Origin of the sequence: Streptomyces sp. NPDC018029 (genome assembly GCF_044327655.1) — a bacterium.
GTDB lineage: Bacteria > Actinomycetota > Actinomycetes > Streptomycetales > Streptomycetaceae > Streptomyces.
Window position 1 is genome coordinate 1 of sequence record NZ_JBIRFV010000008.1, and the last position, 56624, is coordinate 56624.

Annotated in this window: 52 protein-coding genes and 4 pseudogenes (1 of these 56 running past the window's edge); 31 read left to right on the forward strand and 25 right to left on the reverse strand. The window is 68.0% G+C overall.

The window, feature by feature from the left end; translation table 11 throughout:
- Window positions 1-1065: 1065 nt before the first annotated feature.
- Entirely contained in the window at window positions 1066-1707 is a 642-nt protein-coding gene (locus ACH4D5_RS23845; RefSeq protein ID WP_398306083.1) for a ScbR family autoregulator-binding transcription factor, read from the forward strand.
- Between the two features lie 413 nt (window positions 1708-2120).
- Complete coding sequence (locus ACH4D5_RS23850) at window positions 2121-2894, forward strand: glucose 1-dehydrogenase (RefSeq protein ID WP_398306086.1); 774 nt, start codon at window positions 2121-2123, stop codon at window positions 2892-2894.
- A 238-nt stretch (window positions 2895-3132) separates the two neighbouring features.
- Here ACH4D5_RS23850 and ACH4D5_RS23855 read toward each other — a convergent pair whose 3' ends face one another.
- Window positions 3133-3828 carry a ScbR family autoregulator-binding transcription factor gene (locus ACH4D5_RS23855; protein ID WP_398306089.1) on the reverse strand — a complete coding sequence of 232 codons (696 nt, stop codon included), beginning with the start codon at window positions 3826-3828 and terminating at the stop codon, window positions 3133-3135.
- Between the two features lie 682 nt (window positions 3829-4510).
- The gene (locus ACH4D5_RS23860) at window positions 4511-5320 is read right to left on the reverse strand and encodes an HAD family hydrolase (RefSeq protein ID WP_398306092.1); all 810 of its coding nucleotides are present in this window, start codon (window positions 5318-5320) and stop codon (window positions 4511-4513) included.
- Between the two features lie 629 nt (window positions 5321-5949).
- Here ACH4D5_RS23860 and ACH4D5_RS23865 point away from each other — a divergent pair.
- The 3 genes from ACH4D5_RS23865 to ACH4D5_RS23875 all read left to right on the forward strand — a co-directional run bounded on the left by ACH4D5_RS23865 (window position 5950) and on the right by ACH4D5_RS23875 (window position 9739).
- On the forward strand, window positions 5950-6969 hold the full coding sequence (locus ACH4D5_RS23865) for a ScbA/BarX family gamma-butyrolactone biosynthesis protein (RefSeq protein WP_398306095.1): 1020 nt from the start codon (window positions 5950-5952) through the stop codon (window positions 6967-6969).
- An 847-nt stretch (window positions 6970-7816) separates the two neighbouring features.
- A complete protein-coding gene (locus ACH4D5_RS23870; protein ID WP_398306098.1) occupies window positions 7817-8188 on the forward strand; it encodes an HPP family protein in 372 nt (123 codons plus the stop codon).
- Window positions 8189-8554: 366 nt separating this feature from the next.
- On the forward strand, window positions 8555-9739 hold the full coding sequence (locus ACH4D5_RS23875) for an alanine--tRNA ligase-related protein (protein WP_398306101.1): 1185 nt from the start codon (window positions 8555-8557) through the stop codon (window positions 9737-9739).
- 162 nt (window positions 9740-9901) lie between these two features.
- Here ACH4D5_RS23875 and ACH4D5_RS23880 read toward each other — a convergent pair whose 3' ends face one another.
- The 3 genes from ACH4D5_RS23880 to ACH4D5_RS23890 all read right to left on the reverse strand — a co-directional run bounded on the left by ACH4D5_RS23880 (window position 9902) and on the right by ACH4D5_RS23890 (window position 12653).
- Entirely contained in the window at window positions 9902-10432 is a 531-nt protein-coding gene (locus ACH4D5_RS23880) for a GNAT family N-acetyltransferase (RefSeq protein WP_398306104.1), read from the reverse strand.
- Between the two features lie 40 nt (window positions 10433-10472).
- On the reverse strand, window positions 10473-11024 hold the full coding sequence (locus tag ACH4D5_RS23885) for a TetR/AcrR family transcriptional regulator (RefSeq protein ID WP_398307051.1): 552 nt from the start codon (window positions 11022-11024) through the stop codon (window positions 10473-10475).
- 228 nt (window positions 11025-11252) lie between these two features.
- On the reverse strand, window positions 11253-12653 hold the full coding sequence (locus ACH4D5_RS23890; RefSeq protein WP_398306107.1) for an amidase: 1401 nt from the start codon (window positions 12651-12653) through the stop codon (window positions 11253-11255).
- A gap of 441 nt (window positions 12654-13094) precedes the next feature.
- Here ACH4D5_RS23890 and ACH4D5_RS23895 point away from each other — a divergent pair, with 441 nt between their 5' ends.
- Window positions 13095-14111 carry an MBL fold metallo-hydrolase gene (locus ACH4D5_RS23895; protein ID WP_398306109.1) on the forward strand — a complete coding sequence of 339 codons (1017 nt, stop codon included), beginning with the start codon at window positions 13095-13097 and terminating at the stop codon, window positions 14109-14111.
- Between the two features lie 97 nt (window positions 14112-14208).
- On the opposite strand, the gene ACH4D5_RS23900 is transcribed toward ACH4D5_RS23895, so the two are convergent.
- Together ACH4D5_RS23900 and ACH4D5_RS23905 are read right to left on the reverse strand one after the other, a co-directional pair.
- On the reverse strand, window positions 14209-15066 hold the full coding sequence (locus ACH4D5_RS23900; protein ID WP_398307110.1) for a hypothetical protein: 858 nt from the start codon (window positions 15064-15066) through the stop codon (window positions 14209-14211).
- Window positions 15067-15165: 99 nt separating this feature from the next.
- Window positions 15166-16023, reverse strand: a complete 858-nt coding sequence (locus ACH4D5_RS23905) for an alpha/beta fold hydrolase (protein WP_398306112.1) — start codon at window positions 16021-16023, stop codon at window positions 15166-15168.
- A 182-nt stretch (window positions 16024-16205) separates the two neighbouring features.
- Between ACH4D5_RS23905 and ACH4D5_RS23910 the strand changes: the two genes are divergently transcribed.
- The 3 genes from ACH4D5_RS23910 to ACH4D5_RS23920 all read left to right on the forward strand — a co-directional run bounded on the left by ACH4D5_RS23910 (window position 16206) and on the right by ACH4D5_RS23920 (window position 18477).
- Window positions 16206-16370, forward strand: coding sequence for a hypothetical protein (locus ACH4D5_RS23910; RefSeq protein ID WP_398306115.1), 165 nt, complete (start codon window positions 16206-16208; stop codon window positions 16368-16370).
- Window positions 16371-16904: 534 nt separating this feature from the next.
- The gene (locus ACH4D5_RS23915) at window positions 16905-17309 is read left to right on the forward strand and encodes a MarR family winged helix-turn-helix transcriptional regulator (protein ID WP_398306118.1); all 405 of its coding nucleotides are present in this window, start codon (window positions 16905-16907) and stop codon (window positions 17307-17309) included.
- Between the two features lie 82 nt (window positions 17310-17391).
- Entirely contained in the window at window positions 17392-18477 is a 1086-nt protein-coding gene (locus tag ACH4D5_RS23920; RefSeq protein ID WP_398306121.1) for an FAD-dependent oxidoreductase, read from the forward strand.
- Window positions 18478-18649: 172 nt separating this feature from the next.
- Here ACH4D5_RS23920 and ACH4D5_RS23925 read toward each other — a convergent pair whose 3' ends face one another.
- Entirely contained in the window at window positions 18650-18880 is a 231-nt protein-coding gene (locus ACH4D5_RS23925) for a hypothetical protein (protein ID WP_398306124.1), read from the reverse strand.
- A gap of 1761 nt (window positions 18881-20641) precedes the next feature.
- Between ACH4D5_RS23925 and ACH4D5_RS23930 the strand changes: the two genes are divergently transcribed.
- From ACH4D5_RS23930 to ACH4D5_RS23940, 3 genes are all read left to right on the forward strand, one after another.
- A complete protein-coding gene (locus tag ACH4D5_RS23930; protein ID WP_398306127.1) occupies window positions 20642-21700 on the forward strand; it encodes a hypothetical protein in 1059 nt (352 codons plus the stop codon).
- Window positions 21701-21793: 93 nt separating this feature from the next.
- Entirely contained in the window at window positions 21794-23323 is a 1530-nt protein-coding gene (locus ACH4D5_RS23935; RefSeq protein WP_398306130.1) for an amino acid permease, read from the forward strand.
- A gap of 82 nt (window positions 23324-23405) precedes the next feature.
- A complete protein-coding gene (locus tag ACH4D5_RS23940; protein WP_398306133.1) occupies window positions 23406-24206 on the forward strand; it encodes a GNAT family N-acetyltransferase in 801 nt (266 codons plus the stop codon).
- A gap of 520 nt (window positions 24207-24726) precedes the next feature.
- Here the strand turns inward: ACH4D5_RS23940 and ACH4D5_RS23945 are convergent.
- The gene (locus ACH4D5_RS23945) at window positions 24727-24942 is read right to left on the reverse strand and encodes a hypothetical protein (RefSeq protein WP_398306136.1); all 216 of its coding nucleotides are present in this window, start codon (window positions 24940-24942) and stop codon (window positions 24727-24729) included.
- Window positions 24943-25065: 123 nt separating this feature from the next.
- On the opposite strand from ACH4D5_RS23945, the gene ACH4D5_RS23950 reads away from it, so the two are divergent.
- Window positions 25066-25647, forward strand: a complete 582-nt coding sequence (locus tag ACH4D5_RS23950) for a TetR/AcrR family transcriptional regulator (protein WP_398306138.1) — start codon at window positions 25066-25068, stop codon at window positions 25645-25647.
- A 295-nt stretch (window positions 25648-25942) separates the two neighbouring features.
- On the opposite strand, the gene ACH4D5_RS23955 is transcribed toward ACH4D5_RS23950, so the two are convergent.
- Both ACH4D5_RS23955 and ACH4D5_RS23960 read right to left on the reverse strand, forming a co-directional pair.
- On the reverse strand, window positions 25943-26191 hold the full coding sequence (locus tag ACH4D5_RS23955) for a hypothetical protein (RefSeq protein ID WP_398306141.1): 249 nt from the start codon (window positions 26189-26191) through the stop codon (window positions 25943-25945).
- Window positions 26167-26487, reverse strand: a complete 321-nt coding sequence (locus ACH4D5_RS23960; RefSeq protein ID WP_398306143.1) for a hypothetical protein — start codon at window positions 26485-26487, stop codon at window positions 26167-26169. The genes ACH4D5_RS23955 and ACH4D5_RS23960 overlap by 25 nt, the downstream gene beginning before the upstream one ends.
- A 462-nt stretch (window positions 26488-26949) precedes the next feature.
- On the opposite strand from ACH4D5_RS23960, the gene ACH4D5_RS23965 reads away from it, so the two are divergent.
- Window positions 26950-27192 carry a GntR family transcriptional regulator gene (locus tag ACH4D5_RS23965; RefSeq protein WP_398307053.1) on the forward strand — a complete coding sequence of 81 codons (243 nt, stop codon included), beginning with the start codon at window positions 26950-26952 and terminating at the stop codon, window positions 27190-27192.
- 373 nt (window positions 27193-27565) lie between these two features.
- Here the strand turns inward: ACH4D5_RS23965 and ACH4D5_RS23970 are convergent, their stop codons facing one another.
- Both ACH4D5_RS23970 and ACH4D5_RS23975 read right to left on the reverse strand, forming a co-directional pair.
- Entirely contained in the window at window positions 27566-28060 is a 495-nt protein-coding gene (locus tag ACH4D5_RS23970) for a hypothetical protein (protein WP_398306146.1), read from the reverse strand.
- A 715-nt stretch (window positions 28061-28775) separates the two neighbouring features.
- A pseudogene (locus ACH4D5_RS23975) lies at window positions 28776-29272 on the reverse strand (GNAT family N-acetyltransferase).
- 106 nt (window positions 29273-29378) lie between these two features.
- On the opposite strand from ACH4D5_RS23975, the gene ACH4D5_RS23980 reads away from it, so the two are divergent.
- Window positions 29379-29756, forward strand: a complete 378-nt coding sequence (locus tag ACH4D5_RS23980; RefSeq protein WP_398306149.1) for a hypothetical protein — start codon at window positions 29379-29381, stop codon at window positions 29754-29756.
- 406 nt (window positions 29757-30162) lie between these two features.
- Here ACH4D5_RS23980 and ACH4D5_RS23985 read toward each other — a convergent pair whose 3' ends face one another.
- Window positions 30163-30345 (reverse strand): hypothetical protein, encoded by a 183-nt coding sequence (locus tag ACH4D5_RS23985; protein ID WP_398306152.1) that lies wholly within the window; start codon window positions 30343-30345, stop codon window positions 30163-30165.
- A gap of 148 nt (window positions 30346-30493) precedes the next feature.
- Between ACH4D5_RS23985 and ACH4D5_RS23990 the strand changes: the two genes are divergently transcribed.
- Window positions 30494-30928, forward strand: coding sequence for a VOC family protein (locus ACH4D5_RS23990; protein WP_398306155.1), 435 nt, complete (start codon window positions 30494-30496; stop codon window positions 30926-30928).
- On the opposite strand, the pseudogene ACH4D5_RS23995 reads toward ACH4D5_RS23990, so the two are convergent.
- Window positions 30914-31789: pseudogene (locus ACH4D5_RS23995) on the reverse strand (IS5 family transposase). The gene ACH4D5_RS23990 and the pseudogene ACH4D5_RS23995 overlap by 15 nt on opposite strands.
- Before the next feature lie 283 nt (window positions 31790-32072).
- Here ACH4D5_RS23995 and ACH4D5_RS24000 point away from each other — a divergent pair.
- The 3 genes and pseudogenes from ACH4D5_RS24000 to ACH4D5_RS24010 all read left to right on the forward strand — a co-directional run.
- Window positions 32073-32630: a hypothetical protein gene (locus ACH4D5_RS24000; protein WP_398306158.1), complete on the forward strand. Its 558-nt coding sequence runs from the start codon at window positions 32073-32075 to the stop codon at window positions 32628-32630.
- 11 nt (window positions 32631-32641) lie between these two features.
- Window positions 32642-33172 carry a hypothetical protein gene (locus ACH4D5_RS24005; RefSeq protein WP_398306161.1) on the forward strand — a complete coding sequence of 177 codons (531 nt, stop codon included), beginning with the start codon at window positions 32642-32644 and terminating at the stop codon, window positions 33170-33172.
- A gap of 142 nt (window positions 33173-33314) precedes the next feature.
- Window positions 33315-33555 (forward strand): annotated as a pseudogene (locus ACH4D5_RS24010) (ATP-binding protein); the annotation flags it as partial.
- A gap of 16 nt (window positions 33556-33571) precedes the next feature.
- Here ACH4D5_RS24010 and ACH4D5_RS24015 read toward each other — a convergent pair.
- Window positions 33572-34087 carry a hypothetical protein gene (locus tag ACH4D5_RS24015; RefSeq protein ID WP_398306164.1) on the reverse strand — a complete coding sequence of 172 codons (516 nt, stop codon included), beginning with the start codon at window positions 34085-34087 and terminating at the stop codon, window positions 33572-33574.
- A 329-nt stretch (window positions 34088-34416) separates the two neighbouring features.
- Window positions 34417-35145 carry a DUF4253 domain-containing protein gene (locus ACH4D5_RS24020; RefSeq protein WP_398306167.1) on the reverse strand — a complete coding sequence of 243 codons (729 nt, stop codon included), beginning with the start codon at window positions 35143-35145 and terminating at the stop codon, window positions 34417-34419.
- Between the two features lie 158 nt (window positions 35146-35303).
- Here ACH4D5_RS24020 and ACH4D5_RS24025 point away from each other — a divergent pair, with 158 nt between their 5' ends.
- Window positions 35304-35645: a hypothetical protein gene (locus ACH4D5_RS24025; protein WP_398306170.1), complete on the forward strand. Its 342-nt coding sequence runs from the start codon at window positions 35304-35306 to the stop codon at window positions 35643-35645.
- A 113-nt stretch (window positions 35646-35758) separates the two neighbouring features.
- On the opposite strand, the gene ACH4D5_RS24030 is transcribed toward ACH4D5_RS24025, so the two are convergent.
- Together ACH4D5_RS24030 and ACH4D5_RS24035 are read right to left on the reverse strand one after the other, a co-directional pair.
- Complete coding sequence (locus ACH4D5_RS24030) at window positions 35759-36445, reverse strand: maleylpyruvate isomerase family mycothiol-dependent enzyme (RefSeq protein ID WP_398306173.1); 687 nt, start codon at window positions 36443-36445, stop codon at window positions 35759-35761.
- 304 nt (window positions 36446-36749) lie between these two features.
- Window positions 36750-38246, reverse strand: a complete 1497-nt coding sequence (locus tag ACH4D5_RS24035) for an NB-ARC domain-containing protein (protein WP_398306176.1) — start codon at window positions 38244-38246, stop codon at window positions 36750-36752.
- Between the two features lie 253 nt (window positions 38247-38499).
- On the opposite strand from ACH4D5_RS24035, the gene ACH4D5_RS24040 reads away from it, so the two are divergent.
- From ACH4D5_RS24040 to mctP, 5 genes are all read left to right on the forward strand, one after another.
- The gene (locus ACH4D5_RS24040; RefSeq protein WP_398306179.1) at window positions 38500-38910 is read left to right on the forward strand and encodes an OsmC family protein; all 411 of its coding nucleotides are present in this window, start codon (window positions 38500-38502) and stop codon (window positions 38908-38910) included.
- A 26-nt stretch (window positions 38911-38936) separates the two neighbouring features.
- On the forward strand, window positions 38937-40934 hold the full coding sequence (locus ACH4D5_RS24045) for an FAD/NAD(P)-binding protein (RefSeq protein WP_398306182.1): 1998 nt from the start codon (window positions 38937-38939) through the stop codon (window positions 40932-40934).
- Window positions 40931-42580, forward strand: a complete 1650-nt coding sequence (locus tag ACH4D5_RS24050; RefSeq protein WP_398306185.1) for a histidine phosphatase family protein — start codon at window positions 40931-40933, stop codon at window positions 42578-42580. The genes ACH4D5_RS24045 and ACH4D5_RS24050 overlap by 4 nt, the downstream gene beginning before the upstream one ends.
- 111 nt (window positions 42581-42691) lie before the next feature.
- Window positions 42692-44299, forward strand: coding sequence for an MFS transporter (locus ACH4D5_RS24055; protein WP_398306188.1), 1608 nt, complete (start codon window positions 42692-42694; stop codon window positions 44297-44299).
- 37 nt (window positions 44300-44336) lie between these two features.
- The gene (gene mctP, locus ACH4D5_RS24060) at window positions 44337-45965 is read left to right on the forward strand and encodes a monocarboxylate uptake permease MctP (RefSeq protein ID WP_398306191.1); all 1629 of its coding nucleotides are present in this window, start codon (window positions 44337-44339) and stop codon (window positions 45963-45965) included.
- A gap of 67 nt (window positions 45966-46032) precedes the next feature.
- On the opposite strand, the gene ACH4D5_RS24065 is transcribed toward mctP, so the two are convergent.
- Window positions 46033-46635, reverse strand: a complete 603-nt coding sequence (locus tag ACH4D5_RS24065; protein ID WP_398306194.1) for a TetR/AcrR family transcriptional regulator — start codon at window positions 46633-46635, stop codon at window positions 46033-46035.
- Window positions 46636-46771: 136 nt separating this feature from the next.
- Between ACH4D5_RS24065 and ACH4D5_RS24070 the strand changes: the two genes are divergently transcribed.
- The 5 genes from ACH4D5_RS24070 (at window position 46772) to ACH4D5_RS24090 (ending at window position 50358) form a co-directional block, all read left to right on the forward strand.
- Window positions 46772-46918: a hypothetical protein gene (locus ACH4D5_RS24070; protein ID WP_398306197.1), complete on the forward strand. Its 147-nt coding sequence runs from the start codon at window positions 46772-46774 to the stop codon at window positions 46916-46918.
- Window positions 46919-47044: 126 nt separating this feature from the next.
- Window positions 47045-47692, forward strand: a complete 648-nt coding sequence (locus ACH4D5_RS24075; RefSeq protein WP_398306200.1) for a peroxiredoxin-like family protein — start codon at window positions 47045-47047, stop codon at window positions 47690-47692.
- Window positions 47693-47857: 165 nt separating this feature from the next.
- Window positions 47858-48268 (forward strand): MerR family transcriptional regulator, encoded by a 411-nt coding sequence (locus ACH4D5_RS24080; RefSeq protein ID WP_398306203.1) that lies wholly within the window; start codon window positions 47858-47860, stop codon window positions 48266-48268.
- A gap of 66 nt (window positions 48269-48334) precedes the next feature.
- A complete protein-coding gene (locus ACH4D5_RS24085; protein ID WP_398306206.1) occupies window positions 48335-49543 on the forward strand; it encodes an MFS transporter in 1209 nt (402 codons plus the stop codon).
- 176 nt (window positions 49544-49719) lie between these two features.
- Window positions 49720-50358 carry a hypothetical protein gene (locus ACH4D5_RS24090; RefSeq protein WP_398306208.1) on the forward strand — a complete coding sequence of 213 codons (639 nt, stop codon included), beginning with the start codon at window positions 49720-49722 and terminating at the stop codon, window positions 50356-50358.
- Between the two features lie 70 nt (window positions 50359-50428).
- Here ACH4D5_RS24090 and ACH4D5_RS24095 read toward each other — a convergent pair whose 3' ends face one another.
- The 5 genes and pseudogenes from ACH4D5_RS24095 to ACH4D5_RS24115 all read right to left on the reverse strand — a co-directional run bounded on the left by ACH4D5_RS24095 (window position 50429) and on the right by ACH4D5_RS24115 (window position 55738).
- Window positions 50429-50788 carry a RidA family protein gene (locus ACH4D5_RS24095; protein WP_398306211.1) on the reverse strand — a complete coding sequence of 120 codons (360 nt, stop codon included), beginning with the start codon at window positions 50786-50788 and terminating at the stop codon, window positions 50429-50431.
- Between the two features lie 46 nt (window positions 50789-50834).
- A pseudogene (locus tag ACH4D5_RS24100) lies at window positions 50835-52327 on the reverse strand (carboxylesterase/lipase family protein).
- 20 nt (window positions 52328-52347) lie between these two features.
- On the reverse strand, window positions 52348-53262 hold the full coding sequence (locus ACH4D5_RS24105; RefSeq protein ID WP_398306214.1) for an MBL fold metallo-hydrolase: 915 nt from the start codon (window positions 53260-53262) through the stop codon (window positions 52348-52350).
- Window positions 53263-53867: 605 nt separating this feature from the next.
- Window positions 53868-54365 carry a hypothetical protein gene (locus ACH4D5_RS24110; RefSeq protein ID WP_398306217.1) on the reverse strand — a complete coding sequence of 166 codons (498 nt, stop codon included), beginning with the start codon at window positions 54363-54365 and terminating at the stop codon, window positions 53868-53870.
- Window positions 54350-55738 (reverse strand): FUSC family protein, encoded by a 1389-nt coding sequence (locus ACH4D5_RS24115; RefSeq protein ID WP_398306220.1) that lies wholly within the window; start codon window positions 55736-55738, stop codon window positions 54350-54352. The genes ACH4D5_RS24110 and ACH4D5_RS24115 overlap by 16 nt, the downstream gene beginning before the upstream one ends.
- Window positions 55739-56362: 624 nt before the next feature.
- Between ACH4D5_RS24115 and ACH4D5_RS24120 the strand changes: the two genes are divergently transcribed.
- A protein-coding gene (locus ACH4D5_RS24120) for an AAA family ATPase (RefSeq protein WP_398306223.1) crosses the window boundary here: on the forward strand, window positions 56363-56624 show its beginning. It continues 2525 nt past the right edge of the window; only the first 262 of its 2787 coding nucleotides appear in the window; its start codon is at window positions 56363-56365; its stop codon lies off the right edge, out of view.

The following is a 56624-nucleotide window of genomic DNA, read 5'->3' on the forward strand; positions in this document are numbered from 1 at the left end:
CAAACCCCCACCCCTGTCAATACAAAACCGCGCAGCTGGTTTCTACCCCCACACCACCACCCCTCCACCACCCCACCACACACCCACAACCCACCAGCCGGACACCCGCCCCCCCGACCTAGCAGCCGGAAACCTCGCAACCCCAAAAGCCCCAGAGGCCCCACCAGCCACCTCAACACAGCACGCCACCAAATCCCCAGCAGCTTTGAAACCCGGTAACTCCGCACCCCGACTGACACCAGCTGCACCGCGGGCCCACAACCGGGGGAACCAGGCAGACCACACGCACCCGTCGCCCTCCAAGCACGCGGGCCCACTCGAACACCGGCATAGACAGAGGCGCCACGATGCGGGACCGGACGGGACACCAACAGCCCACAACGCCAAGTCAACAGACACGGCACCACCCACCCCGGCCCCCTGGAGGCCGCACCCGACAAGGCGACAGAGCCGGACTCGCGGACGCCGGTCATCCGAACCTCTCCAGCGACGCGAGCACCGGCCGGATGCTGCCCCCCCCCAGACCTGAGCACCCGTTACTGCAACGGTGAATCTGCGTCAGCAGACCGTGCAGCCATCTCACCGACCCGGACCGCCCGCCGGGGCAATCCGGGACTCGACAACGGATGGCCGGTACGGCAAACCCATCCAAGCGGGCGCCCGAACTCCACTACCGACCCCACCCCCTGTGGCGCCCCACCCCAAGCCAGACCAGACCCACAGACAACCCGGGTTCACCGACCCGGACGGTTGACCCAGCCTAAAAACCGCGTGAACGGTTTTTAAACAGCCGCGCCCACCCACCCCGGAGCACACAACCGTCCCTGTGACGCCTGGACCCGCGCCCTCGACTCACCCCCGCCTTCCGGCCAAAGCCCCAACCCTGCCATCCCGCCGACGCCCTGGGAGCCATCGAGGTGACCACCCGTCCGCCCCCACCCACCGACAAGCGGAACGCGTCATACCCCAGCCGCCCCCAAGATCCGGCATGCCCCAGCCCTGGAGATCAAACCGGCAAGTTGGTTTTATACGCCGACGGGAAATCATTCTTGACGGGAGTCACCAGTGAGCAAGCAGGAACGGGCCACCCGTACCCGCAACGCCCTCATCCTCTCCGCCTCCACCCTCTTCGACCAACGCGGCTATACCCGCACCAGCTTGGAAGAGATAAGCGCCCGTGCCGGCGTCAGCCGCGGTGCCCTGCACTTCCACTTCCCCAACAAGGCGGCCCTCGCTGACGCCATCGAGCAAACCGCAGTCCGCACCCTCCACCACACCGCCCACCCCACAGCCCCTACCAAGGTGAGCGCCCTACAGCACCTCATGGACCTCACTCACCGCATGATCCACCTTCTCCACCACGACATCACCGTCCGCGCCGCATTCCGCCTCACTCACGACCCCGGCCCTCGCACCCACGACCTCCGCAACCAATGGCACACCTACATCCATCAACTCACCACCCAAGCCGCCCGAGAACACACCCTGACCCCCCAAACCACCCCTGAAGCCCTTACCACCACCATCACCGTCACCACGACCGGCCTCGAAGTCCTCACCCGCACCAACCCGCACATGCTCACCCCCACCCCCCTCACTCACTTCTGGCAACTTCTGCTCCCGACCATCACCCACCCCCACACGCTTGCCACCCTCCACCCCAACGGCAGCCCCGCACCCGCCGACACCGCCAAGACCGCCAAATAGCAGCCCTGCACAGCCACCCCTCGGCAAGTCACGATCACGCCCCGCCCTGCACGCCTAGCGCTACCTCCCCACACAGCGACGGGCGCACCCATGCCAACCAACCGCTGGACAGACTCGGGGCGCAGGCTCGGGAACGGAGGTTCGGAGCCGAGGCTCGAGAAAGGGAGCGGAGCCTGTCGACGCCGCGGGCGGGGGCAGGGGCGAGGGCCGGGCGGTGCGGAGTCAGCTGTCGCCTTCGCCAGTCCGCTTCCCCTTCGCTCACCGAACCGCCGACCCGGTCAGCAAGTAGTCAAGATCCAGCAATGCGACCTCTGTTATCGAACAGGCACGCTAGGCTACCGGCAGGTCGTCACGCCTCGGCGGGAACGGCGTTGCAGCGGCATGTGCCGCCCGAGGCAAGGAGGATGCTCCAGATGACGCAGGGTCAGGGTTCGCTTGCGGGGAAGGTCGCCCTTATCACCGGGGCGAGCAGTGGGATCGGCGCCGCGGCGGCCCGGGTGTTCACGCGGGAGGGCGCGCAGGTGGTGCTCATATCCCGGCGGGAGGACCGGCTCCAGGCCCTGGTCAAGGAGTTGCACGCCGAGGGGGCAGAGGCTGCTTCCTACTGCGTCGCGGACGTGCAGGTCGCCGCCGACATGCGGCGGGCCGTCGACTTCGCGGTGGAGACCTACGGGCAATTGGACGTCGCGTTCAACAACGCGGGAGCAGCCGTGGCGAAGAGCCCGCTGCACCTCATGGACGACGCTGCCTACGACCTCATCATGGACACCAACGTCCGCGGAGTGTGGAACTGCCTGCGCCCCGAGATCGGCGCCATGCTGGAGAGCGGCGGCGGAGCGATCGTGAACACGAGCAGCGTGGCCGGCCTGGTCGCGACCTCGGTCGCGGCCCCTTACATCGCCTCCAAGCACGCCGTGGTCGGACTGACCAAGGTCGCCGCGGTCGAGTACGCGCCCAGCAACATCCGCGTCAACGCCATTGCTCCGGGCCTCGCCCGCTCCGAAATGGTCGAGGACTGGTTCGCCCGCTTCCCCGGACAGGAAGCCAAGAGCAAAGCCTCCTCCCCGCAGAACCGCATGGCCGAACCCGAGGAGATCGCGGAGGCCGCCGCCTGGCTGTGCAGCGACCGCGCCTCCTTCGTCACCGGCGCCACCGTGCCCGTCGACGGTGGCGCCACCGCCTGGTAGCCACCTCCTCGGCATCCAATCAGGTACCCGACCAACCAAGTACTCCAGCAGGCCAGCACCGCGACGACCACAGTGCGCATTCCACCTGAGGCCTGAAGCCGAAGACCTGAAGCTGAAGCAAATGCGAACACTGACGCGAGCGCAGCCCAGCCGCAACGCAGGCACAGGCACAGGCACAGGCACAGACAAGGCTGGCCTGAGCAATGCCAGCGCAAAGCAAGCTCAGGCTCAGCTCAGCTCAGTTAAGTACAGGCTGGTCGGCGTCAGTTGATGGATTGGTCGAGGAGACCAGGACAGGCTGAGGGACGGACACCGCCTGTGCGTACAAGCGTGCTCCCCGGTCAGGGGCGAGGTCGAGACGGGCCAGGACCGCGGGCACCGTGATCGCCGGTATCACGTGGTCGTAGAGCACCGAGATACGCCGCTCGACGTCCGCCAGCCCACTCTCGAGCTGGGAGAAGAGCTGCACCCCGTGAAAAGAGCTGACCATGAGCTCCGCGGTCTGCCGGGGCACCACGTGGGAAAGGATCTCCCCGCGGTCCTTGGCCTCGGCGAGCGTCTGGGCGGACAGCTCTATCCAGGCCGGCCAGGCACTGCCATAGTGCTCCCGGCCCTGCGGGTCGGAAGAGAGCACCGCACCGGCTCGTGCCACCGGGTCACGCGGCAGCCGGTGTGCGAGCAACAGCCCCGCGTCCACCCACTCCTGGACCTTCAGATCCTGTGGCGGCCCCGCGTAGGCGACCTGCGCCTGCAGCACTCCGCGCGCCAAGGCTTCCTTGGAGTCAAAGTGGAAATACAACGCGCCCTTGGTGACCCCGGCCTCCTGGAGGATGTCCGACACCGTGGCCGCCGAATATCCATGCTCGGCAAAGACCGTCGCAGCCGCCTCCAGTACTGCGCGGCGGGTTCTGACAGCACGCTCCTGCTGCGCCACGTGACCTCCCCTGCACTCGTGCCCGTATCGGGTATGCAGCGGACCCGAAAAAGAAACCGTCGTGGAGGTACCTTACCCACAACACCACCTGCGGACCCGACCGGGATCTTTCCCCACCGTTCTCCTTGGCTCCACCCGCCCGACAAATCGACACTCAACCCACCAAGGCACCCTCTTCACAAGGGCAACTCACGCCAAACGTCGCCTCCCCACTCACGCATCGCCCCACTCACACACCGTTCTCTGGGCCCCGGCACGTGGGGGGAGTGACACGGCAATGAGGTTCGGATCGTGGACCGTTGACCGGGCGACGACCGCACGCAGGCCGGAACGAGACCTTTGCCGACGCCGGCCGCTGAGCAACCGGCCCCCCGAAGGAGAAGGGGCGCATAGCAGTGAGGATGATGGACGCCATTCACGCCACGCAGGGCTGGCTGATGGCCGGTATCGCACCAGCAGACCAGCCGCGCTCACGACGGCGTGCGGTCCGGCAGGTCGAGCGGGCCACCACGGCGCACTCCCATGAGCCCGCGCCTCGCTCCCACCTACCCCATTTCAGCTCGACACGGCGAGGCGCCAGCTGCACACCCGTCCCCTCAGGGCGAGTTGGGCCATCGGGCCCGGGGAGCGTACATGCGTGCGGCTTGCCGCGTACGCTCCCCAGGCCTCCTGCGTACGCTCCTCAGCTCTGCCGCGAACGCTCGTCCGGCCAGTTGCGTCCGGCCGCCGCCTCCGCGTCCACCCTGCGCAGCAGCTCCTCGTCGATCTCGTCCAGCGATCGGACCACATGACGCACGCCGACCTGCTCCATCAACGGCCGCTGGTACCCGTACTCGTAGTCGCTGGGGTGCCCGATGAACGCCACGCCGAGCTCCCGTGCCGTCTGCGCCACCCGTGCCACATCGTCAATGAAAAGCACCTGGTCGAAACGGAGCCGGAAGACATCCTCGGTGATCTCCCGGATACCCGGACGGAAATCATTGGTGCACACATACACCGGCTCGTCGAAATACTCCGCCAAATCACCCAGATAGCGGTCGAAGTGCGCACGCTCCAAACCGCCGTAACACACGGTCCGCACGCCGAACGACCGCAGCCTTTCCATCAGCCGATGCGCGCCTTCCAGCACCCGCACCGGGTGCTCCAGCAGATAGCGCTCCCGCTCCTCGAAATACGCGGTCAGCAAGTCCTCCGCAGTGCCCCCCAATACGTCCGCCGCCGCCTGCGCTGCAACTCGCTGCGACTGCGACAACAGCGCCTGCTCCAACCCAGGTCCGTACTGACCGCCCCGCGACTCCACCAAGCGGCGGATCACCGGGCCGAAACTGTCATTCAGCAACACCCCGTCAATATTTACTGCCACCAGGCTCAGGTGCGCCAACCCCTTCGGACGTCCTCCCTCATGAACGCGCGAATCCGAGCCGACCGCTCCAGCCTCGACCAGATCCGAGCCGACCGAACCAACCTCAGACGAACCCTGATGACCCACCACGCCAACCCCCACAATCTGACGACCGATGCACAACAAACCCAAACAAGCCCAACTGGACGCGCCCCGAACAGACTTGACCTTGGAGCAACCCAACAGCCGCGCTCAGCCAGGGACCCCAGCCTCGCCACCCCAACCGGCAAGCAGCCGCTCAGGCCTGGCGGAGCAGCCCGGCCCGCACCAAGCAAACCAGAGCTGAACAGTCCCGCAACCTCCCGAAGCCAACGAACCGGCGGGTGATCCGAACGGGGACTATACGGACAGGCAGCAAGAAAGGCAGCAGGGAGCGGACCGGAGTTACAGCGGACAACAGGCGGACAGGGGACAGTGGGCAGGCGGAGTGATGGCCGGTCGGGCAAGGACCGATCAACGCGAAAGCATAACAAGGGAACCGGACTGCCGGTTTTCCATGGATAAGCGGACGGAATAATTCCCCTTTCACAGAAAACTCCAGACCGCCTCCCACCAGGAACGCAACTCACCATCACTACTCAGCGTCACAGAAACTCGAATCTCCAGGAGCCCCATTTACCCTGTGCCCAACCCGTGTAATCGCCACCAACCCTTGAAAAGGAAACCGGTGGGTATGTATGTTATGGCGTCACTTTCATTCACCTCCGGGGGAGAGGTTCATGAGCAGCAGTCTCGCCATGCCCGAGTCGAAAGACGCCCAGGGCAACCGCAACACCCACACCGCCCGCATCGACGGTCAGCCGGCCCAACTACCCCGGCTCACCACGACCGTTCCCGCGGAATACGTCCACCGCGCCGCCCTCGCCGAAGTCTTCCTCACCGACTGCGAAAAAACCGGTGAGAGCTCCTTCGTCCTCACCGGCCAGTGGCCCCGCGCCCACACCTTCTTCACCACGTCGGACGGACGCCACCACGATCACCTCCTGGCCTGCGAGACCTTTCGCCAGACCGGCATCTACCTGGCCCACGCCGAGTTCGGCATACCGCTGGGCCACAAATTCGTCATGCAGGACCTGACCGTCACCACCCACCCGGAACACCTGGTGATCGGCACCACCCCCACCAATATCACCCTGAACACCACAGTCACCCGCGTTGGCCGCAGTCCCAACTTCAGCGTCAGTCTCGCCATCGTCAATCAGCACCACCACACCCTCGCCACTGGCTACGGCCACTTCACCTGCATATCCCCGGCTGCCTACCAGCGTCTGCGCGCCGCCAACCCCACCAACCCCCACTCCACCAACCCCACTGACCACACCCTCGAAGCCCTCGAGCACACCCCTATTCACCAAGACCCCACCACTTACGGCAGGGTCCACACCCGCGACCTCGTGCTCGCCCCCACCCACGAGCCCCACCGGTACCGCCTCAACCCCGACCCCACCCACCCCATCCTCTTCGACCACGACGGTGACCACATTCCCGGCATGGTCCTCATCGAGGCGGCCCGCCAAGCCACCCACCCCCACCCTCCGACCACCCATCTCACGCACAGCCACACCGAGTGGCACCACTACGTCGAACTCAACACCCCCTGCCACATCACCACTACTCCCCCCACCACAACCATCACCCCCACCGGTCACACCACCACGCAGACCGTGACCAGCCACCAGAACAACCACGCCACCCACACCACGACCCTCACTCACACCACCACTCACACGCCCACGTAGACCAGCAGCAGCAACACTTCCCCCCACCCTTCCCGGGCCCATCCACACAGCACGGACCGCCGGCGGGCCCCACCCTGTCGGCGGCTACACCGCGATTGCCGGTCCGTGCTCAGCGCGCCCACGTTCCAGCTCAGTCCGTGTACGTCCCTGCCCCCACCCTGAGTGCGCCTCAGGCCCCACCAGGGATGACCACTTGCATTCACGCACGCGCCGAAATGGCCGTGCCTGCTGCCAGTCGGCTGACCTCCCGTCAGCGAGTGAGGTGACTGAGCAGAGGTGCCCGCGCGGCGGGACGGCCAGGTTCACAGTGACGCCATCGGCGCCGGCCAACACCTCCCGGCCGGACGCGACCGGACGGGACCGGACCCGACCGGACCGACGTGGCGACGGCCCCGGCCCGGCCCGGCCCGGCCCGGTTCCAGCGACCCTGACCTGCAGCGACGAGTCACCGCCCCATAGAATTCGGGGCGAGTACGCGGATATCCAGACCCCGGACCGCCGCCGGCGCCCCCGTCCCTGCCGACCCCGAGGGAAGCCGGGCCGACTCCTGCCCGCCTGCCCCGCCGTCCGGGCCTCCCGCCGGACCAGCCCCCGGAACACCACTGTCTTGAGCACCGAAGCAGTCACCGAAGAAATCACCGAAACAGTCATAGACGCAAAGCCGTCCCCGTCTCCGTCCCCCGCCTCGTGCCCCGCGTCATCCTCGTCCACCCGGTCCCGCATCCGCGCTCGTCTCGCCGGGCGCGCGCCCGCCCCGCCGCCGGCCGGTACTGCGCTGCACAACGTCAGCGTCGCCACCGCCGTGCTCCTGGCCCTGGTGGCCATTGGCTCCCTCATTCATGAGCCCGTGCTCATACCCCCGCTCGCCGCGTCCGCCGCGATCATTCACGGTGCGCCGAGGCTGCCGCTGGCCCAGCCACGCAGTGTGATCGCCGGCCATCTGCTGTGCGCCGCCGTCGGATATGCGGTCGTCGCCGCCTCGGGCAGCTCGCCGTGGGCGGCGGCCATGGCCGCCGGGGTCAGCTTGGCCGTGATGACCGTGGCTCGGACCCCGCACTCCCCCGCGTGCGCGACCGCCGTCGTCATCGTCCTCAACACACCGCGGCCCACGACCTTCGTGCCTCTGCTCGTGGGCTCCGCCACTCTCCTCGTCCTCGTGGGCTGGGCCGCCTCGTGCGCCCGCCCCAGCGCGCCGCGCTACCCCGCCTACTGGTGGTGACCCGGGCCGCCGGCCGACCGATCAGACCGCGGGTGTCACACACGCATAGCGGACCCACCACAGTGCCCCCCCGCAGCGCCCGGGTGTCGAGCACCTCGCGGAAAATCGTGTGACCCGGCGGGCCGGGCGCGTTATCGTCGGCTGCATGAACGTCACCGGCCCACGCAACACCGCGACCGCGCGAGCGACCAGCTCGCCGGTTGCCGCCGCCTGACGTCTTTCCTTCTTTCCATCGGCGACCGGAAACGGCCCGCCGATGTTCCCGTGGCCCCTGGCTCTCTCGCCGGCTCCCTCGCCACGATCCGACGACCGCGCGGACCCGTTGTCCGGTGCCTCCCCCGCTCGTACACGCGAAGGAGCCACCTCATGAACACCGACTCGGTAATCAGCACGTTCGTCGAGTACTTCCAGGAGCGCGGCCATCACCGCATCACCGGGTCGACTCTGCTGCCGCCGCCCGGGGATTCCGTCCTGTTCACCACTTCGGGCATGCACCCCCTCACCCCCTATCTGGAGGGGCGCCCGCACCCACTTGGCAGCCGGCTCGTCAATGTGCAGCGCTGTCTGCGCACGACGGACCTCGAAGAAGTCGGGGATCCCACCCATCTGACCGTCTTCGAGATGCTCGGCACCTGGTCACTCGGCGACTACGAAGGGCCGCAGAGTCTCCACTGGGGATACGAATTGCTCACCGAGGGCCTCGGCATCGATCCCCGCATGATGCACACCACGGTCTTCGGCGGCGACGACCGCACCGGGCCGGACACCTCTTCCCTGGAAGTGTGGGAAGAGCTCGGGGTTCCAGTGGAGTTGACCGTGGAGGACAACTGGTGGTCCAACGGGCCGACCGGCCCCTGCGGTCCTGATTCCGAGATCTTCCTGTGGACCGGCGACACCCCGCCCCGGTCGACGCCCACGCATGACGACCGCTGGGTGGAGGTGTGGAACCACGTCACGATGCGCTACCGCAGGCTTGTCGACGGTTCGCTTGTGCCGCTCCCTCAGCAGAATGTCGACACGGGGCTTGGCTTGGAGCGGCTGGTCTCGTTGCTGCAGGGCAAGTCGTCGGTCTTCGAGTGCGATGTCTTCGATCCCTGGCGTCTGCTGGTGCCGGGGCTGTGGCAGCTCGACGAACCGTCGCTGCGGATCGTCTGCGATCACCTGCGTTCGGCCGTGGTCGTGATCGGCGACGGGGTGCGCCCGAGCAACACCGGTCGCGGCTACGTGGTGCGCCGTCTGATCCGGCGCCTGCTCACCGTGCTGTGGCGCGACGATCCCACACGCGGGCTCGGCGACCTGCCTGGCGATCTGATCCAGCACACTCTGGACCACTTCCACCAGGACGTGGACCCCGTCGACGTACGCGTCATCCTGCTCGACGAGGAGCGCCGGTTCCGTCGGCTTCTTGAGCGCGGGCAGCGGATCCTCGCCCAGCCCCGTTTCCAAGGGCCTCTCGACGAGGAGGACTTGCACTATCTGCACGACACCCATGGCCTGCCGCGCGACCTCGTCCTGAGCCTGCGTTCGGAGGGACGAGGGCCTGATGCCTGAGGAGCCGGAAGCCGGAAGCCGGAAGCTTAGGGACCTGAGAGCCTGAGGATCTGACCGCGCTGCTGCTGGTCCGGCTGTCCGACCCGGGTGGCCCGGGGACGGCCGGACCAGCAGCAATATGCCGCCGCATCTCCTCGAAGCTGCTCCGAGCTGCTCGAAATCTCAGAGTCTCAGCAGGCCGCCCACCCACCAGTCGTGCGGCTTGCCGTCGTTGGCGATTGCGCGGTTCCTCAGTGTTCCTTCCACGGTGAAGCCCAGCTTCTCGGCGACGGCGCGCGAGCCGGTGTTGCCGACCATGGCCCACCACTCGATGCGGTGGACGTCGAGTGTGGCCCATCCCCAGTCGCACAGCGCTCGCGCGGCCTCGACCGAATAGCCGTGGCCACGCTGCTCCTTGACGGCCCAGTAGCCGAGTTCGAAGACGCCCCGACTCATCCGGGTGAGGCAGTACGTACCGACGAACGCCCCACTGCCCTTGCGGAAGGCACCAAGGTTGTAGTCCTTGTCCGTGGCCCAGCCAGCCGGCCACTCCTCGCAGACGCTCTTCTCGGCGTGCTCGCGCCGGTATGGCACCGGAACCGGCGTGTAGTACTGAATGTCCTCGTCCTGGCAGGCGTGATACACCGCGTCCACGTCACCGGGCGTGAAGGCCCGCAGCACCAGACGGTCGGTCTCTCGAGTCACCGGATCCATTGCGGCAGTATGAACATCTTCCGCCGATGGCGGCCAGGGATTATCCCGTAGAGGTGTCGAGCACTCCGGCCACCAGGCGGCGGGCGTACGCGGCGTCGTGGCCGGTCGGACGGAAGAGGATGCGGTACATCACCGGGGCGACGACGTGGTCCAGGACCGTCTCGACGTCAGGGACGGCCTCGCCGCGGTCGGCCGCACGCGCCAGAATGACGTCGATCTGTTCGGCAGCGTAGGCAGAGCACTGCCCCGCGTTGCTGCCATCGGGATCGCCGAGCAGCGCGTCGCGGATGTAGGCCCGGCCTGCGGAGGACGACATCTCGTCGAGGAACTGCTCCGCCCAGGCTTCGAGATCGGATGTCAGGTCCCCTCGGTCGTCCGGCGGCGCCTCGGGCCGCAGGCGCTCGACCGCCACATCCGACAGGAGCGCCTGCAGGTCGCCCCAGCGGCGATAGATGGTCGAGGGGGTGACTTCGGCGCGGGCGGCGATCAGTGGAACCGTCAGTGCGTCACGGCCCACCTCGGCCGCGAGCTCGCGCACGGCGGTGTGCACCGCTTCTTGTACTCGGGCGCTGCGCCCGCCCGGGCGCGCCATCGGCTTACGACTCACGTCACCACCTTAGAGCGAATCCGTCACATGGCTGAATGTGTGATGTGTGTGCTGTCGAGGGCACGTCTGCACACACGTCGTGACAGCGCACACGTCGTATGTGTAGGCGTCGTATGTGTAGACGTCGTGTGTGCAGACGTCGTGACAGCGCGCATGACGTGACAGCACGCGCGTCGCGACAGCACTCACGCAGGGTGCCGCGCCCAGTACCCGTCAGAGAGCCACTGCCGCCGGGGCGAACGAGTGGGCAGGGGCTGTCCGCTCGTAGGCATGACCCACTCGCAGGAGCACGGCCTCGGTGAGCGGGCGGCCGAGGAGCTGCATGCCGATGGGCATGCCCGCGCGGTCGCGGCCGACCGGCACGGACAGTGCCGGTACGCCGGTGATGTCGGCGGGGGCGGACAGGCGTACATAGGCATCGGAGACGCTCTCCGAAGTGCCGTCGGCCCAGGAGATCGTCTTCTGTTCCGAGCGCACCGCGGTCGCGGGAACGGTCGGCGCGGCGACCACGTCGACCTCGTCCAGCATGCGCAGCCAGGCCTGGCGCATGAGCGTGCGGGCTCGTTGCGCGCGCAGGTAGTCGCCGGCTGACATGAGAGCGCCGGCTTCCAGGAGGATCCGGACGTCGGCGCCGTACTGTCCGGGGTCCGAGCGCAGGGTCCGCTCGTGGTAGGCGGTGGCTTCCGGGACCATGAGGCCCCATTGCGTGGCCTGGACGTACCGGGTCATCGGGGTCTCGACCTCGACGAGAGTCGCGCCGAGGGTTTCCAGTTGGGCGACGGCGGTTCGCACGGCGACCTCGACCTCGGGGTCGACGTGGTCGAAGTAGTAGTTCCGGGGGACGCCGACTCGCAGGCCTGTCAGGTCCGTGCCCGGGGTCGGCCGGTAGTCCACGGGAGGCAGGGAGAGGCTGGCGGGGTCGCGCGGGTCGTGTCCGGCGAGGACGGACATCGCCAGGGCCGCGTCCTCGACGGTACGGGTCAGGGGGCCGACGTGGTCCAGCGTCCAGGACAGGGACGTCACGCCGTGCCGGGGAACGAGACCGTACGTGGGCTTGAGGCCGACGACGCCGTTCAGCGCGGCCGGCACGCGGATCGACCCGCCCGTGTCGGTCCCCAGGGCGAAGGTCGCCGCACCCGCCGCCACCGCGACGGCCGAACCGCCGCTGGAGCCGCCGGCCACCCGTTCCAGGTCCCAGGCGTTGTTGGTCTGCGGCGTGGTCAGTCCGTAGGCGAACTCGTGGGTGTGGGTCTTGCCCACCAGGGCGGTGCCGGCCGCGGCCAGGCGCGCCGCGACCGCACTGTCGGCGTCCGCCCGGTGGTCCGCCCGGACCCGGGAGCTGGCCGTGGTCGCCACACCGGCGACGTCGATGAGGTCCTTCAGCGCCACGGGGATTCCGTGCAGCGGGCCCCTCAAGTGCCCGGCGGCGACTTCGCGTTCGGCATCGCGCGCCGCGACACGTGCCCGCTCCGCCGTCACTGTGACGTAGGCCTGGAGGTGGGGTTCCGTCTGCTCGATCCGGTTCAGTACCGAGTCGACGAGTTCCACGGGCGAGAGTCGACGCGCCTGTATCTCGTCCGCGGCAGCGGCGAGGGACAGCTCATACGGCTGCATGGTGGTTCTCCTCCGGGGTGTGGTGGGTGGTGGGCTGAGGCGACGGAGGGACCGGGGTCGGCGGGAGCAAGGACGGTGGAAGCGGGGGCGGCGGGGTGGGTGGGGTGTCCGCGAAGTCCAGTTCGCGGAGGAGGGCGACGACGGAGTGGATGTGGTCCGCCGTGGCGGCGACGGCCTGGTGCCGATCTGTTGCCAGCGGGAGGCCGGCTCGCGCTGCCCATCGGGCGGCCTCAGGTGGTGTGAGTTCTTCGATGGGGGTGGGCATGGGGATCCCTTCCGTGTCGGGGTGAGGTCGCATGTCTCAGGCGTTCCGAGGGCGGGCGTCGACTCCGCCGCCACCACCAAAAGCTAAGCGTTTGCGTTAGGCCAACGGTAGGACCTACGCTCACTTAAACGCAAATAGTTAGCTTTTAGCGCTCGACTCGGAACGGACGGACCGATATGCAGGCACCATCAACGAACAACGCCCCATCAACAAACCAGGTCACCCAGCCCGCCGAGACCAACCAATCGGCACAGCCAGACCGGGCCAGGCCGCCCGCGTCACCCGTCGACGCCAACGCGCTCCCCTACTGGACCGTCGGCGACATCACCATCCACCGCATCGACGAAACACCTCTGCCGCCCGCGACCGGGCCCTGGCTGCTGCCCGACGCCACAGCCGACGTGGTCGCACAACAGCACTGGCTCCGCCCCGACTTCGCCGACCACCAAGGCGTCCTGCATCTCGACAGCCACAGCTTCGCGTTCGTCGTGGGTACGCTGCGAGTGCTCGTCGACACCGGTATCGGCAACGGCAAAACACGAGCCAACCCGGCATGGCACAACCTCCACACCGGCTACCTGCAACACCTCACCGACGCCGGATTTCCCCCGGACTCGGTCGACCTGGTCGTCCTCACCCATCTGCACACCGACCACGTCGGCTGGAACACCCGGGAAGTGGACGGCGCGTGGGTCCCGACCTTCCCCAACGCCCGTTACATCACTTCCCGCACCGAGCGGGAGTTCTGGGCCGGGTACGACATGGACGAGGCGCGACAGCAGATGTTCCGCGACTCCGTGCATCCCATCGAGGACGCCGGACTGCTCGACCTCATCGATGTCCCGGCCGGTGGCACCGAAATCGCCCCCGGCCTACGCCTGATACCCACCCCTGGTCACACCCCGGGCCACATCACGGTCCAGGTGAGCGATCACGACAAAACGGCTGTCATAACCGGCGACTTGATCCACCACCCTGTCCAACTCCCCCACCCGCACATCGGCAGCTGCGTCGACATCGACCCGGCCCAGGCCGAAGCCTCGCGCCGCGCTCTCCTCACCTCGCTCGCCGACACCGACGCCCTCGTGCTGGGCACCCACTTCCCCGACCCCACTGCCGGTCGCGTGGTGCCTCAGGGGGACGCCTATCGGCTGACACCGGTTCCGCCGACGCGCCGCGCGCTCACGCGGTGACGTTCGGGGGCACACGCCGGTCCGCGATCAGGCCAGCACGCCAGTCACTCGGACCGTCGGACCATTCAGCCCCTCAGCCCCTCAGCCCCTCAGCCCCTCAGTCACGGGGATACTCGAACACGGGGGTGGCATCCGCGTCGTACGGGAGGGTGGAGAGGACGTCGGCGTAACCGCGTTCCATGGCCCGCCGTTGGCGTGCGGTGCGCGGGTCGGCGGGGAGCGCGGCCAGGCGGGCCATATGTTCCTCGTGGGCCTGGGTGATCTGGTCGGCAGTCGCACGCCAGTCGGCGTCGTCCGGCACGCGGGCCAGCTCCACGCAGGCCGGCTCCGTACCCTCTGCCAGTGCGGCCACGGCCCGGTCGTGACCGTCCAGGAGCAGCCATCCGTCCAGGAAGGACACCCACCACAGCAGGACGGGGGCGAGGGTGCCCTCGCTGACATGCTTGCGGTAGGCCTTCACGCGGGCGGCGTCCGGTGCCGGGAGCGGGCGCAGCGGCAGGATGCCGTGCCAGCCACCCCCACAGAGCTGTTCAAGGGTTGCCTCGGGCCAGTCACGGACGAGGTCACAGCTCCAGATGCCCGGAGCGAAGGTGGTACGCGGGGTGAGCCGCCAGCGGCCGTCGTGGAGGGGGCCATGCTCCGCTTCTTCGAGCCAACGCGCGTATTGGTGCGGCCAGTTGGTTCGGTAGGGCCAGTTGGCACCGGTCCGCATCGCAGCCACGGTCAGAGGCGGCAGCAGAGAGCGATAGCCAGCCAGACGGCGCAGGTGGAGGTCGCGACAGCAACCCTCGCCCTCGGACCGGGCCTGGATGAGCGGCTGTTCGTCCTGGAGAAGGGACCAACGGCGCTCCGTCGCCCGCTCGAAGCGCAGGGGCGGCCGGGTGACCTGCCCTCCGCCCGGAACGGTCAGGACGAGCGCGCCCCCAGGCAGTGGTTCCCGTGTAGCCCTGATCATGGGATCAGTGTGTCAGTACGAAGGCGGTGCTCGGCAAGAGATGCGCTCGGCGAGGGCCGTCCAGGCGCCGTTCAGCCGCACCCATGCGCTGCGCGGCCTCTACGCCGCGAAGAAGTCGATGAGCGCGCGGGCGACCTGACCGGGGGCGTTCTCCGTGGGGATGTGATCCGCGTCCGGGACGCGGATGAGCGTGGTGTGCGGCATCTCCGCGGCGAAACGTTCGGCGTACTCCACCTTCTCGTGGAGGTCGTCCTCGCCCCAGACGAGCAACTTGGGCTTCGTGGACCGCTTCAGCGCGGGGACGAGGTCAAGGGTGTAGCGGCTGTCGGCCGCTCCTGCCAGGGCCAGCCAGGAGCGGCGAACCCGTGCGTCGTGCCACGGATCCACGTAGTCCGCGATCAACGACTCGGTGGCGGCACCGGCGAGCGCTCGCGTCACCGCCTGCCGACGGGCCTCGAACACACCCTCGGCCGTGTCCGTATCCGGGCCCTTGCCCGGGCCCGAGCCCGCATCCCGGAACCGGGCCACGTGGGGTGCCGGCCAGGAGTCGTAGAGGACCGAGTTGACCAATGCGAGCCGGGATACCTCCAGCCGATCGCGGGCGAGAAGATGCTGCGCGATGGCACCACCGATGTCGTGGCCTGCCACGGCAATCGGCTCGGAGAGTCCCAGCGTGGTGGCGAATCGAGCCACCCACTCCGAAAGGGCCGGGACGGTGGCCGTCTCCGCGGTCAGCTCACCCCCCGAACGCCCAAGTCCGGGAAGATCAACGGCGATGGGCCGCAGCCCTGCCTCCGCAAGGCGTCCGAGTACGGGGAGCCAGACCCGGCTCCAATACGTTCCGTGCAACAACAACACGGCAGGGCCGTCCCGCTCCACGGTCAGGTAACTGGCCTTCTCACCGTCGACCTGAACGGTGGTCCGCTGCACTTTCGCTTCGGCGCTTTTGTTACTCATGGGACGACGGTGACCGAATCCGACCTCCTGGCCGAGAGACCAGAAAGACAAGCACAGGTACATTCCTGCCAAGTTCCCCTGATGGACACCACCGATCCCGACCGTCTGCCTGAGCGCCCGTCCACCCGCCTGACAGGAAATCACGATGCCGCCGGTCGACAGGTCGGCCTACTGTTCAACCGATGAGCACTCACACGCACGACGTCGGCCACGACGAGTTGACCGAGGTGACCATCCGCTCCCAGGGCAACTCGGCAGTCTCGGTGAGGTTCTGTGATGGAGCGGCGCTCGTAGGCGGCGTCGATGATCCGGGAGGAGGCCTCGGCGGCGTCCTCCCCGGCGGGTAGTCGGCGTCCGACTCCGGGGCCGATGCCCACGAACGCGATCTCCGATTCCGAGCAGGGCTGCAACCGGGGCTGACGAATGCTGTGACCGTCGGGATGGTCGGGGTAGTGCTCGTCGATGATCTGCGGAGCACCCGGGGTCGAGATCTAGTCGCGCCAAACTTCGACAGGCCACCGGAATTGGTGGCGGGCGGTGATGGAGAGTTCCTCGCCGACCAGTCTCTCCTCACCCAGTGCGAGTGCGAGCGGCTCGATGGGCAGGACCTGCAGGGTGGTGCGTTCGGCGTCGAGGCGACTCGCGGGTATCTGTCCGGTTGCCCGGTGGCGGCAAGAGTGGAAGTCCAGGCTGCTTAGAAACTCTGACAGGAATCGTACTGCGACCTTGCGGTTCTCGGCCCAGGTTCTGCGTGCGGAGGTCCGGCGCGGCAGCGTGTGCGCCCATGCGGTGAGGCAAAGCCCTGAAGCTTGATAGTTAGCCCAACAACAGTTAGCGTGTTAACTATGGATAGATCGAACCGAGAGAGCACGTTGGAGCTGATGCGGTGGGTTGTGTGGGGGCAGCGGCGCATCGCTGAAGACTGGATACGGGAACGCGGCCTCACGCACGAGCAGAGTGCCGTGCTGTCGTACCTGTCGAAGAACCCGAACGCCATTCAGCGTGACGTCGCGCGGGCCATGCGCACCAGTGCGCCGAGCGTCTCGCGGCTCCTCGCCGGACTCGAGCGGCGCGGACTCGTGGAGCGCCAGACGCAGGAGAGCGACACGCGCAGCCGCCGGGTGCATGTCACCGCAACGGGCTCCGAGCTGATCCAGGGGTTCGAAGAGGCCATGGACCGTGTCGAGGAGTCGATCCTCGCGCCGCTGGGCGCCGCAGGGCAGGCGCGGCTCCATGAATTGCTGGAACAACTCGCGTCCCGCATCGAGCCACCCAGCTCTCCCTGACCCGGCTCTACCGCCCCCTACGGCGGCGGGAGCCTCGTGGGCAGGACCGCCGGTTCCTCCAGCAGCAGTAAGGAACACAGACATGACCCAGATAACGATCATCGGTGCCGGTCTTGCGGGGCTGACACTGGCACGAACCCTGGCAGTTCACGGAATCCCGTCCACGGTGTACGAAGCGGAGGCGTCTGCTCAGGCCCGGGGCCAAGGCGGCATGCTCGACATCCACGACTACAACGGACAGCACGGAATCCGTGCCGCCGACCTGATGAACGACTTCCGGTCCCTTGTCCTCGAAGGCCGCCAGGCGTCCCGCGACGTGGCACCTGACGGCACCATCCTGGCGGACCGGCCCGATGACCCGGCCGGAGGCCGCCCCGAGGTGCAGCGTGGCGAGCTTCGGCAGTTGCTGCTGGAATCCCTGCCCCCCGGCACAGTCGTCTGGGGACACAGAACTCAGAGCGTTCGGACCCTCCCTGACGGTCGTCACGAAGTGAACTTCGCCAACGGATCGACGATCGACACCGACATCCTCGTCGGTGCCGACGGCGCCTGGTCGAAGGTCCGGCCGCTGCTCTCCGATGCCACGCCCGCCTATGCCGGACGCTCGATGGTCGAGACGTACCTGTATGAGAGCGACACCCGGCACCCTGCCACCCTGGCGCTGGTCGGTGGCGGGTCGATGACCGCCTACGACGAAACCACTCGCATCGGTCTCGGCGTGCAGCGTGAGCGCGCGGACACCTTGCACTCCTACGCCATGTTCGACCAGCCGCTCGACTGGTTCGACGGCATCGACTTCAATGACGGCCCTGCGGCAGCCCGTACGGTCGCGGCGATGTTCGAGGGGTGGGCGCCGGAGCTCGTCGCCCTGGTCGCGGACAGCGACATCCCACCGATCTTCCGCCCCTTGTACGGGCTACCGATCGGACACCGCTGGGAACACGTCCCCGGGGTCACGCTCATCGGCGACGCTGCCCACCTGGCACCGCCGGACGGCGAAGGAGCGAACTGGGCACTCTTCGACGCAGGCCAGCTCGGCAACGCCATCGCCCAACAGCCCCAGAACGTCGACGCGGCCATCCGCGCCTACCAGGCCGCGCTCTTCCCACGGAACATCGACACGGCGACCGCCGCCGCAACCTACTACCCCGAATTCAAATTGTGCTGACCCACAGCAACTGGGCGAGCCAGCCTGGGAATTCACCGCAAGCGTTGGAGGTGGCGGTAGCTGATCAAACAGCCGGCGAGACCAAGGAAGGCTTCGCGGATGTCGTCACGTCGTTCCCGCCGGATCCGTAGGCGGCGCAGGCGTGCAGCCAGGTGCTCGTGTGCTCGACGACCTAGCGGAAGATGCCCAGGCCGGCGTCGTGTGGCTCGCCTCCATTCGCGATCACGGGGCGGATGCTTCGCTGCCAGAGCAGGCGACGGTACTTGTCGTGGTCGTGGTCATAGCCGCAGTCAGCCAGCAGCGCGTCGGGGGGCTGCCGACCCGGCCTGCGACGGCGGACGTTCTTGGCGAGCAGCGGCTCAAGTCGGGTTCCATCGTTGCGGTTTCCGCCTGTTAACGACACCGCGAGCGGTATGCATGTCCGTCAACGATGAGGTGGTGCTTACTGCCCGACCGGGCGCGGTCGACCGGGCTGAGCCCGCTTTGGGCCCCGCCAAGCACTCAGTGATGGGGCGGCGACAAAACGACAAAACGGGGCCTGCACGCGCAGTGCGCGTACAGGCCCCTGACCGAGCGCCGGGCAGGCCTTGCACCTGCATCTCCCCGCAGGAAGCGGGGCGTCTTTCCTTGGACCACCAACGCATCACCAGACACCACGTGTTGTGGCGACCAGTTCAAGATCTACTATACCCCGGAAAGTTCGAGAAGCGGTCACCGGACAGCGCCTGGACATACGGTCCAGAGCGTCGGCGCGCACAGACACGACGCTCGGACTCCGTGGGCTTCAGGTTCATCAAACTGACCGGCCCGAGCCCGCCGCGGCTTTCGAGCTTTCCGTGACGCCTAACTTGGACGGATCGGGGGTGACCGGCAGACGTACTGGTTCCAGACCCTCATGGATGAGGCGAGATCAGGCACCGTAGCGGCTCCAAGCACGGTGCATCTCCGCTCGTGAAACCATCCGATCACAGTCAGTGACCACCGCACCGAACTAGCCGAATAAGTCTGCGCCTTGGAGACCACCACTGGGAGCACCCGTCGCCGGAACGCAGCGCCCCTAACAGCGCCTATGCACCCAACCGCTTGCCTCTTGCCTGCACCGCACACAGCCTGCCTGCTCCACAACCAACTCGCTCATCTGCCAACAAATTGCAGGTCTCCTCCCTTCGGGTAGCGGTGGCCCCTGTGCGGTGAACGGCATCAGCGTCCACGAAGAAGAACGTGACACGACACCCCGGCAACGTGACGGTACCGACGCAAGGCGCTGCGGCCCGTCCCCGGCCTCCCCTCCGGCGACAAGGCAGCGCTGTCCGGCAGTCTCAGCGGGTTCGCGTGGACCGGGCGCGCTCGTCGGCAGCGGTCGCACGTTTCATCAAACGTCCGGGCCCCGACAACGCGCCGTCTCAGGGCCTCGACCGATCGGTCCGATCACGGATGGCGACGCTCTCCTGCCGCATGGCCGAAACCTGCGTCTGAACCACCGAACAATCTTGGTTTCACTAGTCATCCGCCACTCCAGGCACTTAAGTACCTGTCGGGCACTCGCTAGCGGCCACGGGCGAAAGCCGCCGGTCGGGGCCATGCGCCACGGCCGCCTCCGCGCTGCTCGTCGGCCCCACCGCTGTGCTCCACATGACCGTGCCACTCCGTGCCGACCCGCGCCAACCCGCCCCACCCCGTGTCCCAACTGCCCCGAGAGTCCTTCTGCTTATGGCCGCCAGTGCACACCGGTCGGTGTCGTCTTCACACCACCCGTCGTGCTCACACCACCCGGTGACGTGCAGCGCTCATGACAGCGGCCGACAGGCGGCGAGCCGCAGAGGATGCCTCGAGCAGCCGTGCCGCGCCCTGCGCCACCGGTTCGAGTCCGAGGACACCGAGACCCTGCGGCCCGCCGGGCTCGGCGCCGCCAGGTCTTGGCAGCGGTCGTGGCAGCACCGCCAACACCGTCAGCACCGGCTGGTCGCCGCGTGAAGACCACCGGACCACCGACACGGCATGCGCAGAAGCACGGACCGAAGACCCACCGCGTACGACTGCAGGCACCAAAGGAGCCCAACGGGCCGCCACCCGGCATGAAGCCCGCCCTACCCATGACCGCGGCGGCTCCAACTGCCGGTTCTCCGCTGCCCACCCTGTGTCCGGTCGACCCAGGGAGGCGCTGATGGACAGGACCAACGCGGCCGGCGCGGTGAATCCGGCCGGCCGGGACACCGACCTTTATGCGGCAGTGCAGGACATCCAGGCGGGTTACTGGCTGCAGATGCGGCAGGTACTGGCACGGACGGAGAACTGGCCGCAGTGGATATCCCGCACTCAGGTGCTGGGGGTCGTCGCGGCGCAGGCCAACGTCGTGGAGCTGTGGCTGAAAGAGGAACCGTCGAGCCTCGCCGCCCGGGTGATGTACGCCAGAGTCGCCACCGAACGGGTGCTGCAAGCCCACCGGAAGCAGTGGGCGCGTGACTACCGGAAGGCAGGTGACCTGGAGAAACTGGTGGCCCGGGCCCGGGAGGGGTGCCACCGGGCAAGCGAGGAGAACCCCGACGACCCAGTGCCCTGGATATGCCGCCTGGCCCTGGCCGAAACGGACGTGGCCGGCCGCTACCCGGAGCATCACGTGACTCCGCCACCCCACGAGTATCTACTGCCTGACGGGCCATGGGGCCTGCTCGCGGAAGTACACCGCCGAGATCCGTTCAACCGCGAAGCATGGCACCGCATGTCCCAGGCGCTCCAGGCCCGCCCAGGTCCAGCGGGCCGCCAGGCTGTCGCGACGGATTTTGCCCGTTGGACAGTCTCCTTCGCACCGCCCGACTCGCCGCTGCTTCTGCTGCCCCTCTATGCCCGCGTGCAGGAGCACCGGGAACGACAGGTCAACGGGTCCGCGGCCATGCTGAACCTCCTGTGGACCAGGGAAGACACCACCCGGGCAGTCACGCAGGCATTCGAGGGCTGGTTCCGTAAGCGCGAGTCGGCCACCAGTTCCCAGCTCGACCTGAACTACCTCGCATACGCCTTGGCGAGGGGCGGCTTCGCTCAGTGGGCCACCGAAGTGTTTGACGCCATCGGAGACTTTGCCACTCCTGCCCCGTGGCACTACGACGTCCGATACCCCGAGAAGCAGTGGCGGAAGGCATTCGAGGAGGACCGTGAGGCCTGCCGGAGATCCCGCCAGAGGTCCCGCCTGGGATCCCGCCCGCGGCATGCGGAAGAACACCCATGACCTCCGACCTGGCCCCCACCACGTCCCACTAACGGCCCGGCAGCCACCCGCCTGCGCCTCCCCCCATTTGCAGCTTTCCTGTGCGGAGAACAAATGACTTCGGTAAGAACACCGCGCCAGCAGCCGAACCCGATCGACGACGATGAGGAAGAAGACGCGCGCATCCTCCAGTCGCTGGGCTACACCCAGCAACTGCACCGCCGGATGGGGGCTTTCGGCAATTTCTCAGCGTCCCTGTCCGTCATCTCGATCATGTCGGGGACCTTGCTCCTGTTCGGTTACGGCCTGAACTCGGGAGGCCCCGCGGTGATCACGTGGGGGTGGCTCGCCGTCGGGCCGCTCGTGTTGTGCCTGGCCGCGGCGCTGGCGGAGATCACCTCCCGCTACCCCACCAGTGGCGGCCTGTACTACATGGCCCGCCAGCTCGGAGGCGAGCGGTGGAGCTGGTACACCGGCTGGCTCAACCTTCTGGGCCTGCTCGGCGGAATCGCCGCCCAGGACTACGGCATCGCGACCTTCACCGCCGCGTGGATGAACCTGCAATTCGACTACACGCCGACCCCGGGCTCCCTGCTGGCCCTGTACGCGGTCATCCTCGCCCTGCACGCGGTCCTGAACCTCTTCGGAACTCGGCTGATGAACATCCTGACGTCCGTGAGCGCGTGGTGGCATCTCGCGGGGGCCGTCGTCATCATCGGCTCCCTGGCACTCGTGCCCTCTCACCACCAGTCGGCCGGCTTCGTCTTCTCCGAGTTCACCAACAACACCGGCTGGAGCGCCCCGGTATACGTAATCCTGCTGGGCATGCTGCTGCCGGTCTTCGCGCTGGCCGGCTACGACACCTCAGCCCATCTGAGCGAGGAGACCAACCACGCCTCCGTCGCCGCGGCCCGCGGGGTCTTCCGCTCGGTGGCCGTGTCCTGGATCGCCGGCGGCATCCTCTTGGTCACGCTGTTGTTCGCCGTCCAGGACTACACCGCGACCGTGGACAGCCCGACCGGCGTACCCGTGGCGCAGATCCTTCTTGACGCGCTGGGCATGGCGGCGGCCAAGGCCTTGCTGCTGGTGATCATCGTGGCTCAGTTCCTGTGCGGCTACACCGTGACCGCCAGTGCAAGCCGGATGATCTACGCCTTCGCCCGGGACGGCGCTCTGCCCGGATCAGCCCGCTGGAAGAAGATCAGCCGCCGCACCGCCATCCCCGCCAACGCGGTCTGGCTCGCGGTGGCCGTGGCTTTCGTACTCGCGCTGCCTTCCTTGTACTCAGGCACGGCGTTCTCGGCGGTGACCGCCATCTCGGTCGTGGGATTCACCTCGGCCTACGCCATCCCGGTGCTGCTGCGCCTGATCCACCGAGACCGATTCTCCCCAGGGCCCTGGCACCTGGGCCGCTGGAGCCGGCCGATCGGCTGGATCGCGGTGGTGTGGGCGGCTGCGGTCACGGTGCTGTTCCTGCTGCCGCAGAGCAGCCCGGTCACTGCCACCACCTTCAACTACACCCCCGTCGCCGTAGTGGTGGCCTTCCTCATAGCAGCCCTGTGGCGGCGCTTCGGACGCGACTCCTACCACGTGCCGCGATCTGGCTCCCCCACCGAGGACAAGCAGTTCGAGGGCATCATCTGATGACGACGACGCCGAGCCCCTCAACGACACCCCAACCGCCGCAACAACCTCTACAGCCCCCTCAACACCCCATTGGAGTACGGTGACTGGCTTCACGGAATCCATCGAATCGGCACAGCAGCTCACCGTCGCCTGGCGCGCCCTGGTGCTCGACCGCGAGGCGGACGCGGATGTACGCGACCTCCCCGGCATCGCCGTCCGCTGGGCCGACTGCCGATTCTCGTTCTACAACTGCATCACCCTGACCGACCCAGGAACAGGGGCTGATCTCCTCGCGCAACGTCTGACCCAGGCGGCGGACATCATGCGTACGAAGAAGCACCCGGGCTTCCTGTGGCTCTTCGAGGGCCTCTTGGCCGACGAGGCCCGCACCACGCTGGCCGCGGCGGCCGAGCAGGCCGGCCTGCAGTACGCCTTCCCCGGCACGGGCATGGCCGGAGACCTACTGCCTGTCCCCGACCCGGTCCACCCCGACCTGACGTTCGTGCGTGTACGCACTGACGAGCACTTGCGCGCCTACGCGGACCTCCAATCACGCGCATACGGGTTCCCTGTGGAGGAAGGCCGCGACGGTTTGGTCGGATCCGCCCTCTGGAAGAGCGAGGTGTACGCGTACCTGGCCCTGCGGGGGGACGTTCCGGTGGCGTGCGCCGCGACAGTCGAAGCGCAAGGCCGTCTCTTCGTCGCCTTTGTCGCCACCGACCCGCAGTGGCAGCGCAGGGGCTACGGCGAGGCAGTAACGCGCAAGGCGCTGCACGAGGGCGGCCGAGCGACCGGGCTGACCCGCGCCACTCTGCACGCGACCGTCGCCGGGGCCCCCGTATACCCGCGTATCGGATTCACGCCGAACTCACCCATCCACTTCTACAATTTGAAGGAATGACCTCTTTCAATGCGGCAACTGGTCGGTTGGGCGCCGAGCGGACCTGCCAGGGCGAGGACTGCCAGGGCCGGGGCCCTGGCGAGGCTGACGAGGAAACGAAGACGGCGACAATCAGTGTGCCGGTGGTGTCGCGACCGACCTGTGCCTCCGTCCTGCCTTCCGGGTCGTGCAGGATCTCTACTGGCCCCGCGCGCTCGGACGTACCCGTGACCTGGCGGACCCGGCCCTCCAGGTCGGTGAACTCGTAGGCACCGGCGTACACCCGCCGACCCTCGGCGAGGACGCCGTGGTCGCTCAACCGCCAAGCCTCCCGTGTGAACTCCCAGCCCCCGTACACGAAGTGGCGCAGTGGTACCACGACGGAACCGTCTGCTCGGCGACAAGCACTACTTCGGCGCCGCCTTCGAGCCCCGCTCCGACAAGAGGGCCTACGTCTTCCACGGCCCCGTCACCGCAGCAGCAATCCGCTTATGGCTCCGCCCGTGATCCGCCGAACAGTCCCTCATCCACTCGCACCGAGTCAGTTGCCAGTCGCCTTACGAGCCTCGTGCGCCCGCCCCGCGATGATCGCGCCGATCACGACGGCCAATACGTACACGGTGATGCTCGCGGCGTAGCCTCCTGGTAGCCAGCCCAGCAGGCCGGCGTTGTCGTGGTCGACAAGCTGGCGGATTGCGCCCTGGGCTCCGATGACGAGCAGCGCCATGCCGAGCGCCTGGTAGAGGCCGTACTTCATGGGATCCTCTCAGTCAGATTGCGTTTTACCATGCAGTTGCACTGTAAACCGGCGATGCCCGCTTTTACAATGCGATCGCATGGTGAAGGTGGAGAGGAAGGCGGCGATACCGTGCCGAAGATCGTGGATCACGAAGCGCGCAGGACGCGCCTCGTCGAGGCCGTCTGGTCGCTGGCCGTGCGCGGCGGTATCGAGCAGGTGTCGCTGCGTAAGGTCGCCGAGGAGGCAGGCGTCTCGATGGGCCAGATCCAGCACTATTACTCCTCGATGCAAGCCCTGATCCGCGACGCCCTCGACCGAGCCGTACGGGCCGTCAACGCCACCATCGAGAACGCGGTCACCGCCGCCGACACGACCAGCCCGGAGGCTGTCCTCCGCGCCTGTCTCTACGCCCTGATCAGCCCGACCCAGGAGAGTACCCGGCTGATGCGCTTCGCGCTGGCGGCCGCGGGCCGGGCAGTCTCCGATCCGACGATGGCCAAGGTCCTGGCGCCGGGCGACGACGAGCTGCTCACCTTCACCGCCGGCCTCATCACGGCAGCCCGGGAGGAACGGGGCAGCAAGCCACGCTGCGAGGAACGTACCGACGCCGATATCTGCTGGTCCCTCGCCACCAGCCTCGGCGTGGACGTCGCCCTCGGCTACCGCACCCCAGAAGCCGCCGAACGTCTCCTCGACCATCACATCGAGCAGGTCCTTCGCTAAAGCCTGTTGCAGAACCGCGAAATGGTCTCCCGCGACTGTTTCACGGCGTCTCCCAGAGCAGCGGAAATGGGAGCACAATCGGGCAGTCGACCTTGGCTCAGGTGGCCGGATCTGAGCGATATCGCCGTTCTGCAACAGGCTTTAGCTGGCGTGCGACGCCGGACACCGGCTCCTTGCGGTTCTTCTCGGAGCCGTTCGTCCGCTTGGCCACGGCCCGCCCTTCTTTCTCCCTGACGACAACGCGCAGCGTGGACCAGCTTGTTGAGGTGCGGCGGGCGTGCTGGCTGTCCGGCTGCTACCAGCGCAGGGTCGGCCGGGGGCGGGGGGCGAGTTCGGCCTGCTCGGCGACGGCGACGAGGCGCTCGGCGGCCTCTTGGTCGACCGCCTCGACTAGGCAGTCGAGGTTCGAGGTGATCAGGAGCCAGGAGCGCCGCGGCAGCAGCCTCAGGCGGGCGACGGCGTCTGCGAGTGCTCCCGCTTCCAGGGCCATCATGGCCTGGACGTCCGGTGTGTCAGGCTTCAGCAGCACCTTGGCCTCGCGCACCAGGTCGACGGAGAGGTCAGGCCGTCGATGACCGTGACGGCGGTGGTGTTCTCGATCAAGCTGGGCTCGTAGCTGCGCCCGAGATCGTGGACCTGGTGGACGGTGATGCTCTCCTCGCGGTAGCCGGAGGCGAGAAGAGGGCGCAGCCCGGCGTAAGCGGCGTGGCACTTGCCGGACCAGTGTGGTGCCAGGAGGAGCAGGCGGGCGGTGTCGCCGCCCAGGATGGAAGAGCACCGGCTGGGGCTGGATACCGAGGCGATCACCGAGCTCGTCGGCGGGGAGCGCGATGTCTTCACGTCCGCGTGCGCAGATCAGCTGACCGGTCTGCACGGTCCCGCCGGCAGACGTGCCCCGCGAGGCCCTGGGTGTGCCTGCTATGTCCGCTCGCCGTGTCCATACCGCCTCAGCTCCGAGACGCGACCCCGCCTTCGCGCGGAACATCGGCCGGGCAGTACACGTGCCACCAGTATCCCCGGCGGACACGGACACCGGCGCCTGCTTGTACGTACACCTCGCAGTGCCCGGCCGCGCACACCGCCGCGTACTTGTTTGAGGGCAGTCGGCCCACGCCCCGCTCCCCACGTCACTCAATCGGTCACGATTCGCCGGCTCCCGGGCGGTCCACCCGGGAGGTCCGCTCACAGTAACCACCACCAAACCGCGTGCTGCTGCCGCACCTGGTGTGATCATCTGGCTCCCCCATGCCTGCCAGGTTCCGCGCAGCCGGGGGCAGCCGGTGAACATGGCGGATAAGGCTACTGCCCCCCTACCAACGGACCACCGCAGCCCTCAGGCGGCAGATCCTGTCAGGACAACTGCAGCCGGGAGAACAACTGCCCTCCGTGCGAAGCCTCCAGGAGCAGTACGCGATCGCCGGCGGCACCGTCCAAGCGGCGCTGCGCCTACTACGCGCCGAAGGACTGATCGACGTCGTGCACGGCCGGGGCAGCTTCGTCGCCGCACCCCTGCCCCCCCAGAGGCAAACTTCACAAAGGCGATGAGCGCCGGGACGGTCGATATCCGTCGCACCGAGGAGTTGGAGAACACCTTGCGCGAGATCCTCAGTCACATTCGGCCGCAGAGGCATCCGGCCTGGAAACTCAACACCTGCCTGGTGACCAACGCCCAGCTGACCAGGTGGTGGGCAGTGCTGGGTGCCACCTCTGCAGAGAGACCAACATGAGCACTCTGGCTGAATTGCGTGCACCCGCCGCCGATCTGGAGGGACGGATGTTGCCGGTGTCCGCAGGCCCGCGTACCGGCGACGGACGCATGTGGTTGATGGAGGCCGCAGCTCTGCGTGCCGAAGCCGACCGGCTGGAGGCGTTGGGCGCCAGCAGCTCTCTTCAGACACTACGCTCAGGAACTACCTGTCTATAGCCGCGGTTTTGTGCACTCCTTGGGTGAGGCGGCCGATTCGGTGTAGGCGGTGATGAGCTTCTTCATGTCAGATTCGGCTGCGTCGTCATGAGTGACTCGCACCGACGCGAAAAGCTTGTCCTTGAGTCCGCCCTGGTTCGGGCAGTTCACGGTCCCCACTGCTCCCGTGTTCGAGTAGATGTAGCGGTGGTCCTTCGTCATTTCGTCGAAAGGTTCGACAGCGACTGCGTCCTCAGCGACACGTCTCAGCGTGGTGTCATGCCCCCACCACTCAACGGTCGCCGAGAAGGCCTCACGGCCGTCCACGCGAAGGCGGCAGCGCTTGTTCCAGGTGCTGGAGGTCGGGTGAACGGAGATGTGCTGCCCTGCGGGGAGTACGGCTTTCAGCAGACGTGCAGGGACTGCGATGCCGCACAACGAGTCTGGAGGGCTGTACTCGGCAGGCGGGCTGGAGCAGCCAACTGCGGCGATACCGATGGCGAAGGTCACGAGAATCGGCAGGGAAGCCCGGGTTCTTGCGCCACTACTCGTCACGTACTCATCCTCCACATGTGGGTTGTCGGCTGACCTGCCCTCCGCGGCAATTCTCTCGTGCCGTCGGCCGTCGAAGTGGCCCTCGTCGACGCGACGTTACGGAAGCAAGTAGACCGCGTGCCGTGCCTAAACAACCAGCACCTGACGGCGAGGCTGGAACAGCGCGGGCGCAGCGTGACGGGGTCTCGGGCTGGCTCCGCAGCGGTGTAGAACAGCGAGAGCGGCAGGACCCGAGACAAGCCTGTGGCGGCGGAAAGGAGCCGGTGTCCGGCGTCGCGCGCCAGCCAAAGCCTGTCGATCACGTCTCGCAACAACTCGCGGTCTGGTGCGGGGATTTGCCCGCCGAACCGGTTGACCGACGCCCGGTACGCCTCCGCCAGCTGTGGGTCGCCAGCGCGAGAATGCTGGAGAGCGGAGGCTCACCTGGCTCTGACGTCTCATCCACCCGTACGACCAGCTGGCGTCGGTCGTCCTCAAGCTCATCTGGTACACCCCGGGGCAGGCGCCGTTCACCCCGGAAGCGCCGCTACCCTTCCTCAGTGCCTGTCTGGATACCTCAAGATCACAGGTCAGAGTCGTCACGTGCCGGCGGGAATGAGTTGCCGTTTCACTGGCGCGTCACGGTGACGGCTTGCAGCGGCCAGCGAGTCCACATTGATGCTCTGTGAGCTCAAGCGGACGGCGTGACCGGGGACCGCATGCCGAGCCACTGCTCGGCGCCCCATGCCTCGAACCGCTCCACCTCGGTGAACCCCAGCTTCACCGCGAGACGCATCGAGGCGGCGTTGGCGCTCTGGGTGGTGAGCACCACCGGCTCGCCGGGAAGCACGCCGGCAAGCCAGCCGAGGAACGCCGCGCACGCCTCAGGGGCGTACCGGATCCCCAGGCCTGCGGCAGGAACAGATAGCCGAGATCGTCTTTCCCCACAACAGTCGGGCGGCGGTGCCCTGTTGCCCTCCTGAGGAGGATCTGGCCGATCATCGACCCGTCGAGATCGACGACGAAGCTCCCGGGCCACCACTCGGGCTCCCCGGACAACTCGCGCTTGAGCTCGTCACGTGGGCGGGGGCTGCCGAGGTAGGCGTGCACCTGCGGCGAGGCGAGCAACTCGATGAACGCCGCCCCTCGCAAACCACCGTCGGGGGGCGTGGGCCATGATGTTGGCATGACCGCATCCACGTCCGTTTCCCCCGCCCTTGCAGAGAGGCCTCGCCGCACCATGCCGGGGTCGCTATGGCGTGGGGCGGTGATGATGCTGGCCGCTTGTGGGGTTGTGGCCGCTGGAGCGTGGCTCGACTCGAAGTTCGTCATCGACTCCGGTGTGGAGCTGGCCAGCCTGGCAAGCACGGTCGTGGCGCTGGCGATCGGCGTTACCGCCGTCCTCTGGCTGCGGGCCCGGGACGGCTTCCTCGTGCCCATCGTCCTGAGTGCCGACGCCGCCGGTATCGGCGGCGCGTACACAGTCCGGGACGGGCTGCTGGACGGTGGCCGCCTCCACCTGGACACGCTCGTCGTCGACCTCCCCAACATCATGGCCGCAGCCGGAGCCACCGTCTTGATCCTGACGCTGGCCTGGGCCGCCATCAGTGGCCACCGGCGCCCGCGTAAACCGGGGACCAACATCGGTGACTCCGCACGCCGCCCTGACTAACGCTATGCCGTTTGGCGAGCCGCGAGAGCGAGAGGAGGACGAAGTCCGTAACAAAGTCCCCCAAGCGCCCCCTCCCCTCTCTCTCCCCCCCCCAACAACCCCAGAACCCCTCTCGGCATCCTCTCGGAGGGTTCCGAGAGGGGTTCTGAGCACGGGGCGGTGCGGCGGGCGAAGGCAGAGTGGCGCCGGGCAGTCCTGGCTGGCGCGCGGCGACGTCGGGCGTTAGCGCGCATACCGAGGAGCAGCGAGCCTCGCGCGGTGCGTCTCGCTCCACGAGTTGTAGCTGGACGAACGCGGTCGGCACGTCTTCAGCGGCCAGCAGAGCACGGGTGGTGTCGGGCGCGCGGGCTCGACGCTCTGGTGTGGGCAGCGGTGTTCTGCGGGAGGCGTGGGCTGCCCTCAGCCATCATCCGAAGAACAACATCTCGGCAATCCGCTCGAACGCCGCGCCGACGGTCGGCTGCTCGCGGGCATCTGCTTTGTCGTTGATGTACGGGACGGCCGGGGCCAGAACCGGGAGAACGGTGTTCAGTCCCGAGAGGTAGTCCTGCGCGCGGGCCCCGGCCTGCTTCCGAGCGCCGAGCAGCACGATCCTGCGCACCTTGCCGCCGGGAACGGCGCAAACATGCCCTCGATGTCGCTTGGGGCTAGGCCCTGTCCGGCGGATCACGATGGATCGGCGATAGACGCTCTGTTGACCATGAAGCATTGTCAGAGGCGCGCAGTACTGTCCTGCCATGGCAGTCAAAATCGATCTGACGCTTGATTGCACGGATGCACAGCTCCTTGCTGTGTTCTGGAAAACGGCACTGGGCTACGTCGACGAGCCACCGCCCGCTCCCTTCAAAACACGCGAGGAGTGGCTTGCGCAGTTCGACCTCCCGGAAGACGACACCGAGGACGATGGCGCGTGGCTCTGCGATCCCGACGGAGTCGGCCCCCGCCTGTCCATCCTCAAAGTCCCGGAGCCCAAGATGGCAAAGAACCGGCTCCACATCGACGTCCGGGTGCCTGGACACGGCAGCCCCGAGGAGCGATGGGCACGGATCAAGGCAGAGTCCGGTCGCTTGGCGACGGCGGGCGGGAGGGTCCTGGAGGAGTTCGACGGACACCACGTTGTGATGGCCGACCCGGAGGGCAATGAGTTCTGCGTTGCCTCAGCGAAGCCATAGTCGCAGCGCGGCAACGGTGACCGTGCCGTAGAAGACGTAGGCGCGCTTCGTATCTGGTGGCCACTGCCCGGAAGTTCTTGAGCGCGTTGATCGTCCGTTCAACTTCGTTGCGGCGCTTGTAGATCGTCTTATCGAAGGCGGTGGGCCGGCCGCCACTGCTGCCGCGCCGTTGGCGGTTGGCCCGTTGGTCCTTGGGTTCCGGGATGGTGTGCTTGATCTGACGTCTTCGCAGATAACGGCGAACACGCCGGGACGAGTACGCCTTGTCACCTCCAAGGTGATCGGGCCGGGTGCGGGGGTGACCGCCGCCCTGGCGGGCAACACGGATGCGTTCCAGGACCGGGATGAGCTGCGGGGCGTCGCCCCACTGGCCAGGCGTGAGCAGGAACGCAAGCGGACGGCGCCCTCCCTCACCGGCCAGATGAATCTTGCAGGTCAGTTCGCCCCGGGAGCGTCCGAGTCCCTCGTCGGGGCGGTGCTGCTGGGGCGTGCATCTTTTCCCGGTACTCGCGGCGGTCTCTCGCGTGCTCCGGCAGCGTGCTGGTGGGCACGGCAGGACGTCGAATCCACGCTCACCATCGACCAGTCGGTGCGGCCGTCCACGTCAGCGTCCGCCTGGACGGCCGCAAGGATTTTGTCCCACGTACCGTCCGCCGACCAGCGTCGGTGACGTTCATGGACAGTCTTCCACTTGCCGAAACGTGCGGGCAGATCCCGCCACGGCACCCCCGTCCGCTGGCGGTAGAGGATTCCGTTGATCACCCTGCGGTGGCTGTTCCAACGTCCGCCTCGCTGCCCGGACCTGGGCAGACGCAGCTTCAACCGATCCCACTCATCACTCGTCAGATCTCCCCGCCCCATGAACACGCCAACGACTTGGACCTGAGGCAGTCACCTGATCCGCCGGACAGGCCCTAGGTCCAGTGCCGGTCAGGATGGTCTCATTTGGGTGAGGGAGTTCAGGGCCGCGGCGCATCACTGAGCCGTGACGGGCACGCTACGAACGGTCTTCCAGCTCGTCCCCTTTTCCGAATGGAGCGTCGTGCGTCCTCGGTTGTGCCCCGCTGTCAGTGTCCGGCCTCGACCAGCCAGTGCTGCCCGTCCTGTGGGCGACGTAGGGCATCTTCGGCACAGGCCGGGCCTCGTGCTGCTGATGGCGACGCTGCTTGCCCTGTCCGTGGTCTCGGTGCCTTCCGTATCGGCTCAGGCGGTGGCCGCGGCGCAGTGCATGAACGGCCAGCGGGATTCACGGGGCCGCTCCTCCGTGGATGGCGGCGAGATCGCGTGGGAAGACGAGTCCGTGTTCGACGATGCGCGCGCTCACGCCCACAGGGTGTGGTCGCGGCGCGGCCTCGATCGGGTGAAGTTCCCCGCTGATGACGCCGGCAGGATCGCTGATCTGGAATGGTCGGATGTGTCCCGGACGCGGCCGCCGTGGAAAGGGGTTCTGGGGCGCTGGAAGGGGATGCGCGGCACCGACCTCCTGCTCTTGAACAAGGCTTACCTCGGGGCGGGTAAGCGGTATGGGGACCGCGCGTCGCGACGCATGATCGCTGCGCACGAGCTGGGGCACGCCCTGGGGTTCTGTCACAAGAACCCGACCCGCTACCGCTCGTTGATGGCTCCGCACACGTTCGACATGCCCTCCAACGGCGCCCCCACCGCACGGGACCGCAAGAACTACCGTGCCCTGTGGGGCTGAAAGGCAGCCTCATGAGCATGTTTCGCCGCCGACTGGCGCTCGCTGCGGCCGGAGTGGCGGTCGTCGGCGGAGCCGCGCTGGGGGTGTACCGCCTCACCGATGCGGCAGATGCGCCCAGCGCGGGCGAGGCGGTGACTCTGTACGACGCGCATGATGCCAGGCAGGTCGCCGGTACCGCGGACGATGTCTTCGCCGGCGAAGTCGTGGACCGGGCCGGGCGGCGCGACATTGACGGCATTCTCTCCGACCTCTACCGGGTGCGGGTCGAGCGAAGCTTCAAGGGCGGTCTGCACGGCACGGTCACCGTCAGCAGCGAGCAGGGAGCCACGTCGCTGTCGCCCGGCGCCTCCTACGTCTTCGCCACGGGCCGGGTGCCCGCCCACCACACCCACGCCGTTCTCCTGGAGACCACACCGGCTTCCTACACGAGTCTCACCGCTCCACTCGGGCCGCGAGCCGCCGGCGAGGAAGCAGCGAATCGGACGGTGGCCGAGTACTGGACGTGGGCCGTTGCCCACGAACGGGACGTCGTCTCTGGTTGATCCTCATGCAGGGGTCACCACCGCGGTCCTCGCGGTAGCCCGGGGCGGTCGACCGCCAGGGCCTGTGTGGGGTCGTTCGTGGTTGTGGCAGTTCCTGAAGTCCGCGACAGCGGCCCGCGGGTAGGCTCATCCGCTCTGCGTGCTCGAACTCGACCGGCGGAGTGCCGAGATGCTCTTCCGAGTTTTGACCGAAAGGGAGGAAGAGAACAGTGTGGCCATCGCTTCGAGCGAATCGTTCGGAGGCTGGACCAAGACCTTCAGTGACCCCGGCTCTGCGCTGCCGTCGTCGACCACCTCACTGCAACGGTGGGATCATCGAGACCGGCACCGAGTCCTATAGCCTCGCCCACACCAGGGCTCAGCAGCAGCTCAAGGCTGTCTGAACCGGATCCGTGGGCATCAGTCGTTCGGGGCCTCGAACGTATTCACCGCGGTCCGGAAGGTTCCCTGACCGGGCTGAGCAGGGTTGATCAGCACCACGAAGTCCGGAAGGGCTCCCGGACCGGGGTGCCCGACCGCGTCCCGGTCCTGGCTGTCGACTTCGGCCTGCCGGTCGATCAAGTGGACGACCGCGGCATAGCGGCCCTCGGGCACTGGGTGTTCGATCACGCCGTCCGAGGGGTCCGCGCTGACGTCTTCGATGCCACCCACGAGCGCGCGGCCACGGGAGACGAAGAGGTAGGGCTGGGAAGCGACCAGCTGATGGGCTGTCTCCCGATCGGTCAACGCAGCCGGCGCGGCCGCGGTGCCTGACCGGACCAGAACAGCGAACGAGCCGTCTGCGCCGACATTGAGCGGAACCAGAGCACCGGCCTGGATATGACGGACGATGTCCTCGTCCTCCAGGAGCTCGTCCTCCCACGTGTCGTAATCGACGACCTTCTCGAACCTCTGTGGATCCCACAGGACGAGCATTCCGGCGTCCGTGACGACCGTCGCGGGGACCTCGTCAAGGGGCTGCTGAGCAGTCACTCGATCCTCCGGTCATTTCGCTGGCCGCACTCGAACCAGTTGATTCTCCCGGCAAAGGACAGCGACCTATCCGTCAGGGCCGCATTACGCCGAGACCCGGGTCCGCTTCAGGCCGCCACCACCCTCGGATCCGCCCCTTGCCGGGGCCGGTCACAACCGCCCGGCCGGGGCCGACTCAAACGTCATGGCCAGCACGGGCCGCAAGGGCGATGTCCGCCCACAGCGGCAGGTCGGCGCCCCAACCGTCGGCGCGGGCACTCATGCCGTTCGGCTCAGTCCCACCAGAAGTCCCAGCTGTTCATGCCGACGATGCGTTCGGCGTAGGCGGCCAGGGTGTAGGGAGGGGAGCCCTGCCAGACGTTGTCCGGGCAGAAGGCGAAGTGCTCGGCGGCGACCAGGAGGGCGTCCCCGGTCCCCATCGGCGGTGCCGCGACGCTGAGGTGAAGGGTGTCGCAGCCGACGGCTACGACGCGGGCCCCAAAGCGGTGCTCCCAGTCGCGTACGACGGCGGAGAACTTGGCGGTGTCGTTGTCGTAGTTGGCGGGCCCTGCCCAGCCGAGAGTGGTGAGGGCGTGTGCACCGCAGGCAGCAGCGACGAGCCCGAGACGTGCCTGGGGATGTTGTTCGGTGAAGACCCGTGCATATTGAGCGGCCATCTCATCAGGGCCGATCACGGGCTCGGGGCGGAGAACTGGACTTGGCCAGGTCTGCCCGAATGGTGCGGTGACAGCGGCACGTTGGTCCGGCGTGAGCAGGTCATCGTCCTCGTCGGTCTTCGTGTACTGGCTCCACCATTGCGCCAGGAGAACGGCCGGGTCGTGCGCGTGGGGTGACGACATGTGCTCGGGAAAGAGCTCGCCGGACGCCCAGGGCCTGAACTCGTTGCCTTGGCCGTGGGCGTCGAGAAGGAGTGGCCACAGGCCCGAGATGCCGCGTTCGGCCAGCAAGCGGGCCCACAGCTCGGCGGAGGCCGGGGTGTCGCTCAGCCATAGTGGCTGCACAGCGCCATCGCCTTCGTCGGATGTGATCATCCGGCCTTGCGGGAGCGTGACAACCAGTGAGGCAAGGAGTTCAGGGGGCACGAGCGGATGCTAGTTCGAGGGGCTGACAGCCCGGAGGTCCGATCGCTGCGCTGGGCGCGTCTCGGTAGTCTGCCGCGGTGAATGAGCCTTCCTCGCTTCCCGGCGATCCTACCGAGCTGCGCCTGCGCATCTCCTACGACGACGACCTCGGCGACACTCCGCAGGCCGACACCCTCGAGCGGTGGGACGTGTCGATTCTTCACCGTCGGCGCACCCATAGCGACGCATCCGTTCCGGCTGCCTTCTGCGTCGATGAGAACTGCGCCTCGTGCACCGCGGAGGAAGCCGCTGTCGGGTCGATGACCTTCTACCGTGTCCATCCCGACCGCGGCCGGAATGCCTTTTTTATCCCGCCATATCTCAAGCGGCGAGTGAAGTCCCTGACAGTGCAAAGCTGCAGGTCAGTGGGTCGAAAATGAGGGGAGGTGTGCAACAGACATGTTGCACACCTCCCCTCCTCGTGCGGGTCAGGCAACGTCTGCCCTGTTGCGACGACGAGGGCAGGTGCTGCTAGGGATCATCTGATGCCAAGTCAGGGGACCAGCGGACCGGTGAGGACACTCAACCCCGCCTCACGGTCCCCTTCCCAGGTCAGCGATCCGGAATCCCGAGGCTTGCGCCCCCACAGCATCAGCAACAGGTCCTCGGCAGTGCCCGAGACCTCCGCGATCGGCTCACCGTTCCCATAAGTCCAGCAGCGGCCATAATCGGTGGCGGTGATCCGCATGGCCTGCTCTGGATAGGAGGCGGCTCCCTTGGAAATCATGCGGGGCGCCATGGTGTCGAAGACCTCGGCGACACCATCGGCAGCGAGTGCCGGGCCCATCGGTGTCGTCGAGCCGAGCGCGTGCTCGGCGTCCCACCGGTGCATCAGCGTCTCCTGACTGCGGCGCCGACGCCAGAATCCGACCGTGTGAGGCGGAAAGAACGTCCATGCCTCATTCGAGGGATCAACCGATAGGGCCTGTACGAGCGCGTCCGCTGTCTGGGCATACCAAGTCTTGAGACCGGCCCGGTCACGGGGTGCGGCATTCTCGGCGTAGCTGTCGCCATGCCCTTCCAGCACCGCCGCGACGACCCACAGATTTCCCGCTCCCATGTGAGCGGCCAGATCCACGAGCTTCCAATCGCCGCAGTGCTCGACCGGTGCCAACAGGTCACCATCCAGCGTGGCGCCGAACGCATCCAGTTCACGGCGAAGTTCAGTCAGATAATCCACGGCGCCAAGGTACAGCTCGTCAACTGCGGGGACTTGCCGCCCGAACGTTGCCCGACACGGTCGCATCGTGGGTCTCTCATGCGTCTTCCCATCCTCTGAAAAGCGTTGCGGCGGGACGAGGATGGGCGGCACACGGGGGCGGTGTTGCCCTGCGGAGCCATGCCATCGTCATCTCGGCTTTTGGGGCGCAGCTGCTCTTGATGCCGCGTACCGGTCTGGAGGCCCCTCTGCCGCGATCCCGTCGGCGGAGTTCATGTCCTGCTGGAGGCCGCTCTGCCTCCGGCGGTAACCCAGCGGTGGAGATCTATGCCGCCATAGCCCGTTCTGCGTTGGCCGTCAGGGCGGACTCTTGCCACACGTAGCGTACGTAGGCCGGTACTCGGCTTGCTTCCGGCAGGACGCCTGCTATTCGAGGCCGTGCCAGTGCGGCGTGCTGCCCCCCAGCGGTTTTGAAGTGCTCCTGCAGTTGCCGTGCAGCCCGACGGAGCACACTGGCGGGTTCGTCGATGCCCAGCCGCTCCTCGGCATACGCGCGGGTGAGCCGCGGTATTCGGAATATCCCTGGCCCCGATTGCTGGATCAGGTGCTCGGCAGCCAGGGCAGCAAGGTCTTGCTCGGCCGCGTCGACGGTGCTGCCGAGCAGAGCGGCGGTGGCACGTATGTCGATGTCGCGGGGTGGATGCAGGGCGATAAGGCGCAGCGCGTGACGTGTGTGTGGGGCCAGTTGGGCAACCGAGCGGGACAGGGGCTCACGGACGCCGCCCTCCATGGCCAGTAGGCGCAACGGCTCTCCCCGATAGTCGGGCATCCCCCAGGCGGGGTGCTCGCGCAGGTGGCGCCCGATGACGGACAGCGCGAGCGGGTGATGGTCGAGTCGTTCGGCGATGAGACGGACAGCCTCGGGGTCGGCGTCCGCGCGTCCCGGTCCGGCGGTGCGGAGCAGGAGGTCCGCTGCCTCCTGCGGAGTGAAGGCCGGAACGTGCATCGTCGCCATGCCGTCGCTGCCCTGTAGGACACGGCGGCTGGTGACCAGGACCCTGCATGTGCGCTCCCGGGGCAGGAGGGGGCGCAGTTGCGCCTCCTCGGCCACGTCGTCGAGCACGACCAGTGCCCCTCTGTTGTGCAGGAGTTGGGAGAACAGGCGCGATCGGGCCTCCAGGTCCCGCGGGATGCGGTCCCCGGCTACACCCAGCAGACGCAGGAAAGTGTCGAGGACAGCGGCCGGGTTGGTAGCCGGCTTGTCGCTGTCGCGCCCGTGGAGGTCTGCGTAGAGAGTTGGGGCCGCTGCCGGAGCGGAAGCCAGGAGCCGGCGGCCGAGGTCTAGAGCCAGGGCGGTCTTTCCCGAGCCAGCCATGCCCTGCAGAGCCAGGACTGCCCCGGGGGCGTCGGCGATCAGGGCCTTGGCCTGCTGGAGCAGTGCGTGGCGGGTGACGTGCTCGGGCGGCCCGTCGGGAAGCCGGTCGTAGGCCGTGGCCCGCGAGGCTGCTTCGGCTTCCCCCAGGACGGCGTGCAGGGCCAGCCGCCATGTGGCGAAGGCCGCGGTGTCGGCGCCGACCAATGCGTGCACCACGGCCAGAAGAAGGTCGGTGTTGGGCCGGCGGCGGCCGACCTGGAAGCAGTTTCCGACGGTGGAGCGGGCCGGCCATTCGCTGCGGGGGCGCCCAGCCCGCTGCCATGCCGCGTGGACACGGCGCGTGATTTCGCTGACGGAGGGGTTCCCTCCCCATGCCTTCAGCAGTCTCAGCTCGGCGATGAACTCATCCATCGTGCGGGCCTTGCCGGGTTGCAGTACCTGCGGCACGAACGCCCTCCCCCAGGGTGTCGAACTCGAAATCTCGGAACGAGCGTTTCAAGTTAGCTGTAGCGGGCTGGTTACTGTCAAGCACTTTCCACGGGTTGAGAGGCAGCGCCCGGCCGCGTCCAGGTTCGTCCACGATCCGCGGCCCGTCCGCTCCCCGGCGCTGAAGCTGTGTGCCGTTCCCGATCGGCGCTTGGCCTAGTCCAACGATGCCGACGCCAATCTCTGCCTTCCGAACTGGAGTTGTGGCCGCGCCATGACCGAAATTTCCGTCTCCCTTTCTCCGGCCGGCGGCAGCGTTGTCTCCGGGCAGGCCCGCAGCCACGCCATCACCATCGACCGTCCCCTCGACAAGGGCGGCAAGGACGCAGGCCCGATGGGCGGCGAGTACCTGTTGCTCGCGCTCGGCGGCTGCTACCTGAGCACGTTCCTGGCCGCACTGCGAGCAGAGGACCCCGAAGCCGAGGCGACCGACCTCGCCCTGACGGTGGCCGGCTCCCTCACCCCGGCGCCGACCCGCTTCACCGAGATCACCGTGTCCGCCAGCGCACCGGCCGCACACCGGGACCTGTTCGACAAGCCCCTGGTGAAAGCCGAGCGCGGCTGCATCGTCCACCAGTCCATCCGCGATGCCATCGCCGTCCGCTTCACGCACACGTGGATATGACACCCCGTACCGAAGGAGACAGGACCGTGCACACCCAGACCACCATGGCCATTGACGCCGCCATGACCGGCGCGTCTTCACGCACCGGGCGCATCATCATCGTCGGCGCAGGATTCTCCGGCACGCTCACCGCGATCCGACTGCTGCAATTCGCCACCGGACCGGTGGAGATATGCCTGATGGAACGCGAAGAGGGGTTTCGCTACGGCGGCCTGGCCTTCGGTCAGGCATCCACCAACTGGGAGCACATGCTCAACATCCAGGCCGGACGCATCACGCTGCGGCGCGAACGGCCGGAGGACTTCCTGGAGTGGGCCAACGCCGAGGCCGACCGCACCGGTTGGCCGCTGAAATGGCAGTACCACACCTTCGGCGTCGCCTGCGTGGTACCGCGGCGGATCTTCCGCCAGTACCTGGCCGAACGGCTGCGCGGCGCCGTGGCCGACGCCCGCCCCGAGGTCACGCTGCGCGAGCTGAGCGGCGAGACCATCGACGTACGCGCCAACGAGGGGCACGGTTACGTCGTCAAGTACGCCGACACCGCCTCGGAGGCAGGGGGTGTCCAGGAGCTCGCCGCCGATCAAGTCGTCTTCGCCACCGGTCACCTCGCGCCGGCGCAGGCGCCCTTCTACCACCGCATCCACAACCACGACCGGTTCATCGCCGACCCCTACGCGCCCGATGCGCAGGAGCGATTCCGTGCAGTAGCCAGCGATGAGACAGTGCTGGTCACCGGCTCGGCGCTGTCCGCGTTCGACACCGTCGTCTCTCTCGTGCACGCCGGGCACAAGGGGCAGATCCTCATCTGCTCCCGCGGCGGTCACATGCACGACACCTATCCGGTGGACCACGAGCACGACATCTGGCAGGCCCGCCGCCCCCCGTTTCTCGACGCGGACCAGCTCACCCCGGACGTCGTGGTCGAGGGCATCACCGCCGAGTACGCGCACCTTCGCGCCGAGCACGGTGACGGAGTGCCCGCCTCGATCTTCGCCGAGCGTGTCATGAAGGCATGGGAGCCCTACGTCATCGAACTGGTCTCGCGGATGGAGGCGAGCGATGTCCGCATGCTCCTCGACCGGTACAAGAGCCTGATCGTCACCAACCGCACCAGCACGGTCCGGGAGATCGGCAGTGTGGTCCGCGACCGGATGCGCGGTTTCAACGGCGCACCGCAGACGGTCAGTTCCCTGCCGTCCACGATCCAGGACATGCGTCTGGCCGAGGGGGGCACGAAGATCCGTGTGGTCTTCGCCGACCGTCCGGACATCGTTGTCGACCGTGTGGTCAACTGCCTGGGCAACAACACCGACTACGAGCGCACCGGCCATCCGCTGTGGTCCGGTCTGGTCCACCAGCACCGATACGCCCAGCCTCAGTCCAAGACGCACCGGGGCATCGAGGTCGGTGCGCACGGCCAGCTGATCGGCGCCGAGGGCCGTGCGGTCGAGGGCCTGCTCTGCGTGGGGCCGATGCGTCAGGGTGATGAGACCACCCGGCGCGGCCGGCTCGGCGCGTTCGTGTTCAGTATCGGCACCCTGCGCAACCAGTGCTTCGACACGGCCATGGAGGTCCTGCGCCGTATGGAAGGCGAACCCGCGCGGGCCGGAGCGGCCCTGCCCGAGGGGGTCCACCACTGCCTGGTGCGCTCCACCGACTGGATCGTGGCCGACATCGTCCCTCCGCTTGAAGAGCGGGAAGCGGCCCGGCTGCGCGAGCGGCTTCTGTCCTTCGCCCGGGAGCGGGCCTACCCCGCCACCCTGGACTACCTGCACGCCGAGGACTGCACCAAACGCGACAAGTACCGCACGGTTCTGGCCGACGAACTGGCCGACACTGCGGCGGCACTGGCCCGCGAGTTCCCGCTCACCGCCGAGCAGGCCGGCCGGGTGGTGTCCTTGCTGACCGTGCTGGTGGAAAAGCATGCGGTTCACAACCTGTGCGACATCACGCAGCTGGCCCGCTGGGACTCGCCCTACGCCGAGCAGATCAAGCACGCTCCCACCAAGGAGTCCGGCCGGTGACGCCAACTTCCCGTCAGGCCCCGCCCGACCAGGAACAGCTCGGCCGACTGTTCATGGTCCGGCACGGCGAGTCGACCTGCAATTCCGTGCACCGCATCGCCGGCCAGCGGGACGCTCCGCTGACCCTCCTGGGGCGCATCCAGGCCGAGCAGGTCGCTCGCCGTCACCGCGGCCAGCATTTCGACCGGGTCTTCGTCTCCCCGCTCACCCGCGCCTTCGAGACCGCCGGGATCATCTTCGATGAACCGGGCGAGAGCGCACCCGAGGTCAGGGTCGATGCCCGGCTCATGGAGCGCGACTTCGGCAGTTACACCCTGGAGAGCAAGTCGATCCTCCAGCGCCGCCACGGCATTGCCGAGTACGAGCGCGCCATGAACGCCGACAGCCCCACCCAGCATGGCGGCGAGACCTTCGGGCAGTTCAGGGAGCGGGTGCGTCTCTTCTACGAGCAGGAGTTGCTGCCGGCGCTGCGGCGCGGCGAGACGGTCTGCGTGGTATCGCACAAGTACGTTGTCGAGCTGATCTGCCGGTTCATTCTGGACCGGCCCGCCGAGGAGTCCTATGACCTGCGGCTGCCCAACTCGCAGATGCTGCAGGGCGACCGGATCGGCAGCTATGTGCAGAACGAGAACGAGACCATGAACATGGTCTACGACTGGATCGTCGTGAACCACCCGGTCGTCTTGTGCGCCGGGCTCCTCGCGGGCCTCGTCGGCAACCTGTCCGGCCTGCGCTTTTCCACCTCGCCCTATCTGCTGCTGCTGCTTCTGGTGGCAGCCAGCGTGATCACGATGTGCCGCATCGAGTTGGAGAACGCCCGCGCCTTCGTCACCGACCGGGGCATTCTGCGGTCCGTCGCCCTGCGCTACCTCCTGCTGCCTATTGCGTTTGCGGGCGCCGTGCACTGGTGGGGTGCAAACAGCACCAGCACCGCGGTGTACGTGGCGATCTTCCTCGCCACGCCTAGCTCGGTGGTGGCGATGACGGTCAGCCGCTGCCTGGGCGGAATGATTATGCCGACGTTCGCGCAGGTCCTGCTGTCGTCGCTGGCTGCCACCGTCTCCTTCTCCGCGGTGCTGGCGCTGACGCTGCACGAAGGCGTGGGCCCCGCGATCGCGATCAGTGCAGCCACCTCCACCGGAGTGGTCTCAGCGGCCTACCTCCTGGTGCGCCAGCTCAGGCAGCGCTCCCCGATCCGCACCGCCAAGTACGGCGAACGCAACGGCTATGTGGCCGTGCTGCTGCTGGCCGCGTTCATCGTGCTGGTCTCCCTGAAGCTGGATCTGTCCGGCTTCACGTCGCATGCCCCGGCAGCCGCGGGGATCGCCGTGGGCCTGCGGCTGGTGGCGGCCCTCTTCAAGCGCCGCGGCCATGTCCAGAGCCTGGACGACTACACCGCCATGACGTATCCGAACATCTTCGTCGTGGTCATCATCGCCGCCCTGACCGGCAACACGGGCCTGGAACAGGTGGCCATCTGGACGCTGCTGCCGATGTTCCTCCTGGCCTTCTTCGACAGCTGGTACGCCCGGTTCCTGGTCGTCGCGCCCGACGACGCGCGCTGGCCCGCCGTCCTGGGCCTGCCCGGCCAGCGCCCCGCACGCGAGCAGCCGGCCGGAGAAGACCTCAGCCCCGCCCGCCCCTGACGTCCACAGCAGCGGGACCGGACAGCGGCCGGCGCGACGCGCGCCCGCACCTCCGCCGTGTCCACGGCTGCCCCGGTCCCGCCCCCAACTGCCTTCGACAAGGAGTCGACGATGCCCGCACCGCCCACTTCCCTGATACCGCGCCCCGTGGCGTTCTGGTCCGGGGTAGCCCTGACCTTCGCCGGAGTCGCCGAACACCTGTGGATGTACATCGACTCCGCCCACATGGACTTCGACATGTCGTCGATGGGCATGACCCCGCTGATGTGGGAGGCCATGGTCGCCATCGTCGTAGGCGTGCTGATCTCCGGGTTCGCCCTGATACAGCCGACCGCAGCCGCTGACCGCCCCGCACCGCCGCCGGCTCAGCTGACCACAGGGGGACGCCGCCGCCTGGTCGCCATTTTGAGCTTCGCGCTGATGGTGGACCAGATGAAGCCGGCCACCCTGGCGTTCGTCTCTCCGGGCATGCGCGAGGAGTTTCATCTCAGCGCCTCTGAAGTCGCCTGGCTTCCCACGGTCGCCCTGACCGGCACGGTCATCGGCTCCCTGGTCTGGGGACGGGCCGCAGACCGCATCGGCCGCCGGGCGACCATCCTCATATCGTCGCTGCTCTTCCTGGGCACCACTGTGTGCGGCGCCATGCCGACCTTCAGCGGCAATCTGATCATGTGCGCCCTGATGGGCATGGCGGCCGGAGGCATGCTGCCGGTCGTCTACGCCCTGATGACCGAGAGCCTGCCCCCGGGCCGGCGGGCCGCCATCATGGTGCTGCAGGCCGGGCTGACTACCACTGGCGGCTATATGGCCGCCTCCGGTCTGGCCGCGCTGCTCCTCCCGGTGGCCGGTTGGCGCCTGCTGTGGTTCGCCCAACTCCCGCTGGTCCTGGTACTGATCGCCCTCAACCGGTGGATCCCCGAATCGGCCGCCTTCACCGCTGGCGCCGTCAAACCCGAGCCGGTGCCGGCCTCCGCCCTGTTCCAACGCCCGCAGAGGGCCAAGACTCTGGTCATCAGCGGCTATGCGCTGGCCTGGGGCCTGATCTACTGGGGCTTCATCACCTTCCTGCCCAGCCTGCTGGAGGACTCCTCGGGCGAGGGTGGCATGTCCGCGGCCACCCTGTTGTTCATTTCCTCCCTGCTGTCCATCCCCGCCTGCGCGGTCGCCGCCTGGATGTACACGCGCTGGTCGGCCAAGGGCACCATGGTCGTCTACGGGGCGCTCACCGTCACCGCTCTGCTCGCCCTGGCCGCCATCGGCACCCACGGCAGCCGACCCCTCCTGCTGACGGCCGTGATGGTGCTGTTCGCCGGCACCGCCGGCGTCATCGCCCTGCTCGGCCCCTACACCGCCGAGGTCTACCCCACAGCCATCCGCGGCACCGCGGGCGGCTGGGCCGCCGCGGTCGGCAAATCAGGCGGAGCCTTCGGCCCGCCCCTGATCGCCGTGCTTCTGTCGGCGCCGGGCGGCATGCGCACCGCCGCCCTGCTCGTCGCCCTGCCGATGGCCCTGGCGGCCATCGCCGTCGCGGTCCGCGGAAGCAGCCCCCAGACGAAGCCCGGCCCCCTCAGCGACCACAGCCCTCTGGAAGCCGAACTCGATGCCCTTCTGGAGAGCGAGCCCGCCCCGGTCACAGAGCGGTTCGCTGCCCCGGACCACGGGCCCCGTACGCCTTCCGCTGCGACCCTGCCCGCCTCACCGACCCGCAGCCAGTCATGACGACGGCCCCCGCACCCCGTGAGAGGGGAACGCCCCTATGAAAGACGGCGTCAACGGCGTGGCTCTCGCCGTCTTCATCTTCTTCTTCCTGGCCGTCACCGTCATGGGCTTCATGGCTGCCCGCTGGCGCAAGCCTGAGAACGAGGCGAGCCTGGACGAATGGGGCTTGGGCGGCCGCTCGTTCGGCCCTTGGGTCACTTGGTTCCTGCTCGGCGGCGATGTCTACACGGCCTATACCTTCGTGGCCGTGCCGGCGGCGATCTACGCGGCGGGCGCGGCCGGCTTCTTCGCCGTGCCGTACACGATCCTGGTCTACCCGCTGATCTTCACCTTCCTGCCGCGCCTGTGGTCGGTCTCGCACCGGCACGGATACGTGACGACAGCCGACTTCGTCCGCGGCCGCTTCGGCTCCAAAAGCCTGTCCCTGGCCGTCGCCTTCACCGGCATCCTCGCCCTCATGCCCTACATCGCCCTGCAGCTCGTCGGCATCCAGGCCGTGCTGGACGTGCTGGGCATCGGCGGCGGCGAGAACACCCACTGGTTCATCAAGGACCTGCCCCTGCTCATCGCCTTCGCCGTGCTGGCCGCCTACACCTACTCCGCCGGGCTCCGTGCCCCCGCGCTGATCGCGTTAGTCAAGGACGGCCTGATCTACCTCGTCATCACCGTGGCCGTCATCTACATCCCGATCAAGCTGGGCGGCTTCGACGACATCTTCGCCGCCGCGGAACACGCCTTTCAACAGACCAACCCGACTACCGGTGCACCCCGGGGCGCCCTGACCAGCGGGCCCGGCGCGCAGTGGACGTATGCCACGCTCGCGCTCGGCTCGGCGATGGCGATGTTCATGTACCCGCATTCGATCACGGCGACGCTGTCGTCCAAGAACCGCAACGTGATCCGCCGCAGCACCACGGTGATGCCCCTCTACACCCTGATGCTGGGCCTGCTGGCGCTGCTCGGATTCATGGCCATCGCAGCCGGAGTGAAGGTGCACAACGGGCAGCTGGCGATCCCGCAGCTGTTCGAGAACATGTTCCCCGACTGGTTCGCAGGCGTCGCCTTCGCCGCCATCGGCATCGGCGCCCTGGTGCCCGCCGCGATCATGTCCATCGCGGCCGCGAACCTCTTCACCCGCAACATCTACAGGGACTTCCTCAAGCCCGACGCCACGCCCGCGCAGGAAACCAGGGTGTCCAAGCTGGTCTCGCTGCTGGTCAAGGTCGGCGCGCTCGCCTTCGTCCTGACCATGGACAAGACCGTCGCCATCAACTTCCAGCTGCTGGGCGGAGTCTGGATCCTGCAGACCATGCCCGCGCTGGTCGGCGGCCTGTTCACGCGCTGGTTCCACCGGTGGGCGCTGCTGGCCGGCTGGGGAGTCGGCATGGTCTACGGGACCGTCGCCGCCTACCAGGTGGCCTCGCCGACGCAGGCCCACTTCGGCGGCTCCGCCAAGCAGATCCCGGGCATCGGGGAGATCGGCTACATCGGCCTGACCGCGTTCGTGCTGAACGCGGTGGTGACGGTGGTACTGACCTTGGTCCTGAAGGCCATGAAGGCGCCGGAGGGTACGGACGAAACGGCGCCGGGAGACTACACGGCCGACGCGGGCGACAGGGACGTAGCGGTCCCGCTGCCCGCCGCCGCCACGGGAGCCGCGCACTGAGGGAAGCGGCTCAACGGGCAAGCAGGAGCCGGGGAGGCGACAGACTCCCCGGCATTTTGCTGGCTTCCTACCGTGCGGGCGGGCGCGCGGTGATGGAGGCAAGCGCCGTCGTGACGCTGTGCTGCAACGTCTCGGGGTCTGCTCCGGCGCGCGAGCGCAGGTTCACCCCATAGGCGACCAGCACCAGGACGTCGGCGGCGGCAGCAGGGTCGACGCCCTTTGCCAGCTGCCCGCGCGTCCGGGCCGTCACCAGAGCGGCGTGCAGAGCGTCCCGCAGGCCCCGGTGGTGCCGGTCCAGCACCCGGGCAACCTCTGCGTCGGTGTTCTCAGCGCCGGCGTGCGCGTTGGAGACCATGCAGCCCCAGCGCGCGTACTCTCCCATGCAGCGTGCCTTGATCAAGCCGAGGAAGAACTCCTCGACGGCCGGCAGCCCGCGCTCGTCCTCGGCCAGGCGGACGAACATCGGCTGCGAGCGGTTCTCGAGGTAGCGGTGCAGCGACGCCACATACAGCTCCTGCTTGCCGCCGAAGGTGGAGTAGAGGCTGGACCGGTTGAGGCCCGTCGCCGCCACGACCTCCTGCATGGCGGTCGAGGCCACACCCTGCCGCCAGAACAGCCGCACCACGGCCTCCAGCGCCGCGTCCGGGTCGAAATGCTTGACGTCCGGCATAGGCCACCTCACCAACTTGAAATAGAAGTTCCAAGATACTCCCGCCCAGCGCCGTTCCACAGCCCCTGACGCGAACTACCGTCCAGGTTCGTCCACGATCCGGTACACGCTCCCCGGCCTTTCCCACCCTGGGCGCATGAACCGGATACCCGCACTCTGGACGACGGCCTACGGCTCGCACGGCTCGCCCGCACGCCGCTTCCTGGCCCGCCGGGCGGTCGGGGCCGCAGCATTCATCCGCGCGCTGGCCCTGGCCGACCACCGGCCGTTCACCACCCTCTAGCCCCCGGCCGTGCAGCAGTTGGCAAGAAGTCCCCCTGCCCGTATCTTGGAATGGTCGTTCCGAGTTCGTGTGTCCTCGGATGCCTCTGCATCCGGGGCGCGCCCCTGCCCAAGCGGAGGCCCAACCATGTCGCTCAACGCCGAACTGCGCACCTTCTACGACGCCCGGCAGCAACAGATCCCCGCCGAAATCCGGGCGATCATGCAGCGAGCCGGAGAGGAACTCGAATCCTCCGGCCAAGCCGACCGAGCCCTGACAACCGGCGCCCAGGCTCCCGGCTTCTCCCTCCCCACAGCCACTGGCAAGACCGTCACTTTGAAAGAACTGCTGCCCCAGGGCCCCGTGGTGCTCACCTTCTACCGCGGCGCCTGGTGCCCCTACTGCAACATCGCACTGCGCTCCCTCCAGCAGCACCACGACGCCATCACGCAACGCGGCGCACGGTTGATCGCCGTCTCCCCGCAGATCCCCGATGAGTCACTCTCGCTCGCCGACAAGCACGCCCTGGCCTTCGACGTCCTGAGCGACGAAGGATCCACCGTCGCCAAGTCCTACGGCCTCGCCTTCGACCTGCCCGACGACCTGGCCGCCGTGTACGACAAGCTCGGCTTCGACCTGCAGCGGGTCAACAACGGCCACCCGCGCACCCTGCCCCTCCCCGCCACCTACGTCATCGACCGGAACAGCACCATCCAGTGGGCGTTTGTGAACAGCGACTACACCACGCGTGCTGAACCGATCGAAATCCTCGGCGCACTCGACGCTTTGGCCTGATGCTCGGCCTCTGGATGCCCCGCCCCGGGCCCGGGGGGAGACAGGAGCGGAGTGATCGGGCGCTCTGGGGGGAGCGGCCGATCGCCCGTGCCCATGCTGGGGTCCGGCAAAGGTCCAGAGCGGCTGGGGCCGCGTACCGTGGGCACCATCTCGCGAGGAGGGGTCATGCACATTGGGGAGCTGTCTGAACGCACCGGTGCTAGCCGCCGCTCGATTCGCTACTACGAGCAGCAGGGACTGTTGGAAGCTTCACGAACCCAGAAGGGCTGGCGGGAGTACGAGGAGCGCGCGGTGAACCGGGTCTTGAACGTCCGGGAGCTGCTCGGGGCGGGGCTCACGGCGGAGGACATCCGGGTGGTGGGGCCGTGTCTGGACATGAAGACCGAGCAGTTCCTGGCGTGTCACAGTGGCCCGGACGAGATGCTCGCCATGTACGAGCAGCGTCTTGCCGTCGTGGAAGCCAAGGCAGCGGAGCTCCAGCGGCACCGTGCCGAACTCGTCGCGCGCATCGCCCGCCTGCGCGCCGATGCATCAGACACAGAGGGTTTCGCGGAGCTCCTGCGCTCCGGCGCTTGACCCTGACACTGGTGTCACTACCTAGCGTGCGACGGACGCACCGCGTTCCACGGAGGTAGTCGACTGATGAGAAAAACTGCCCTGCCGGGCTGGCTGTACATCCTGTTCCTGACCCTGCTGGCCACAGCCACCGACGAGTTCGTCATCGCCGGCGTGCTGCCCGCCGTCGCCGACGACCTGGAGGTGAGCGTCGCCGCCGCCGGGCAGTTGGTGACCGCGTTCGCCGTCATCTATGCCGTCGGCGCACCCACCCTGTCGGTGGTCTGCGAACGCTTCGCGAAGCGGACGGTTCTGCTGGTGGGTCTCCTGCTGTTCGCCCTGGCCAACGTGGCCGCAGCCCTTGCCCCCGGATACTGGTTCCTGCTGGGCGCCCGCGTGGCCGCCGCTCTCTTCGCGGCGGTGGTGACCTCCGCAGCCTTCGCCACGGCGGCGGCCGGGGCACCCGAGGGCGCGCAGGGCCGGTACCTGGGGGTGGTGACAGCCGGAATGACCGCCGCGCTGTTCAGCGGCGTACCGCTGGGCTCGTGGCTGGGCGGGGCCTTCGGCTGGCGCGCGACCTTCTGGCTGATCGCTGCCGTCGCGGCACTCGCGGCGTTGGGCCTGCTGGCCACAGCCCCGGCTGTGCCCGGCAACGCGCCAGCACCCTTGCGGGAGCGCCTCGCGCCGCTGCGGGATCGCGCCGTGCTGCGTCTGGTGACGGTCACGTTCCTCGCCGCGAGCGGCGGGCTGATGTTCTACACCTACCTCGGTCCGTACACGGCCAAGGTCGCGGGAGGCTCCTACGGCCTGTTGACGTTCGTGCAGTTCCTCGTCGGCGCCGCCGGCCTCGTGGGGGCGCTGCTGTCGGGGCGGGTGGCGGATGCGTGGGGCCCGCAGCGAAGCCTGCGCCGTGTCCTGGCCGGGCATGCGATCGCGCTCGCCCTGGCGGCCGGACTCATCTTCAGCGGCATCGGCAACCGATACGTGCTGACAGCCGTCATCGCCTGCTGGGCCGTCTTCGCCTGGGCCCTCACTCCACCGGTACAGGGCAGCGTCCTGGCCGCCGCTGGCCCCGCCGCCGGGATGACCGCCCTGTCCCTGAATATCTCAGGCCTCTATCTGGGCACGGGCGTCGCCGCAGCCGTGGGCGGTGCGGCTGTCGGCACGCTCGGCGTCGCCTACGTTCCGGTGGCCGCTGCCGCACTGATGGCACTGGCCTTTTTCCTGTCCCCTGCCACACCCCGCCCGCCACATGCGGCGCTGCACACCGTCGACTCGACCTCTACGGGTGTCTGAGGCCGTCTGATACTCGGGCAACACACAGTGATCCTTCAGGGCAGGTGTTGCCATTGGCGGGGCAGAGTCCGGACCGTGGCTGCTTTCTGGTCTCGTCCTGAAAGGGCGGCGTTCTCCAGCGAGAGCAGGTTGATGGCTGTCGCGTAGGTGTGCAGCCGGGCTTCCAGGAACCGGCAGTGTGCACCACCGGGTGGGCCGCCGGTGGCCCGTATGACCGGATCTTCGTCTCCTTCGCCGTCCGTCGCGTGCCGCAGGCCCTGGTGGAGCAGTTGGCGCCGGGCGGGCGGGCGCTGATGACGCTTGCGACGTCGTCGCCGTCGTGGCCGGACTTGGCCGTGATCGAAAGACGACGGGACGGGAGCGTGGAGGCCCAGCTGCGGGCGGTCGAATTCGGGCACCGGGCCGGTGCCGGCTTCGACCGGCTGTTCCTGTCCGCCGCGTTCCGCGCGGAGATCACTACGGGCGACGGGTGGACGCAGCGCAGCCGGCTCGCGCCGCCGGCGGACACGGCGCGCGGCATGTGGCTGGCCTTGAACCACCTGTATCCGGGTCTGGTGGAAACGACAGCTCGATTCGTTGCACAGCGCTACACGCCACCTCGCCGTAGCTATACGAGAACAGGGCCGACCAGGGCTGATCGTCAGGTTCGGGCTTTCGGAGGCGCCCTGCACACTTCTTGGATGAGCGCCCCGAGGGCTTCCTGGCACAACACCACACACGACGGGCGAGCACCGTCGACCTCGAGCATCTCGACCATCTCGAGCACATCCGCCAGAACCCCGCCGGCGTCACCCCCAGTGGCATCCTGCGCCTGATCTTCGAAGTCGTCGCCTATGCGGCCGACTTGGCCGAATGCGGCAACGGCGGACACTGCCGCATCGCCCTCTACCCCAACGGCTCCATGGCCGTCACAGACGACGGACGGGCACCGACACGCGCCTCGACGAGTTCGTCAACGGCTGCCGCGTACGCCTCGTTCGGCTCGGGCAGGTGGGCGGGGTCGGTGAGGTAGACGCGGAGCATCACGACGTCCGCCAGGCCGGCGCCGGCCGCCTTGAGTACGGCGGTGACGTTGCGCAGGGTCTGCGCGGTCTGCTCGGCGACCGTGGTGCCGACGACCTCGCCGGTCTCCGGGTCGAACGGGAGCCGCCCGGAGACCTGCAGGATCGGGCCCTTGCGGATGCCCTGGGACAGCGGGGCCGGCAGGGTGGGTGCGTTCTCGGTGGTGATGATGGTTCTTGTCATGGTGTGTCCTTGGCGGAAGGGCGCACACAGCGCTCTGTGTGAGGGGTCACGCCCAAGCCTGTCGTTCCTGGCTGCGGGGGTCGTCGACCTGGGCCCACTCGGCGTCGATGCGCATGGTGGCCCGGCGTGTGGTGTCGTACTGCTCCCAGCCGAGGTTGCCGGTCCTGGCAAAGCGGATCCAGGCCTCGTGCGTGCGGGCGGCGAGGTCCGCGGGGGCTTTTCGGGGCCGAGCAGGGCGCCCTCACCCACCAGTTGCGGGAGTTGCGCGATGTCGAAGACGAAGGGGAGTTCCATCGCGTGGGTGGCGCCGAGGTCTCCGTCCAGGGCGTGGGAGCGCCAGGCGAACTCGTAGCTGAACGTGGCCGACTGGGGGTGGGCGGCGTGTGCGCCGGCCAGGGCCCAGCTGCCCGCGCCGAACAGCGCGTCGCCCATGATGGCCGACCGCAGCTCACCGAAGGACACCTCGGGGCGGGTCTTGCGGTACGTCTCCACGAGCTGCGCGGGCTTCGGGTGCGAGCGCGCCGCGGTGTCGTCGACATCGTCGGCGGTCGAGGTGGCGTACTTGTCCACGGGGACCAGGTAGAGGTTTCCCTCTTCGGTGTTGATCCCGACGAGCAGGTCGACATCGGCGCTCAGGCCGGCGGCGACGGATACGGCGGGCTGCGTGTCGAGCACCAGGCTGAAGGGGCTGAGACCGATCAGCGGGTCGTGGTGCGTGGCGGTCTGCAGATCGATGCCCGCGAGCTTGGAGGCTGCTTCCGCCAGGCGCTCGTCGGAGATGTCCGCGAAGGCGTCGACGTGCGGCTCGATGCCCAGTTCCTCGGCGGCGGCCTTGGTGACACGGGCGGCCTGCTCGGAGGTGAACGCACCCAGACCGCTGCCGCTCTGCACGATCGCCCGGCGGAAGAGGCCCGCGGCCCCGGGGGTGGCGAGGACGCCGCCGACGACGGTCGCCCCGGCCGACTGGCCGAAGAGGGTGACGTTGTCCGGGTCACCGCCGAAGGCGGCGATGTTCTCCCGCACCCAGCGCAGTGCGGCAACGACGTCGAGCAGCCCGCGGTTGGCGGGCACCCCGGGGATGTCGAGGAACCCGACGATGCCGAGCCGGTAGTTGAGCGTGACCAGGACGACGCCGTCGCGGGCGAAGGCGGAACCGTCGTACAGCGCGGACCGGGTCGACCCGGCGACGAACCCGCCGCCGTGGACGAACACCATGACGGGCAGGTCACGGTCGCCGGCCGCGGGCTGGAAGACGTTGACGGTGAGGTAGTCCTCGCCGCGGCTCCATCCGGGGCCGAAGTAGGGGGCCATGTCGATGCTGCCGAGCTTGCGCTCGGACTGCGGGGCGTTGGGGCCGGGCGCGGTGGCGTCCCGTATGCCGCCCCAGGGCTCGTGCGGCTGCGGCGGGGCGAACCGGCCGGCGCCCAGCGGAGGGGCGGCGTAGGGGATGTTCAGGAAGGTGGCGGTGCCGTCGTCCTGACGGAGACCGCGGACGGCTCCCTGCGCGGTGGTGACGACGGGGTCGGGTTCGTGGCTCACAGCTGTGCCTTTCCGGGGTGTCAGCCCTGCTCGGAGTACGGAGCGAAGGGCGCCCAGCCCTTGATGTCGAACGTGTTGCCGTTACGCGCGATCTCGGCGGCACCGTGGCCACCCAGGTGGGCGGGGATCAGGAGCGCGTTGTTGTCGGCCGCCCAGCCCAGCACCTTGCGGCGGGTGGCGCGGGCGCCCGCGGGGTCCTCGCAGAAGCAGCTGTTGGCGTCCGGCTCGACGATCTGCACCGGGTTGTGCAGCATGTCACCGACGAACACCGCCCGGTCCGTCCCGGAGCTGAGGGTCAGCACGGAGGAGCCGGGGGTGTGTCCGGGAGCCGCGTCCAGGCGCAGGTCGGCGTCGATCTGGTGGCTGTTCTCCCACAGCAGCGTCTGCCCTGCCTCGTGCACCGGGGCCACGCTGTCCTCGAAGACGTTCTGGTTGCCGCGGCCGAGCACCGGCTGGTGGCCGTTCGCCGGGTTCCAGAAGTCGAAGTCCTCCTTCGGCATCAGATACGTGGCGTTGGGGAACGTAGGAACCCACTGCCGCCCGTCCAGATAGGTGTTCCAGCCGACGTGGTCGATGTGGAGATGCGTGTTGATCACGATGTCCACGTTCTCGGGCTGGATGCCGGCCCGGGCGAGGTTGGCCAGGAAGTCCGTCTCCAGGTGGCTCCAGACCGGCGCGTACGGGCGCTCCTTGTGGTTACCCACACCGGTGTCGACGAGGATGGTCTTGCCGCCGCTGCGTAGCAGCCAGGTCTGGATCGCGGAATTCACGATGTTGGTCTCAGCGTCCAGGAAATGCGGGGCCAGCCAGTGGACGCCGTCCTTCCAGACCTGCTGCGAGCTTTCCGGGAAGAAGGCGTGGGGCTCCATCTCGACGGGGCCGTAGTATTCCCGGACGCGGGTGATGGTGACATTGCCGAGCGTAATCTGTTCCATGCGATTTCCCTGGAGTTCGGAAGGTTTACCCAACCGTACGAGCGGCTCCGGCGGGCGCGGTATCCGTCACGTGACTGCACTTGCGCGTACAGCTCTGAGCAGGGGTGTTTCCTCTCTTAGCCCCAGTGAGAGGCGAGGCGGATCCCCGTTACGAGCTCCATTCCCGGATATCTGGTGGACGAGTTCGTGGCTACGTCGCCGCGTTCACGAGACGGCGGCCGAATTCGTATTCGCCCTTGCGGGCCGTGTCGTGCGTGGCGGCTGTCCCTGCCTTTCATGTTGGCGGCTTTGATGCCTGACGACCAGCGAAATGCAAGGGTGTGCGGTCACTCCGTGATGCGTTCTGTCGGGGTGTCAGACGGCTTGGGCGCCTTCGCACTTGTCGGGACCATGGTGGTGCGGCCGGGTCCGAGATCAGCGGGTCGAGGGCTCGCACAAGTGCGGTCAAGGTCGAGTCGAGGCGATTGATGTGCTGCAGCAGGCGGTGCTCCGGCGACGGCCGGCTGTGGCTCACCGCCGCTCCTCCGAGAGCAGGGACAGTGCCCTGACGACCCTGGGGCGTGCCGTGTGCGAGGAGATTCCGGGGCGCTGGCCAGTGATGCGGATCAGGTGGGCCACGGTCTCGTGCGCACGGTCGGCCGCGGCGTTGAGGCGGGGGCGCAATCGGGGGCATGGCCCGCCGGGAGACGCTCGGCCGTGGCCGCCGGGCCCAGGGCGCGGTACGCGCCGAGCTCAAGAAGTTCCAGCAGGTGGCGGGCATGTTGACGTCGGCCGCGCCGCGGATTGAGCGGATGGGTGAGAGGCAGACAGGCCTTGCGGAAAGACTCCAATGCCTGGTCGAGGTCGCGTGCCGCGCGGTCCAAGCTCGTCGGGGTTTCCGCGTCTGTGCTGCCTGACGCAGTGCCCCGAAGGAGGCGGTCGAGGACGCGCAGGAAACCGACCAGCTCCTCGTCACTGGCTCGGCGGACCGTCGTGGGAAGGACGAGGACGGCGGCAATGACGAGGACGGCGGCAAGGATCCCGCAGGACACTCCCAGTGCAGTCTCCTGGACACGGAGGAGCAGCAACTGCGTCGCGAGGGTGTCCATCAGCGCGAGCAGCATGCTGAGTGTGCCGTGATGAAGATCGTCACGGCCCAACAGGCCTGTGACGGGGTGTAAAACATCCCGAACATGCACAGCAGGAGCAGGATCAGGAGGGCAGGGCCGTCTCCGCCGACGAGGGCGGCCAGGCCGTAGCCGAACACCACGCCGAGGACAGTGCCCGCCAACCGCCGGGCACTGTGCAGCAGCACCTCGCCGGTGCTCTCGGTCCCGATGAAGACGACCCATGCAGTGACGACGGCCCAGTACCACAGGTGCGGAGACAGGAGATGACCGCCCGCGACGGCGAGGGCCGAGGCCGTCGTCACCTGGAAAGGCTGACGGGTGGCTTGGCGCGCCAGGCTCTCGGTGTCTGTGTCCCTGCGTGGCACGGCCCCGAAGGTTGGTGGGGCGGGCTTGTGAGGAGGTGTCCCGAACCCTGCCGGGCGGCCGCGTTGGCCGAGAAACCGCAGGGCTGCGGCGAGTTCGTCGACCGCGGGGAAGCAGCCCGGCACATGTGCGGAGCCGGTCGGCCGGTTCGCCGGGCCGCCTTCGCACCTCTCCTCGCACTGTTCGGATGCACAAGCCGTTCCCACGGTGGGCTGGTGCCGGAGAGCCCGGATCCGCTGCGCGAGCCGCTGCCGCGCCGTCCGTTCCGCCAGATCGTTGCGGGCCACCGGTGTGCGGGCCGCGCGGACCGTGAGTACGGTCAGGCGCTGCGCGGCCACCTCCACACGACCAATGTGCCGCGGCAGGTCCTCGGTGCCCTCGTCGACGGCGCGCTCGTCGAGAAAGTCCTCGATCAGCGGCACGGAAGCGTGCAGTCTGTCGAGGCGGTCCTGCAACGAGCGGTTCCGGGTGCCGTCGTCCTGCCCGGCGGCGACCACCGAGGCCATGTCCCGGAGGATGTCGTGCAGACGCACGTCGAATGCGTGCCGCAGCCACCTCGGAGCTCCGGCCTCCGTGATGGGGCCGGCGCAGTACCACACTGTCGTGACGGCCCCGAAAGCCACAAGTACCGATGCGCCGAGTCGTGGAAGCTGGTCTGCTCGGGCCTGGATGAATTGAGACAGCAGGAAGGCCATGAAACCGAAGATCCCCAAGTCCAGCCCTCGTGGGCCGAACCGGCGGGCCTGGACGGCGAGGTAGGTCACCGCCAGAAAGCTCAGCTTGGCTGCCGTCGGGTACGGCGTCAGCACGGCTCCGGCGGCCAGGGACGCGAGAGAGAGCGGAGCGCCGAGTCCGAGGGTGATGAGCTGGTCGCGCGGATGCAGGTCGCTGATCGCCAGTGACGTCGTCATCGCGGTCAAGCCGCCGACCACCAGCGGCGTTTCGGGCGCTCCCAGCGCTGTCAGCACGGCAAGGGCCGCGGCTGAGCCGAGCACGGCGCGCATCGCGGAGGTCAGAGGTATGAGCCCGGGGTCAACGGCGGCGAAGCGGTTCCACAACGATGCCGTTGCCCTTGCCGCCATGGTGATCTCCGTAGGTCCTTTCGCGGGTGCACGACCGTGAGGGGTGTCTCGGAGTTCTGGCCGGCCACCGCCTGCGTCGCCAGTGTCGGAGCGCGGAGGTTCCGTCCTGTATGCGTCAGGTGGCTGCTCTCGGAGGTTCTGCGGCACGCAGGTGGAGAACCGTGGGGTAGCTCGCGGTGGCCTGGACGGTGAAACCGAACAAGGCGTCCGTGTCGGCGTTGACGACCGCGCTGCGCCGGACGATCCTGCGCCCGTCGACGACGGCTTACGGTTCCAGGGGCTGGCATGCACGGACTGGGGACAGACAGCCGCCAGGTACCCAGAGGGTCACGCGACGCTCGGCGCATCTCGGCATCGCCGTCGTCGAGACGCAGGGCCCACTACGTAGAGATGGCGTACAAGCCGACCGCAGGCGGACGGAACCCGAGGCCGACCAGCCACGAGCGTCCAGCGACCATGACAGCGCCTGGTTCGGCACCGCTCCTGCGGGCGCTGTAGCGGTTCCCCCACGTTAGTGTCTGGGGGTACCTCGATTCTGGAGCATCCGTGGAAAACGATGGAAGGGCTCGTGGGGACCAGCGCTCGACGCGCGATTCCGGTCTGGCCGTGGTGGGCCGAGAAACCGAGACCGCAGAAATCATCCGGCGTGTGGGCGCTGATCGGTCCCACAGCCACGTGTTGATCGTCACGGGTGACCCCGGTGCCGGAAAGAGCACGCTGCTCGGCCTCGCGGCCGATCGCGCACAGGGTGCGGGTTGCCGAGTGCTGCGGGCGGTCGGGAGCGAATCCGAGACGCACCTTGGATTCG

What these genes read in the sequence shown, in the direction of transcription:
- ACH4D5_RS24015 (WP_398306164.1), bottom strand. Translation starts at nt 34,087, where the DNA reads ATGCTCGTCCTGTGGGATCCACAGAGGTTCGAGAAGGTCGTCGATTAC.
- ACH4D5_RS24005 (WP_398306161.1), top strand. Translation starts at nt 32,642, where the DNA reads ATGAGCATGTTTCGCCGCCGACTGGCGCTCGCTGCGGCCGGAGTGGCG.
- ACH4D5_RS24055 (WP_398306188.1), top strand. Translation starts at nt 42,692, where the DNA reads ATGCCCGCACCGCCCACTTCCCTGATACCGCGCCCCGTGGCGTTCTGG.
- ACH4D5_RS23990 (WP_398306155.1), top strand. Translation starts at nt 30,494, where the DNA reads ATGGCAGTCAAAATCGATCTGACGCTTGATTGCACGGATGCACAGCTC.
- ACH4D5_RS23905 (WP_398306112.1), bottom strand. Translation starts at nt 16,023, where the DNA reads ATGAGTAACAAAAGCGCCGAAGCGAAAGTGCAGCGGACCACCGTTCAG.
- mctP (WP_398306191.1), top strand. Translation starts at nt 44,337, where the DNA reads ATGAAAGACGGCGTCAACGGCGTGGCTCTCGCCGTCTTCATCTTCTTC.
- ACH4D5_RS24085 (WP_398306206.1), top strand. Translation starts at nt 48,335, where the DNA reads ATGAGAAAAACTGCCCTGCCGGGCTGGCTGTACATCCTGTTCCTGACC.
- ACH4D5_RS23900 (WP_398307110.1), bottom strand. Translation starts at nt 15,066, where the DNA reads ATGATCAGGGCTACACGGGAACCACTGCCTGGGGGCGCGCTCGTCCTG.
- ACH4D5_RS24115 (WP_398306220.1), bottom strand. Translation starts at nt 55,738, where the DNA reads ATGCGCGCCGTGCTCGGCTCAGCCGCGGCCCTTGCCGTGCTGACAGCG.
- ACH4D5_RS23930 (WP_398306127.1), top strand. Translation starts at nt 20,642, where the DNA reads ATGGACAGGACCAACGCGGCCGGCGCGGTGAATCCGGCCGGCCGGGAC.
- ACH4D5_RS24110 (WP_398306217.1), bottom strand. Translation starts at nt 54,365, where the DNA reads ATGCTGCTCGCGCTGATGGACACCCTCGCGACGCAGTTGCTGCTCCTC.
- ACH4D5_RS23850 (WP_398306086.1), top strand. Translation starts at nt 2,121, where the DNA reads ATGACGCAGGGTCAGGGTTCGCTTGCGGGGAAGGTCGCCCTTATCACC.
- ACH4D5_RS24080 (WP_398306203.1), top strand. Translation starts at nt 47,858, where the DNA reads ATGCACATTGGGGAGCTGTCTGAACGCACCGGTGCTAGCCGCCGCTCG.
- ACH4D5_RS24075 (WP_398306200.1), top strand. Translation starts at nt 47,045, where the DNA reads ATGTCGCTCAACGCCGAACTGCGCACCTTCTACGACGCCCGGCAGCAA.
- ACH4D5_RS23875 (WP_398306101.1), top strand. Translation starts at nt 8,555, where the DNA reads ATGAACACCGACTCGGTAATCAGCACGTTCGTCGAGTACTTCCAGGAG.
- ACH4D5_RS24105 (WP_398306214.1), bottom strand. Translation starts at nt 53,262, where the DNA reads ATGGAACAGATTACGCTCGGCAATGTCACCATCACCCGCGTCCGGGAA.
- ACH4D5_RS23935 (WP_398306130.1), top strand. Translation starts at nt 21,794, where the DNA reads ATGACTTCGGTAAGAACACCGCGCCAGCAGCCGAACCCGATCGACGAC.
- ACH4D5_RS23895 (WP_398306109.1), top strand. Translation starts at nt 13,095, where the DNA reads ATGCAGGCACCATCAACGAACAACGCCCCATCAACAAACCAGGTCACC.
- ACH4D5_RS24070 (WP_398306197.1), top strand. Translation starts at nt 46,772, where the DNA reads ATGAACCGGATACCCGCACTCTGGACGACGGCCTACGGCTCGCACGGC.
- ACH4D5_RS23880 (WP_398306104.1), bottom strand. Translation starts at nt 10,432, where the DNA reads ATGGATCCGGTGACTCGAGAGACCGACCGTCTGGTGCTGCGGGCCTTC.
- ACH4D5_RS23890 (WP_398306107.1), bottom strand. Translation starts at nt 12,653, where the DNA reads ATGCAGCCGTATGAGCTGTCCCTCGCCGCTGCCGCGGACGAGATACAG.
- ACH4D5_RS24040 (WP_398306179.1), top strand. Translation starts at nt 38,500, where the DNA reads ATGACCGAAATTTCCGTCTCCCTTTCTCCGGCCGGCGGCAGCGTTGTC.
- ACH4D5_RS24095 (WP_398306211.1), bottom strand. Translation starts at nt 50,788, where the DNA reads ATGACAAGAACCATCATCACCACCGAGAACGCACCCACCCTGCCGGCC.
- ACH4D5_RS23920 (WP_398306121.1), top strand. Translation starts at nt 17,392, where the DNA reads ATGACCCAGATAACGATCATCGGTGCCGGTCTTGCGGGGCTGACACTG.
- ACH4D5_RS23865 (WP_398306095.1), top strand. Translation starts at nt 5,950, where the DNA reads ATGAGCAGCAGTCTCGCCATGCCCGAGTCGAAAGACGCCCAGGGCAAC.
- ACH4D5_RS23945 (WP_398306136.1), bottom strand. Translation starts at nt 24,942, where the DNA reads ATGAAGTACGGCCTCTACCAGGCGCTCGGCATGGCGCTGCTCGTCATC.
- ACH4D5_RS23910 (WP_398306115.1), top strand. Translation starts at nt 16,206, where the DNA reads ATGAGCACTCACACGCACGACGTCGGCCACGACGAGTTGACCGAGGTG.
- ACH4D5_RS23885 (WP_398307051.1), bottom strand. Translation starts at nt 11,024, where the DNA reads ATGGCGCGCCCGGGCGGGCGCAGCGCCCGAGTACAAGAAGCGGTGCAC.
- ACH4D5_RS23915 (WP_398306118.1), top strand. Translation starts at nt 16,905, where the DNA reads ATGCGGTGGGTTGTGTGGGGGCAGCGGCGCATCGCTGAAGACTGGATA.
- ACH4D5_RS24065 (WP_398306194.1), bottom strand. Translation starts at nt 46,635, where the DNA reads ATGCCGGACGTCAAGCATTTCGACCCGGACGCGGCGCTGGAGGCCGTG.